Source organism: Terribacillus sp. DMT04 (assembly GCF_019056395.1).
Taxonomy (GTDB): Bacteria; Bacillota; Bacilli; order Bacillales; family Amphibacillaceae; genus Terribacillus; species Terribacillus aidingensis_A.
Genome location: NZ_CP077639.1, coordinates 3,265,980 through 3,323,650, shown reverse-complemented (window position 1 = coordinate 3,323,650; position 57,671 = coordinate 3,265,980). Strand labels below are relative to the sequence as shown.

At 42.5% G+C, this 57,671-nt stretch carries 59 protein-coding genes, 3 pseudogenes and 1 other annotated feature (2 of these 63 cut by a window edge); of the genes and pseudogenes, 41 read left to right on the top strand and 21 right to left on the bottom strand.

What is annotated here, in order from left to right; translation table 11 throughout:
* The 3 genes in view from KS242_RS17015 to KS242_RS17005 are tightly spaced (at most 15 nt apart) and all read right to left on the bottom strand, a layout consistent with a single transcriptional unit that may run on beyond the window.
* Positions 1–81, bottom strand: the beginning of a protein-coding gene (locus tag KS242_RS17015) for an ABC transporter permease (protein WP_217322423.1). 573 nt of this gene lie to the left of the window's left edge; 81 of the gene's 654 nt are visible here — the first part of the coding sequence; the start codon lies at positions 79–81; its stop codon lies beyond the left edge, outside the window.
* Between the two features lie 15 nt (positions 82–96).
* Positions 97–1,230 carry a betaine/proline/choline family ABC transporter ATP-binding protein gene (locus KS242_RS17010; RefSeq protein ID WP_217322422.1) on the bottom strand — a complete coding sequence of 378 codons (1,134 nt, stop codon included), beginning with the start codon at positions 1,228–1,230 and terminating at the stop codon, positions 97–99.
* 15 nt (positions 1,231–1,245) lie between these two features.
* Positions 1,246–1,929 carry a TetR/AcrR family transcriptional regulator gene (locus KS242_RS17005; protein WP_217322421.1) on the bottom strand — a complete coding sequence of 228 codons (684 nt, stop codon included), beginning with the start codon at positions 1,927–1,929 and terminating at the stop codon, positions 1,246–1,248.
* 163 nt (positions 1,930–2,092) lie between these two features.
* Here KS242_RS17005 and KS242_RS17000 point away from each other — a divergent pair, with 163 nt between their 5' ends.
* Both KS242_RS17000 and KS242_RS16995 read left to right on the top strand, forming a co-directional pair.
* Entirely contained in the window at positions 2,093–4,141 is a 2,049-nt protein-coding gene (locus KS242_RS17000) for a CocE/NonD family hydrolase (protein WP_217322420.1), read from the top strand.
* Positions 4,142–4,321: 180 nt separating this feature from the next.
* Positions 4,322–6,103: an IS1182 family transposase gene (locus KS242_RS16995; protein WP_254391754.1), complete on the top strand. Its 1,782-nt coding sequence runs from the start codon at positions 4,322–4,324 to the stop codon at positions 6,101–6,103.
* On the opposite strand, the pseudogene KS242_RS18360 reads toward KS242_RS16995, so the two are convergent.
* Positions 6,069–6,626 (bottom strand): annotated as a pseudogene (locus tag KS242_RS18360) (DUF975 family protein); the annotation flags it as partial. The gene KS242_RS16995 and the pseudogene KS242_RS18360 sit on opposite strands and share 35 nt — an antisense overlap.
* Positions 6,627–6,820: 194 nt before the next feature.
* Between KS242_RS18360 and KS242_RS16985 the strand changes: the two are divergent.
* From KS242_RS16985 to pbp4b, 5 genes are all read left to right on the top strand, one after another.
* Entirely contained in the window at positions 6,821–7,150 is a 330-nt protein-coding gene (locus KS242_RS16985; RefSeq protein ID WP_217322418.1) for a PadR family transcriptional regulator, read from the top strand.
* The gene (locus KS242_RS16980; RefSeq protein ID WP_217322417.1) at positions 7,147–7,803 is read left to right on the top strand and encodes an HAAS domain-containing protein; all 657 of its coding nucleotides are present in this window, start codon (positions 7,147–7,149) and stop codon (positions 7,801–7,803) included. Before KS242_RS16985 ends, KS242_RS16980 begins: the two co-directional genes overlap by 4 nt.
* Positions 7,804–7,994: 191 nt before the next feature.
* A complete protein-coding gene (locus KS242_RS16975; protein ID WP_217322416.1) occupies positions 7,995–8,189 on the top strand; it encodes a helix-turn-helix transcriptional regulator in 195 nt (64 codons plus the stop codon).
* Positions 8,190–8,657 carry a hypothetical protein gene (locus KS242_RS16970; RefSeq protein WP_217322415.1) on the top strand — a complete coding sequence of 156 codons (468 nt, stop codon included), beginning with the start codon at positions 8,190–8,192 and terminating at the stop codon, positions 8,655–8,657.
* A 117-nt stretch (positions 8,658–8,774) separates the two neighbouring features.
* Positions 8,775–10,106, top strand: a complete 1,332-nt coding sequence (gene pbp4b / locus KS242_RS16965; protein ID WP_217322414.1) for a penicillin binding protein PBP4B — start codon at positions 8,775–8,777, stop codon at positions 10,104–10,106.
* 29 nt (positions 10,107–10,135) lie between these two features.
* Here pbp4b and KS242_RS16960 read toward each other — a convergent pair whose 3' ends face one another.
* From KS242_RS16960 to KS242_RS16950, 3 genes are all read right to left on the bottom strand, one after another.
* Complete coding sequence (locus tag KS242_RS16960) at positions 10,136–10,729, bottom strand: C39 family peptidase (RefSeq protein WP_217322413.1); 594 nt, start codon at positions 10,727–10,729, stop codon at positions 10,136–10,138.
* Positions 10,730–10,751: 22 nt separating this feature from the next.
* Complete coding sequence (locus KS242_RS16955) at positions 10,752–11,417, bottom strand: DUF975 family protein (protein WP_217322412.1); 666 nt, start codon at positions 11,415–11,417, stop codon at positions 10,752–10,754.
* A gap of 231 nt (positions 11,418–11,648) precedes the next feature.
* Positions 11,649–12,167, bottom strand: coding sequence for a hypothetical protein (locus tag KS242_RS16950; RefSeq protein ID WP_371747570.1), 519 nt, complete (start codon positions 12,165–12,167; stop codon positions 11,649–11,651).
* Positions 12,168–12,298: 131 nt separating this feature from the next.
* On the opposite strand from KS242_RS16950, the gene KS242_RS16945 reads away from it, so the two are divergent.
* The 9 genes from KS242_RS16945 to KS242_RS16905 all read left to right on the top strand — a co-directional run bounded on the left by KS242_RS16945 (position 12,299) and on the right by KS242_RS16905 (position 21,880).
* The gene (locus KS242_RS16945) at positions 12,299–12,988 is read left to right on the top strand and encodes a response regulator transcription factor (RefSeq protein WP_217322411.1); all 690 of its coding nucleotides are present in this window, start codon (positions 12,299–12,301) and stop codon (positions 12,986–12,988) included.
* Positions 12,985–13,986 carry a sensor histidine kinase gene (locus KS242_RS16940; protein WP_217322410.1) on the top strand — a complete coding sequence of 334 codons (1,002 nt, stop codon included), beginning with the start codon at positions 12,985–12,987 and terminating at the stop codon, positions 13,984–13,986. The genes KS242_RS16945 and KS242_RS16940 overlap by 4 nt, the downstream gene beginning before the upstream one ends.
* A 104-nt stretch (positions 13,987–14,090) precedes the next feature.
* A complete protein-coding gene (locus KS242_RS16935) occupies positions 14,091–14,852 on the top strand; it encodes an ABC transporter ATP-binding protein (RefSeq protein ID WP_217322409.1) in 762 nt (253 codons plus the stop codon).
* Positions 14,842–16,785: an FtsX-like permease family protein gene (locus KS242_RS16930; RefSeq protein WP_217322408.1), complete on the top strand. Its 1,944-nt coding sequence runs from the start codon at positions 14,842–14,844 to the stop codon at positions 16,783–16,785. The genes KS242_RS16935 and KS242_RS16930 overlap by 11 nt, the downstream gene beginning before the upstream one ends.
* A 239-nt stretch (positions 16,786–17,024) precedes the next feature.
* Entirely contained in the window at positions 17,025–18,554 is a 1,530-nt protein-coding gene (nikA, locus tag KS242_RS16925; RefSeq protein WP_217322407.1) for a nickel ABC transporter substrate-binding protein, read from the top strand.
* Positions 18,554–19,492, top strand: a complete 939-nt coding sequence (gene nikB / locus KS242_RS16920) for a nickel ABC transporter permease (RefSeq protein WP_217322406.1) — start codon at positions 18,554–18,556, stop codon at positions 19,490–19,492. The genes nikA and nikB overlap by 1 nt, the downstream gene beginning before the upstream one ends.
* A gap of 5 nt (positions 19,493–19,497) precedes the next feature.
* Positions 19,498–20,340: a nickel transporter permease gene (gene nikC / locus KS242_RS16915; protein WP_217322405.1), complete on the top strand. Its 843-nt coding sequence runs from the start codon at positions 19,498–19,500 to the stop codon at positions 20,338–20,340.
* On the top strand, positions 20,337–21,122 hold the full coding sequence (locus tag KS242_RS16910; RefSeq protein ID WP_217322404.1) for an ABC transporter ATP-binding protein: 786 nt from the start codon (positions 20,337–20,339) through the stop codon (positions 21,120–21,122). Before nikC ends, KS242_RS16910 begins: the two co-directional genes overlap by 4 nt.
* On the top strand, positions 21,119–21,880 hold the full coding sequence (locus KS242_RS16905) for an ABC transporter ATP-binding protein (RefSeq protein WP_217322403.1): 762 nt from the start codon (positions 21,119–21,121) through the stop codon (positions 21,878–21,880). The genes KS242_RS16910 and KS242_RS16905 overlap by 4 nt, the downstream gene beginning before the upstream one ends.
* Before the next feature lie 32 nt (positions 21,881–21,912).
* Here the strand turns inward: KS242_RS16905 and thrS are convergent, their stop codons facing one another.
* Entirely contained in the window at positions 21,913–23,106 is a 1,194-nt protein-coding gene (gene thrS, locus KS242_RS16900) for a threonine--tRNA ligase (RefSeq protein WP_217322402.1), read from the bottom strand.
* 300 nt (positions 23,107–23,406) lie between these two features.
* Positions 23,407–23,622 (bottom strand) — a binding site (T-box leader).
* A 62-nt stretch (positions 23,623–23,684) separates the two neighbouring features.
* On the opposite strand from thrS, the gene KS242_RS16895 reads away from it, so the two are divergent.
* From KS242_RS16895 to KS242_RS16885, 3 genes are all read left to right on the top strand, one after another.
* The gene (locus KS242_RS16895; RefSeq protein ID WP_217322401.1) at positions 23,685–24,383 is read left to right on the top strand and encodes a nucleotidyltransferase domain-containing protein; all 699 of its coding nucleotides are present in this window, start codon (positions 23,685–23,687) and stop codon (positions 24,381–24,383) included.
* 100 nt (positions 24,384–24,483) lie between these two features.
* Positions 24,484–24,993, top strand: a complete 510-nt coding sequence (locus tag KS242_RS16890; protein WP_217322400.1) for a GNAT family N-acetyltransferase — start codon at positions 24,484–24,486, stop codon at positions 24,991–24,993.
* Positions 24,990–25,763, top strand: a complete 774-nt coding sequence (locus KS242_RS16885; RefSeq protein ID WP_217322399.1) for an HAD-IIB family hydrolase — start codon at positions 24,990–24,992, stop codon at positions 25,761–25,763. The genes KS242_RS16890 and KS242_RS16885 overlap by 4 nt, the downstream gene beginning before the upstream one ends.
* A gap of 281 nt (positions 25,764–26,044) precedes the next feature.
* Here the strand turns inward: KS242_RS16885 and KS242_RS18355 are convergent, their stop codons facing one another.
* The 3 genes from KS242_RS18355 to KS242_RS16875 all read right to left on the bottom strand — a co-directional run bounded on the left by KS242_RS18355 (position 26,045) and on the right by KS242_RS16875 (position 28,278).
* The gene (locus KS242_RS18355; RefSeq protein ID WP_371747644.1) at positions 26,045–26,104 is read right to left on the bottom strand and encodes a putative holin-like toxin; all 60 of its coding nucleotides are present in this window, start codon (positions 26,102–26,104) and stop codon (positions 26,045–26,047) included.
* Positions 26,105–26,272: 168 nt separating this feature from the next.
* Positions 26,273–27,280: a FecCD family ABC transporter permease gene (locus KS242_RS16880; protein WP_217322398.1), complete on the bottom strand. Its 1,008-nt coding sequence runs from the start codon at positions 27,278–27,280 to the stop codon at positions 26,273–26,275.
* Positions 27,277–28,278 (bottom strand): FecCD family ABC transporter permease, encoded by a 1,002-nt coding sequence (locus tag KS242_RS16875; protein ID WP_217322397.1) that lies wholly within the window; start codon positions 28,276–28,278, stop codon positions 27,277–27,279. Before KS242_RS16875 ends, KS242_RS16880 begins: the two co-directional genes overlap by 4 nt.
* Before the next feature lie 135 nt (positions 28,279–28,413).
* Between KS242_RS16875 and KS242_RS16870 the strand changes: the two genes are divergently transcribed.
* Positions 28,414–29,367, top strand: coding sequence for an ABC transporter substrate-binding protein (locus KS242_RS16870; RefSeq protein WP_217322396.1), 954 nt, complete (start codon positions 28,414–28,416; stop codon positions 29,365–29,367).
* 193 nt (positions 29,368–29,560) lie between these two features.
* Here KS242_RS16870 and KS242_RS16865 read toward each other — a convergent pair whose 3' ends face one another.
* Positions 29,561–29,893, bottom strand: coding sequence for a hypothetical protein (locus KS242_RS16865; protein WP_217322395.1), 333 nt, complete (start codon positions 29,891–29,893; stop codon positions 29,561–29,563).
* Positions 29,894–29,970: 77 nt separating this feature from the next.
* Here KS242_RS16865 and KS242_RS16860 point away from each other — a divergent pair, with 77 nt between their 5' ends.
* Positions 29,971–30,714, top strand: a complete 744-nt coding sequence (locus KS242_RS16860) for an SDR family oxidoreductase (RefSeq protein WP_217322394.1) — start codon at positions 29,971–29,973, stop codon at positions 30,712–30,714.
* A 294-nt stretch (positions 30,715–31,008) separates the two neighbouring features.
* On the opposite strand, the gene KS242_RS16855 is transcribed toward KS242_RS16860, so the two are convergent.
* A complete protein-coding gene (locus KS242_RS16855; protein WP_217322393.1) occupies positions 31,009–31,605 on the bottom strand; it encodes a DUF1232 domain-containing protein in 597 nt (198 codons plus the stop codon).
* Between the two features lie 104 nt (positions 31,606–31,709).
* Here KS242_RS16855 and KS242_RS16850 point away from each other — a divergent pair, with 104 nt between their 5' ends.
* Positions 31,710–32,360, top strand: coding sequence for a YoaK family protein (locus tag KS242_RS16850; RefSeq protein ID WP_217322392.1), 651 nt, complete (start codon positions 31,710–31,712; stop codon positions 32,358–32,360).
* Between the two features lie 30 nt (positions 32,361–32,390).
* Here the strand turns inward: KS242_RS16850 and KS242_RS16845 are convergent, their stop codons facing one another.
* Entirely contained in the window at positions 32,391–33,323 is a 933-nt protein-coding gene (locus tag KS242_RS16845; RefSeq protein WP_217322391.1) for an LCP family glycopolymer transferase, read from the bottom strand.
* Positions 33,324–33,784: 461 nt separating this feature from the next.
* Between KS242_RS16845 and KS242_RS16840 the strand changes: the two genes are divergently transcribed.
* The 5 genes from KS242_RS16840 (at position 33,785) to KS242_RS16820 (ending at position 38,939) form a co-directional block, all read left to right on the top strand.
* The gene (locus tag KS242_RS16840) at positions 33,785–34,180 is read left to right on the top strand and encodes a thiol-disulfide oxidoreductase DCC family protein (protein WP_217322390.1); all 396 of its coding nucleotides are present in this window, start codon (positions 33,785–33,787) and stop codon (positions 34,178–34,180) included.
* A 112-nt stretch (positions 34,181–34,292) separates the two neighbouring features.
* The gene (locus tag KS242_RS16835; RefSeq protein WP_217324216.1) at positions 34,293–35,708 is read left to right on the top strand and encodes a right-handed parallel beta-helix repeat-containing protein; all 1,416 of its coding nucleotides are present in this window, start codon (positions 34,293–34,295) and stop codon (positions 35,706–35,708) included.
* A 193-nt stretch (positions 35,709–35,901) separates the two neighbouring features.
* Positions 35,902–38,196, top strand: a complete 2,295-nt coding sequence (locus KS242_RS16830) for a DUF5689 domain-containing protein (protein WP_217322389.1) — start codon at positions 35,902–35,904, stop codon at positions 38,194–38,196.
* A 259-nt stretch (positions 38,197–38,455) separates the two neighbouring features.
* Positions 38,456–38,656 carry a KGG domain-containing protein gene (locus KS242_RS16825; protein WP_217322388.1) on the top strand — a complete coding sequence of 67 codons (201 nt, stop codon included), beginning with the start codon at positions 38,456–38,458 and terminating at the stop codon, positions 38,654–38,656.
* A gap of 175 nt (positions 38,657–38,831) precedes the next feature.
* On the top strand, positions 38,832–38,939 hold the full coding sequence (locus KS242_RS16820; protein WP_077306200.1) for a YjcZ family sporulation protein: 108 nt from the start codon (positions 38,832–38,834) through the stop codon (positions 38,937–38,939).
* Between the two features lie 21 nt (positions 38,940–38,960).
* Here the strand turns inward: KS242_RS16820 and KS242_RS16815 are convergent, their stop codons facing one another.
* Together KS242_RS16815 and KS242_RS16810 are read right to left on the bottom strand one after the other, a co-directional pair.
* Complete coding sequence (locus tag KS242_RS16815) at positions 38,961–39,407, bottom strand: YrvL family regulatory protein (protein ID WP_217322387.1); 447 nt, start codon at positions 39,405–39,407, stop codon at positions 38,961–38,963.
* 58 nt (positions 39,408–39,465) lie between these two features.
* A complete protein-coding gene (locus tag KS242_RS16810) occupies positions 39,466–39,987 on the bottom strand; it encodes a GNAT family N-acetyltransferase (protein ID WP_217322386.1) in 522 nt (173 codons plus the stop codon).
* Between the two features lie 77 nt (positions 39,988–40,064).
* On the opposite strand from KS242_RS16810, the gene KS242_RS16805 reads away from it, so the two are divergent.
* The 3 genes and pseudogenes from KS242_RS16805 to KS242_RS16795 all read left to right on the top strand — a co-directional run.
* Positions 40,065–40,688, top strand: coding sequence for a LysE family translocator (locus KS242_RS16805; RefSeq protein WP_217324215.1), 624 nt, complete (start codon positions 40,065–40,067; stop codon positions 40,686–40,688).
* A 71-nt stretch (positions 40,689–40,759) separates the two neighbouring features.
* Positions 40,760–41,851 (top strand): DNA alkylation repair protein, encoded by a 1,092-nt coding sequence (locus KS242_RS16800; protein ID WP_217322385.1) that lies wholly within the window; start codon positions 40,760–40,762, stop codon positions 41,849–41,851.
* A gap of 4 nt (positions 41,852–41,855) precedes the next feature.
* Positions 41,856–42,332, top strand: a pseudogene (locus tag KS242_RS16795) (TIGR00730 family Rossman fold protein); the annotation flags it as partial.
* On the opposite strand, the gene KS242_RS16790 reads toward KS242_RS16795, so the two are convergent.
* Complete coding sequence (locus tag KS242_RS16790) at positions 42,288–44,105, bottom strand: IS1182 family transposase (protein WP_371747569.1); 1,818 nt, start codon at positions 44,103–44,105, stop codon at positions 42,288–42,290. The pseudogene KS242_RS16795 and the gene KS242_RS16790 overlap by 45 nt on opposite strands.
* Positions 44,106–44,277: 172 nt before the next feature.
* A pseudogene (locus KS242_RS16785) lies at positions 44,278–44,691 on the bottom strand (cytidine deaminase).
* Positions 44,692–44,801: 110 nt separating this feature from the next.
* Between KS242_RS16785 and KS242_RS16780 the strand changes: the two are divergent.
* The 7 genes from KS242_RS16780 to KS242_RS16750 all read left to right on the top strand — a co-directional run bounded on the left by KS242_RS16780 (position 44,802) and on the right by KS242_RS16750 (position 49,905).
* The gene (locus tag KS242_RS16780; RefSeq protein ID WP_217322383.1) at positions 44,802–45,689 is read left to right on the top strand and encodes a helix-turn-helix transcriptional regulator; all 888 of its coding nucleotides are present in this window, start codon (positions 44,802–44,804) and stop codon (positions 45,687–45,689) included.
* 139 nt (positions 45,690–45,828) lie between these two features.
* Positions 45,829–46,179, top strand: a complete 351-nt coding sequence (locus tag KS242_RS16775) for a VOC family protein (RefSeq protein WP_217322382.1) — start codon at positions 45,829–45,831, stop codon at positions 46,177–46,179.
* Positions 46,176–46,712, top strand: a complete 537-nt coding sequence (locus tag KS242_RS16770; protein ID WP_217322381.1) for an AAA family ATPase — start codon at positions 46,176–46,178, stop codon at positions 46,710–46,712. Before KS242_RS16775 ends, KS242_RS16770 begins: the two co-directional genes overlap by 4 nt.
* Positions 46,713–46,870: 158 nt before the next feature.
* Positions 46,871–47,398: a signal peptidase I gene (gene lepB, locus KS242_RS16765; RefSeq protein WP_217322380.1), complete on the top strand. Its 528-nt coding sequence runs from the start codon at positions 46,871–46,873 to the stop codon at positions 47,396–47,398.
* Position 47,399: 1 nt separating this feature from the next.
* On the top strand, positions 47,400–47,732 hold the full coding sequence (locus tag KS242_RS16760) for a CHY zinc finger protein (RefSeq protein ID WP_217322379.1): 333 nt from the start codon (positions 47,400–47,402) through the stop codon (positions 47,730–47,732).
* 370 nt (positions 47,733–48,102) lie between these two features.
* Positions 48,103–49,299: an AGE family epimerase/isomerase gene (locus KS242_RS16755; RefSeq protein WP_217322378.1), complete on the top strand. Its 1,197-nt coding sequence runs from the start codon at positions 48,103–48,105 to the stop codon at positions 49,297–49,299.
* Between the two features lie 54 nt (positions 49,300–49,353).
* Positions 49,354–49,905 (top strand): GNAT family N-acetyltransferase, encoded by a 552-nt coding sequence (locus tag KS242_RS16750; RefSeq protein WP_254391753.1) that lies wholly within the window; start codon positions 49,354–49,356, stop codon positions 49,903–49,905.
* 32 nt (positions 49,906–49,937) lie between these two features.
* On the opposite strand, the gene KS242_RS16745 is transcribed toward KS242_RS16750, so the two are convergent.
* The 3 genes from KS242_RS16745 to KS242_RS16735 form a co-directional block, all read right to left on the bottom strand.
* Positions 49,938–51,164 (bottom strand): L-lactate MFS transporter, encoded by a 1,227-nt coding sequence (locus KS242_RS16745; protein WP_217322377.1) that lies wholly within the window; start codon positions 51,162–51,164, stop codon positions 49,938–49,940.
* 109 nt (positions 51,165–51,273) lie between these two features.
* On the bottom strand, positions 51,274–52,005 hold the full coding sequence (locus KS242_RS16740; RefSeq protein ID WP_217322376.1) for a LytR/AlgR family response regulator transcription factor: 732 nt from the start codon (positions 52,003–52,005) through the stop codon (positions 51,274–51,276).
* 2 nt (positions 52,006–52,007) lie between these two features.
* Positions 52,008–53,672 (bottom strand): LytS/YhcK type 5TM receptor domain-containing protein, encoded by a 1,665-nt coding sequence (locus KS242_RS16735; RefSeq protein ID WP_217322375.1) that lies wholly within the window; start codon positions 53,670–53,672, stop codon positions 52,008–52,010.
* Between the two features lie 326 nt (positions 53,673–53,998).
* On the opposite strand from KS242_RS16735, the gene kduI reads away from it, so the two are divergent.
* The 4 genes from kduI to KS242_RS16715 form a co-directional block, all read left to right on the top strand.
* Positions 53,999–54,829 (top strand): 5-dehydro-4-deoxy-D-glucuronate isomerase, encoded by an 831-nt coding sequence (gene kduI, locus KS242_RS16730; RefSeq protein WP_217322374.1) that lies wholly within the window; start codon positions 53,999–54,001, stop codon positions 54,827–54,829.
* A gap of 12 nt (positions 54,830–54,841) precedes the next feature.
* Positions 54,842–55,618 carry a 2-dehydro-3-deoxy-D-gluconate 5-dehydrogenase KduD gene (gene kduD / locus KS242_RS16725; protein ID WP_217322373.1) on the top strand — a complete coding sequence of 259 codons (777 nt, stop codon included), beginning with the start codon at positions 54,842–54,844 and terminating at the stop codon, positions 55,616–55,618.
* Positions 55,619–55,831: 213 nt separating this feature from the next.
* A complete protein-coding gene (gene kdgT, locus KS242_RS16720) occupies positions 55,832–56,842 on the top strand; it encodes a 2-keto-3-deoxygluconate transporter (protein WP_217322372.1) in 1,011 nt (336 codons plus the stop codon).
* Between the two features lie 57 nt (positions 56,843–56,899).
* A protein-coding gene (locus tag KS242_RS16715; RefSeq protein ID WP_217322371.1) for a sugar kinase crosses the window boundary here: on the top strand, positions 56,900–57,671 show its 5' portion. The gene runs 179 nt beyond the window's last position; only the first 772 of its 951 coding nucleotides appear in the window; it begins with the start codon at positions 56,900–56,902; its stop codon lies off the right edge, out of view.

Sequence of the window (57,671 nt, the reverse complement as noted above, 5' to 3'; positions counted from 1 at the left end):
TAAGGATATATATAAATGCTCCCAAGTCTTCAAAACAAGCGTGCTTCCCTGGTCTTGAAGGAATTGTATTAATGTATCCATGTGTTCTGCACCTCCCTATTCATTGTCATTCTCATCACCCCAAATAGAGTCATAGACTAGATCAGCTAGTGTTGCGCGCGTGACGATTCCTTGAAGTCGATTCTGTTCATCAACAACAGGTACATACTTGGTATGTCTGCGGAGCATCTTTTGAATAGTATCTCGGATAAGACTATCTTCTTTCACGCGATAAAGCTCTGTTTCAACTATTTCACCAACAAGTGTGGATTTCTTCCGATTTTCCTCAATATCCTCCACATCAATATATCCTTCAAGCGTAAGGTCGTCTCCAATTACAAGCAAGGAATCAACGCGTTTTTCTTTCATTCGCTGAATAGCAGCAGACAGTGTCTCTTCTTTGTGAACTGTTGCTGGAATCTTATTCATAATTTGGCCCACTGTTTTCACATCGGGTTGGGTCTGAATTAGTCGTTCTTTTCCGATGAAGGATTCTACGAATTCATTCGCAGGATTACGGAGAATTTCATCAGGAGTATCAACTTGTACAATTTCTCCATCCTTCATAATAACAATCCGATCCGCAAGTTTGATTGCTTCATCCATGTCGTGTGTTACAAAGACGATTGTCTTGTCTAATTGTTTTTGAAGATGCTTGAATTCTTCTTGCAGTCCGTCTCTGGTAATGGGATCTAGGGCACCAAAAGGTTCATCCATTAAAATGAGCGGGGGATTGGAAGCCAAAGCGCGCAACACCCCAATTCGCTGCTGTTGACCGCCACTTAATTCTTGTGGATAGCGATCAAGATATTCCTTTGGTAAATTAACTAATTTGATCAATTCGGCTGCACGTTCACGCCGTTTTTCTTTGGACCATTGCAATAATTTTGGTACCAATGTGATATTTTCACTAATCGTCATATGTGGAAAAAGTCCAATTTGCTGGATAACATATCCAATCTCCCGCCGCATTTGGACGCGGTTTTGTTTCATAATATCCTTGCCGTCAATTAGAATGCGTCCTTCTGTAGGTTCAATCAGTCTGTTGACCATTTTCATGCTAGTTGTCTTACCACAGCCACTTGGGCCGATAAAACAGATGAATTCACCTTTTTGTATTTCCAGGTTCAGATTGTTTACTGCCTTTTTACTGCCGCTGTAAATTTTTGATACATTTTCAAATGTCAGCACATGATAACCTCCTGTTTACGGTGCATATTTATTATCCGAGAAGTCGAATAACGCTTCATTCCGGACGATTTCGGTGATATATTGCATCGTTTTCTGCATCGCCCGTTCTGGATCATAAGACCGTCGATGATTTAGCACATTATTAAACATTCCTTGCCAGATAAGAATAGTTAACTCATTGATCGCATCCACATTTTTCTCACTTACTTCTCCGGCTTCTAGCGCTATATCGAGAGCAGAGCGTCCGCGATCGGACATATTCCGTTCTAATAATGTCGGCTGTAATTCCTTTGGTATATCAATAAGATCCTTAGGGAATTTTTCGTAATACCGTTCCAGCATATTTTCTGGGCTATCGCCAAGATCCTTGATAAAAACAGCATCAAATAACTTTGGGTAACGAAAAGAGTAGATACAAAAACATTCCCAAGCTAGTAAATACTTCTCCAAAGGCTTATCAGATCGACTCATATAAACGACAACTTCGTCTGTATATTCCTTCAATAAAGTCATAGACGCAAAGAACTTGAGGTGCGACAGGTCATTAAAGTAGTTATATAGTGTTGCGCTGTTATAGCCAGCACGATCTGCTACTTTTCGGATTGTCACTTTTTCTAATCCTTCTTCACGGATAATATCTGCTGTTGCTTCCACGAAGTATTTCCACATTCGGCTTTTCTGTATTTCTTTTTTATTCATTGTGCCTGTTGTTCTCCTTTGATACGCGTTCGTGCTCGCCTCCCCATGGTTGTTAAGTCGTAATCGCGTATGGTAGTATAATCGAAGTTATAAGATAATCATGATTATAAAGTATAGCATAGTCATTAGATAAAGCAAATTTGCCTAGGAAGGAAGTTGTGAAGTGGTATTTAATGTAAGAGATAACCAGTTACAAATAAAAACGACCTATCCGCATCAAATAAAACAAATACGGCATGTGTGGATTCCCATGCGAGATGGAGTGAAATTATCGGCAAGAATATGGCTTCCTGAAGATGCAGAAAATGAGCCGGTACCAGCAATATTGGAATATATCCCATACCGGAAAGATGATTTTACTGCATTGCGTGATTCCATCCGCCACCCTTACTTCGCAGGACACGGTTATGCCAGTGTCCGTGTGGATACGAGAGGAAGCGGTGATTCAGAAGGTATTCTATATGATGAATATCTTCCGCAAGAACAAGATGATGCAGAAGATGTGTTGAAATGGATTGCAAATCAGTCATGGTCAACAGGTAAGACAGGAATGATCGGAAAATCTTGGGGAGGATTCAATGGACTGCAGGTTGCTGCCCGAAAACCGCCAGAATTGAAAGCTGTCATTACTATTTGCTCGACAGATGATCGGTATGCAGATGATGTTCATTATAAAGGTGGCGCACTGCTCGCTTCCGATATGCTGTGGTGGGCATCGACCATGTTCGCTTACAATGCAAGACCTGCTGATCCGGAGATTGTGGGAGAGAAATGGCGAGAGAATTGGATGCAGCGAATGGAGGAAACACCACCATTTGCTGAGGAATGGGTACGGCATCAGCGGCGGGATGCTTACTGGAAGCACGGCTCCGTGAATGAAGATTACCAGGATATTGAGGTGCCTGTTTTTGCCGTCGGAGGTTGGGCAGATGGCTATACAAATGCCATTCCGCGCATGATGGAAGGGTTGGATGTACCAAGAAAAGGTCTGATTGGACCATGGGCGCATGAATATCCAGAAGTAGCTATTCCAGGACCATCTATTGGATTTTTGCAGGAGTGTTTGCGTTGGTGGGATTACTGGCTGAAAGATAAAGAGACAGGCATTATGGACGAGCCCATGCTGCGCGCTTGGATGCAGGAGAGTCTCCCTCCCGAAGTAGAGTACGAGGAACGGCCTGGACGGTGGGTCGCAGAAGCACAGTGGCCGTCAGCAAATATCATACAAAAAGGCTTGTATGTGGCGGGGCAAGAATTGGTGGAAGCAGCGGAAGACGGTTCACCGATAACAGTTTCTAGCATGCAGCAGCATGGGCTTTATGCTGGCGTATTTTGCCCATTTGGACAGCCGGGGGATATGCCATCCGATCAGCGTCTGGAAAACGGATTTTCTACTATTTTTACCAGTGCACCCTTGGAAGAAAAAGTAGAAATACTTGGTGCTCCGAAACTGCAGCTAGAGCTTGCTAGTGATCAAAAACAAGCATTGCTAGCAGTTCGGCTGAATGATGTGGCTCCGGATGGTAGTGTCAGCCGCATCACTTGGGGGATGCTCAACTTAACCCATCGAAATAGCCATGAATTCCCTGAAGCTCTAACACCAGAGGAAAAGATTGTTGTGACGGTTCAAATGAATGATATTGGTTACGCACTGCCAGCAGGTCACCGCTGGCAAGTCGCAATAGCGCCAACTTACTGGCCGCATGCCTGGCCTTCTCCGAAAGAAGCGACACTCACTGTCTATCCCGGTCATCATTCCAAGCTGCTGCTACCAACGAGAGAAGCACAAGCGATAGATAAAACGCTTTCTGTATTCGGGGCGCCAGAGACCGCTCCTGTATTGGAAAAAGAGGTTCTGCGTCCGGAGAGTCGTAAACGCCAAATTAACTATGACTTGGTAAGCAAGACATGGATATTGGATGATTATTCAGATGAAGGTGCGCGAAAACTGGCTGATAACGGTTTGGAATATGGCAGCACAAACCGAAATGTGTATACAGTCAAAGAAGGCGATCCGTTATCCGCGAATGTACAATGTGACTGGACAATGGATATTGGACGTGGAGAGTGGCAGACACATTTGAATCTGACCTGCAAGATGTGGTGTGATGAGGCGTATTTCTATCTGCAGCATGAATTGCATGCATTCGAAGGGGATAAAGAAGTATTTACTAAGAAATGGGGTGAGAAGATACTGCGAGATTTTATATAAATGATAAGAGAGCGGGACAAAACCCCAAAAAATGAGAAATTAAAATGAGGCAGGCGTCTCCGAGAATTCGGAGATGCCTGCCTCATCTTTTTATCGTTAATTTACTGTTTATAGAAGCAAAAAAAGGACCCCTCTGATAGAATTAAGTTACGACACAAAACACAAAAGAGGAGGGTCCTTATGTTTAAACATTATACCATGTGTGAAGTCGTTTTACCTCTAGATTTGGAAAGAAAATTACCTGAAAATGATATTGCTTTTACCGTTAACCATTTAGTAGAAAGTATTCCAGACGAAGCTTTTGACGGTTTCCGTCGGGAAACCGGACACCCTGCTTATCACCCTCGCATGATGATGAAGATTATTTTATGTGCCTATACGCAATCCGTTTTCTCGGGCCGTAAAATTGAGTCATTACTTCAAGACAGCGTACGCATGATGTGGCTTGCCCAAGATTATCAGCCCAGCTATCGCACCATCAACCGATTCCGTGTGAACCCTCACGTAAAAGAACTCTTACGCCAGTGCTTTGTCCAATTTCGCAGCCAGCTGGTTCAAGAAAAAGTCATTGAAGAAGAAGCCATTTTTATTGATGGCACCAAAATCGAAGCAAATGCCAACAAGTTTACTTTTGTATGGCGGAAGTCCACTGAGAAATACAGTACGCAATTGGTGGAAAGATCGGCTCAGATGTATGAAGAACTGTTGGAGCAGGAAATTATCCCCGCAATCGAGCTGGAGAACCCCGAAGCCCTATCGGGCGAAGAGTTAACAAAAGTAGCAGAAAAACTGGACGAAAAGGTGCAGGAATACGATCGCCGCATAGAAGCAAGTGATGATACTGCCGAACGCAAGCAGCTTCGTTCCGAACGTAAAGCACCAAAACAGTACCGAAAGCAAGTCAATGATTTCATTAAACGGAAATCAAAATATCAGGTCGACATGGAAATCTTCGGAGACAGAAATAGCTACTCCAAAACTGACCATGGTGCCACTTTTATGCGCATGAAAGATGATTATATGAAAAATGGCCAACTTAAACCTGGGTACAATGTGCAGCTGGCTACTGAAGGTCAATATGCCCTGGCCTATGATGTGTTCCCGAATCCTACGGATACGCGAACTTTCATCCCTTTCCTTGATAAGATTGAACGGGACTTTTTTGAGCTGCCCGACTATATTGTCGCGGATGCCGGATATGGCAGTGAGCAAAATTATGATGATGTGGTAAATAATCGGAAGCGCATCCCTCTCATCACCTATAATCACTACCGAAAAGAAAAGCAAAAGAAATATAAACAAGATCCTTACCAAGTAGCTCACTGGGATTATGATGCCGAAGGCGACTTTTTCACTTGCCCGAATAACCGGAAATTAGCGTTTCGGTACCTATCCGAAAGATGCGACAAATTTGGATTCAAGCGTCATTATCGCGTGTATGAATGTGACGATTGTACTGCTTGTCCCTTACGTGCAGAATGTACGAAAGCGAAAGAAGGAAACAACCGGAAAATCTATTACAACGAAAGATGGGAAAAACAAAAAGCATATACCCAGCAATTACTCAGCGAAAAAGAAACAGGGAAAATTTACGGAAAACGTAAAATAGATGTCGAGCCAGTCTTCGGATTTCTGAAGGCTCATTTGTGTTTCACTCGTTTTTCGGTACGAAGTAAAGAGAAAGTGGAAAACGAATTAGGATTCGCCTTCATGGCGGTGAACATCAGGAAGTTCACCGCCAGATCAGCAAGTATAGTAAGGAATTCAAAAAATATCAGATCAAAAAAGATCTCGGTCACCATTTTCCTGGTGACCGAGATCTTTTTTGTGTCAGAGAGGAGTTATGTCCCGCTCTCTTTATTTTTAGTTCATAAAAACTGGCCATCGTTGTGCGGAAGTAGGGCTCGAGCCAGAGCAGTCCAATACCTAGCGTTAAAATACCTAAGAGTGCCCAGCCAATGAAGCTAAGCTGTAAAAAAAACAACTCACTTCTATTCCCATGCATATTCGCTTTACTTTCCCGAATAGCCTGTAAGGGTGTGTAATCAGGATTCTCACGCAAAATAAACAATGTCTGAGAATAGCTATAGTATTTAATAATGCCAGGAACAATCAGGAGCAGCGTCCAGAAAGTGAGTAAGACAGTAAGGATTAATCCAGTCATCATATACCGCCAAAAACGTGTGAATGGCTTGAAGATAGAGCCAAATGATGGCCGGTCATCCTGAACAAAGCTTTGAAACAGCCAGGTTGTACCTATAAATAATGGCATTAATATTATGTAATTTATGATTGTGTCTCGGATATTACTAATAATGTCATCGCGTAAAGTGGTTTCCTCAAAGAATCCTGGTATGTGAAGCGGAGGATCTGTTAGCAGACTTAGTACAAAAGAGATAACAGTGAACAGAAAAACAGCTAGTACACTTTTCCCCCAATTGCCGCTCAGACTGTCCAATGCATCCTGTTTGAGTGTCTGATTCATATTCAAAAATTCCCCCGGTCTTTCTATGATGTATATGTTTATTACACTATCGATGATACCATAAATATTTGGAAAGTACTGGTTGAAACTTGGGGTTACATATGGTAATTTAATTACTATCTTGTAAAACAAAGTAGTGGCTTTCTTGTCTCTAATTACCTTGTATAGCAAGATAGTTGAGGAGGAAATTGATCTTGTCATCTAGTCAATTACTAAAAGGGATTTTAGAAGGATGTTTACTCGCTATCATAGCCGAACGTGAAACGTATGGGTATGAAATGGTGGAAAAACTTGCTGCTTATGGATTTACGATGGTCAGCGAAGGCAGTATTTATCCATTACTGCTGCGAATGAAAAAGGAAGGGCTCGTAACGACAACAAGCAAAGCTTTGCCATCTGGCGGACCGAAACGAAAATATTATCAGCTGACACCAGCGGGAGAGAAAGAATTGAAGGACTTTGAAGTAAGGTGGTCAGCAATTTCGTCCAGTGTTGATAACATTTTAAGGAGGAATCAATCATGACACTATCCAAAGAAAGTCAAACATTTCTCGATAACTTGCGTGTTTACCTTTTTGCCAGCAATAAAAAAGAAGAAGAAGTGAATGAACTGCTTGAGGAACTTGAGGATCATCTGTATGAGGCGGAACAGAATGGGAAAAGTATCGAGCACATCATCGGGAAATCCCCCAAGTCTTATATGAAGGAAGTAGAGGCAGAAGTAGTTAAGGATGGCAGATTTTGGATTTTGTATATGCCAATGATTATCCTGGGAGCTTTTGCTTATCTTGTGATGGATAAAGCGTTAGATAATGATAGGAGCTATTCCTTACTAATTTTAATTGGAAATCCAGTGCTGTTCATTTTTAGCATTCTCGCACTTTTTTGTTTATATCGTTATGTTGCTGCTAATAAAGTTTCAAAAAAAGCAGAAATCCTGAGTTATCTTGTATTTAGTATCATTCAGATTTCCCTATTTGTTGGCCTGCTATTTGCTAATGATTGGATACAAACACCAGTATTGACCGTTAGTCCAGTAGGGAACACAGCATTGATTTTTATGTCACTCCTTGTCTTTGCGGGTCTAGCTGTCTTTTCTAAAACATGGTTTGTCATTGTCTTGCCGGTTCTGTTTTTCTCACCACAAATAATTTCTGCACTATATCCATATAGATGAGAATACAGAGTTAATCTTGCTAACCTGTATACAATCTTTGTTTATGCTTGGGCTTGCAATATGGATGTTTTGGAAGCTAAAGAAAGAAAACTAACGCATGCTATTGCATGCTTTTCCTATTTACAAATAATTAAACTGGGTGTAATGTATACTTTATAAATGCAATATATGATTTGCATAGGGGCTAACATATGAAGAATAAAGTGAAAATCACCAGAATAGAACAAAAAATGACGCAAGAGCAGCTTGCACGCCGTGTACGTGTTACGCGACAAACAATTGGATTAATCGAAAAAGGAGCGTACAATCCAACCTTACAGCTTTGTGTAGCAATTGCAAAAGCATTGGGAAAAACATTGGATGATCTATTTTGGGAGGTAGACTGAATGGAGAAAACATGGATACGTTTTTTGCTGCCGGATGATGAGTATAAAAGAAGGAATATAATGAGTTACTTCGCCGAAGCTGCTATTTTGCAGCTGGGAGTGCTGGTTATTATGCTGATTCTCGCTCGTACAGGTCTTATTTCTATGGAAGGTGAGCTTGTGTTGTTATTGCTGCTGTTCGGTTCAGCAGCTTATATAGGGATTCGTTATATTCTGTCAGGCATGGAATATACCGACATAATGACGGAGAAAGCCTTTCAAAAAGAACGAAAGCGAATAGTAGTGAAATCAATAACGTTCTTTCTCTTTTTTGTTGGCGCGTACTTCCTTATCAATCTTTCCGAGACAATATCGACATCTCCAATCGATATTCTCGGTCTTGGTATAACAACAGCTGTTATACTTTTCATCACAGATTATGCATCTCTCCGGAGGTCCTACCAAAAGAATAAAGAATTAATCGACTAATAAACGAAATGACTTTATAGCGCTGCTCCGCACAGTGCTTTTTTCGTGTTTTTACTGCTTTGGGAGGATTTATTTCTTTTTAGCGGAAACAGTAGAGAAGACGAAGGAGGAATGTGAATGTTGCGGACAAGTCTGCAGACTTCCGTTTTGGCTCTTGTGTTATTGCTATTGTTCGTCCCAACTGAGGTGGTGGCTGTGTCAAATGAACCCACGATACTTGAGATGGTAAAAACTCCAGAAGAAGCAGGTTTTACAAAAGCTGGCTTAGCTAAAGTAGATAAGCTAATAGAAAATGATATTGAGAACGGGTTTCCGGGAGCGTCTTTAATCATCATAAAAGACGGGAAAATCGTCAAAGAGTCTCGTTACGGTTACCGGCAAGTGTATGACGGTCTGGAGAAGCTGAAGCAACCAAAGAAGTTGAAGAAGGAAACACTTTATGACTTGGCTTCAAATACGAAAATGTACGCAACTAACTTTTCATTGCAGCATTTAGTAAGTACAGGTCAGATCGCTTTAATAGATAAAGTCAGCAAGTATATTCCGGAATTCAACGATAAAGCGGACGCAAACATAAAAGGGAAGAATACAATCACGATTCAAGATTTGCTGCAACATCAAGCAGGTTTCCCTGCAAGTATAGAGTTTCATGATCCAAATGCAGCCGGCGCGTTTTACTCTCAAAATCGGGGTCAAACTATTGGCTTTCTACCGCAAGTGCCGCTGGAATACGAACCTCGGACGGATCATCTATACAGTGATATAGATTATATGCTTTTAGGTGTTATCGTAGAGCGAGTAACAGGGAAACAGCTAGATACATTTGTAGAAGAAACGTTCTATCAGCCGCTACATTTGAAAAATACGATGTTCAAGCCGTTGGATAAAGGTGTTAAAGAGAAAGATATTGCTGCGACAGAGCGGCTGGGCAACACTCGTGATGGATATATCTCTTTCCCGCGTATTCGCCAAGAAACAATTATCGGAGAAGTACATGATGAAAAAAGTTATTACGCAATGAATGGTGTCGCTGGTCACGCTGGTCTTTTCTCCACGACAATGGATATGGCAGTGCTCCTGCAAGTGATGCTCAATGGCGGTGACTATGGCACGCATCACTTTTTCGACGAAGAGGTGGTAGACCAATTTACGACCGCTTCTTCCACGAATGAAACCTATGGATTAGGCTGGAGACGAAATGGAAGCGGAGGAACAATGGAATGGATGTTTGGATCACTGGCTAGCGAAGCTGCTTACGGGCATACAGGCTGGACAGGTACCGTCACCATTATTGACCCTGCGTATGATCTAGGCATTGTGCTGCTGACAAATAAGAAGCATACACCGGTTGTGAATCCGGAACAAAACAGCAATCTTTTTGCAGGAGATGCGTATGCTACCGGCGATTATGGACCTGTTGTTCAAGCAATATATGAGGCGATGAAATGAAGAAAACACGGTTATCACACCGTGTTTTTCTATGTGACGACAAGAGCGCGTCTGCCCATGGCGTCATATATACGAATAAAATGCTCTCTTGCTGCTTTTACATGTGCACCGCTTTTTTCAGTTGATTCACAATCATGGAAATAGATATTGTTTTCATCTGTTCCAGTTAAAACGATACAGTGAAGCGGTCGCGGTGCTGGTACAGTTTTTCCGGCAGGCGTTTTCCAGAAACGTTCTATAGGCATCTCGTGGTGAATCGTAAACCAGACTAACACAGGATGACCATCTGCCAGATGCCTTTCAACGCTGGAAAATGCTTCACCATACAAAGCCAAGCTGCCAGGGCGATATCTATCTGCCAACTGTTTCAGCGGTTCTGGATTGATGGTAATGCCATTATCAAATGGATCTCCAACAAAGCCGTCTTCGGGATCGCCCCATACTTGTATTGTTCCGTGGGCATCGCGTGCTGCAGGGGTATGGTCCATAGGCATTTCAAGGGCTAATGCCAGTTTGTCGACGGTTTCCCCATAAAAGGAGAGTGCCATTGTCAGTGCCGTGACTTCACAGCCGGAAGGAAGTTCAGGTCGCTGCTTGATGTACGGAACAGGTAGCAAGTTCATTTATTACCCTCCAATTAGTAAGTTAACTGCTTATTACATCTGTTTCAGAAAGATCACGTTTTATATATACTTCATAAAAGCTTGCGCGAGTCGACTTGTAGTAAGGATATGTCCAAAGGTGACTGATGGTTGTTACGGCACCTAGCAGGAACCATCCTATAAAGCTTATTTGCATACAAAAAAGCTTCCATCGATGCCCCTCCATTCGGCGCTTACTTTCACTGATGGCTTCCATGGCACGAAGATTAGGTTCATCTTTTAAGATATAGATTGATTGCGAATAACTATAATATTTTAATATGCCAGGAATAATCAGCAGCAGAGACCATAAAAAAACTAAAACGATCTTCATAACACCAACAGTAAATAGTTTGGGGAAGTATTTAAAAGTACTAAACATCAACGAAACAGAAGCAGTTTCATTGCGAATAAGAAGCAGGTAAAACCAACTTGTGCCGACGGACAAAGGCATGAGCAATGTGTAAAACAGTAAGAATGCAATACATAATACGACTAAGTTAAGATTGTTTGTGTCTGTAATATAGAGAAAGGGAATCGAAAGTATAGATAAGAAGACTACTAAAAAGCCAAAAAAAAGGTACAATAAAAAACCAGCCAAAACTCCTTTTCCCCACCGGAATGATAATCCGGTTAATGCCATCCCTTTCAAATCTGGTTTGCTAAGCATGTTCAACCTCCACCTTGGTATGTTTAAGATAAATATTGGAAAAACATGTATTATCATACCATTCATGAAGCGTTATAGTAGATGTAAAGGGAAAAAATCACAAATTTGATTCCAACTACCTAACAGATAAGTGAGAGATTATACTTACGCAGTTTAGTAGAGATAAATCTGGAGACCCATTCTAGTTTTGGGCCAGAAACAGCCTGTATTTCTTTATCTGCAGTTTGTTTCTTATTCTGTCATCAAAGCTTCAAGCGAATCTAATATGTGGTCAATCAAACTCGGAATATCCTCCATCTGATTCTCATTAATCTTACGGTCAAAATGGACTTCTGCTGTATTTAAGTAGTGGGCTTGCTGGTTATCAAATTCGTACTGTAAGGTTTGTTTTGGGCGGCTTGGAGGTGTCCAGATTTGATTTAGAATGGATTCTATAACAGGACATTCTGCTTGCGGATCTTCCACAGTCATAGCAAAGAATACACGTAATGTGCAGCCTGGATTTGTGTCTGGCGCTTCCAATATTTCATCTGCCAAATCTTTTAGAGATGCCTCTAAACAAATCTCCGCAGTGATGTCGGTGTTGTCTTGCATCGTAAAGCCCAAGCGAAATTCGCGAGACATAGTTGCCATTTCCACGCGGTCATACCGAGATACGATATTAATTTCATTATCCAAATTGTCCAGATCATAAAGCTGATTTTCAAAAGCTACTTTCAAGTTATCAAATACAGTTGGATCGAACATCATGCAGAACCTCGCTTTATTTATATGAGAAAACTCTAGCACATGCTTCCTATAGAAACAATCTTTACGATAGATGGTAGTAAAAATATGGGATATTCGTTACAATTTTAGGCAAGATGAATGGGGTGACGAACGTGTTTAAGATTTTGTTGATTGAAGATGATAAAAGCTTATTCGAAGAGATTAAGACACGATTGACGCAATGGTCATATGAAGTACAAGGAATCGATGATTTTGGGCAAGTAATGGAGAAGTTTTCGGAAATCAAGCCGGAGCTAGTGTTGATTGATATTCAGCTGCCAAGCTATGACGGGTTTCATTGGTGCCGTATGATTCGGGCGCATTCTAATGTACCGATCATCTTCTTGTCCTCTAGAGATCATCCGATGGATATGGTCATGGCAATGCAGCTGGGCGGAGATGATTTCGTGCAAAAGCCATTTCACTTCGAGGTGTTGATTGCTAAGATCCAAGCAATTCTTCGACGCGTTTATAATTACAGCATGGATGCTGTTACATTAAAGACATGGAATGGTGCAACGGTAGACTATGAGAAAAATGAAGTGGAAAATGATATAGGAAAAGCAGAGCTGACAAAAAATGAAATGTTTATTTTGAAACTGTTAGTTGAGCAGAAAAATAAGATTGTTTCACGTGAAAAACTCATTACAAGTTTATGGGATGATGAACGCTTCATTAGTGATAACACACTAACAGTGAATGTGAACAGATTGCGAAAGAAATTAGAAGCTATCGGTCTTGGTCAGCATATTGAAACAAAAGTAGGGCAAGGATACGCTGCATTAGAGGCGGAGAAGTTATGATTCGTAATTATTTTCGTGATAAAGCGAGCTGGATCGGTATGTTTGTCCTGCTTTCCTGTTTGCTTTTGCTAGTAGCTTATGTGGATACAACGATTCCCTTTGCATCAATCTTTTATCTTTTATTATTATTCTGGCTGCTGCTGCTTATTTTTCTATTCCTTCGCTATCCTAGAGAAACTCGCTATTACCGCAGTATAAAAGATTGGGAAAAGAGTTTGGACGCTTCCACTTTGCCGGAGCCCGATCGTCCTTATGAATATATTGTGCACGAAAGTCTTCAAGAACAAGTGCGTTTCTTAAACCGAACTTCTGCTGATCGCCGGGAAGCTTTGGAACAAGAGAGAGATGAGCTTCTCTCTTGGATCCACGACGTAAAAACACCCCTAACTGCCATGCAGCTGATCATCGAGCGGATGGAGGATACCACTCTAAAGCAACAGCTCACGTATGAATGGCTTCGTGTGCATATGCTGTTGGATACCCAAATCCATCAAAAAAGAATTACGTTCATCGAAAACGACTTATTTATAGAAGAAATCCACCTACCAGAAGTAATAAGCCAGGAAATCAGATCGCTAAGGTCTTGGTGTATGCAAAAGGGAATTGGATTTGAAATAGACCTAAAGGAAACAATGGTGCTCAGTGATACAAAATGGTTCACATTTATCTTACGGCAGCTGTTATCCAATGCTGTTAAGTATAGTGAAAACAGTGATATTCACATCAAGAGTGAAAAGCAGGATGGACATATACGAATACATATTCAAGATAACGGTATTGGAATAGATGCAAAAGATATGCCGCGAATATTTGAACGAGGTTTTACATCAACAGTTCAGCATGATAAAGCGGCAACAGGCATGGGACTTTATCTGACGAAAAGGGCAGCGAAGCCACTCCGAATCAACATGGACGTGACATCTGAACCAGGAAAAGGCACATGCTTTACGCTCACTTTCCCAAAGCGAAATGAAATGGTTGGCATGACGGGCGTGTGACAAGATTGTCACACGCTTTGTTCGTTTGTTAGCTGAAAAGCAGGAGCATATTTCGCTGCATCCGTATACTTGAGGTAACAAATTACACAAAGAGGTGCGAATAGATGGGAATTCTTGAAGCGACAAGCGTGCAAAAAAAATATGGCAATAAATTTAATAAACAGGAAGTGCTGCGAGGTGTCGACCTTACCATTGAAGCGGGAGAGTTTGTCGGCATTATGGGATCGTCTGGATCTGGTAAAACAACACTGCTGAATGTCCTTTCCTCGATTGATCAGGCAAGCGGCGGTACAATCCTCATTCAAAACAATGAAATCACGAATATGAAGGAAAAGCAGCTGGCAGAATTCCGTAAAAATCACTTGGGCTTCGTTTTCCAAGAGTACAATCTGCTGGATACATTAACGGTGAAAGAGAATATCCTTCTGCCGTTGTCTATCAAGAAAGTGCCGAAAAAAGAAGCCAATCAAAAGTTTGAAGAAGTAGCCCATCAGCTTGGAATTCTTGATATTCAACATAAATATCCCAGCGAAATTTCCGGCGGTCAGAAGCAGCGTACATCAGCAGCTCGTGCGTTTATCCATGAGCCAAGCATCATATTTGCCGATGAACCGACAGGAGCGCTTGATTCGAAATCAGCATCCGATCTGCTCAACAAGCTTAGTTCACTTAATCAGAACCGGAAAGCAACCATTGTGATGGTCACACATGATCCAGCCGCTGCTAGTTACTGCAGCCGTGTTATTTTCATTAAGGATGGCCAAATCTATACACAGCTGAACAAAGGGCAGCAAGAGCGACAAGCCTTCTTTAAAGACATCATGTCCACGCAAGGTGTGCTCAGCGGGGTGCAAAATGAACATTAATAGCTTGATACTCCGTAATTTGAAGAAAAATCTGCGTAACTATTATTTGTATGTATTTGCGTTAATTTTTAGCTCAGGATTGTATTTTGCTTTTGTCACATTGCAATATGATAAGTCAATGGATCCGGTGGAAGGTTCGGTAAAGGGATCTGCTGGTATTGGGGTTGCTTCTATTCTTCTTATCGCAATTGTAGCTGTCTTTCTGCTTTATGCAAATATGATCTTCATCAAGCGGCGCAGTAAGGAAATCGGTCTTTTTCAGCTGATTGGAATGACGAAAAATCGAGTTTTTGGTCTGCTTAGTGCCGAGAATGCGATTCTTTATTTTGGTAGTTTAGTGATTGGGGTTGCTTTAGGTTTTCTCGGTTCCAAGCTCTTAATTATGGTTCTTTTCAAGATTACAGGCGTGGAAGGAATTGCTTCTTTATCATTCTCACCTAGAGCTTTACTTCAGACGTTCCTTGTATTTCTGTGTGTTTATGTGCTGATTTTATTGATGAATTTGATTTTTATTAAACGGCAGACGATTTTATCGCTTTTTCGTGTAAAGTCACAAACAGAGATGACAGCACGCAAGCTGTCAGTCTTTCAAGTTATAATTGGCATCTTCGGCATTGCCTTTATTGCCGCTGGTTATATTTTGTCAGGAAAACTATTTGATGGAGACTTCTCCACCATGGTGGAATTATTCGGAGCTATGATTTTCATCTTGTTTGCTGTCATTCTTGGGACTTACTTGTTCTACAAAGGGTCGGTTGTCTTTGTAATCAGCCTCATACGAAAACAAAAGGGCGGCTATTTAAATATTAAGCAAGTGCTGTCTCTTTCGTCTATCATGTTTCGGATGAAATCGAATGCTGCACTGTTAACGATTATCACCACTGTTTCTGCTTTGGCTATTGGGCTATTGTCTTTAAGTTATATCACGTACTACTCAGCTGAGTCTGCAGCTTATAACCATACAGGCGGAAAGGACTTCTCCTTGCTAACAGAAAAGGATGCGGAAGCTTTCCGTCAGGTATTAGATGAGGCAAATATCACTTACACAGAAAACAAAGCAGAAGTATATACAACGATGCTGGATATTGAGGATATCTTGCAAACAGCGTTAGAAGTGAATTTTGATGCTTCAATGATGGAAACGGCCCTTATTAGTGAAGATGCAGCCGGCATAGAAGTAGCGCCAGATGAGTTGAAATTGACGGGCTATAATGAGATGCTGCAGCGCTTTATGTCTTTAAAGGGTGAAGGGGACGTTACAGTTCACGGAAAAGATTCAGAGGTAGCACTGCATTACACAGGACTGCAAGATGCATATCCTATATCGAACTATTACACCATGGGCGGCCTGCCAACCATGGTAGTGGATGAAATGGTATTTGAGCAGCTGAAACAAGATCTTGATCCAGAAATTGCGCGGGAATATACCATGTACTTTGGATACGAGATTGAAGCAAAAGATCAATTGGATAAAGCGAATAAACTTTTCAATAGCTTAAACTTGGAAGCGGCGGATTTTAGTGATTCAAGAATAGATGTTGCTGAAGATCAGAAGTCTTCCATTGGTTTAGTGCTATTTATTGTAGGATTTCTTGGTTTGACATTCTTGGTCACTTCAGGTTGTATTCTTTACTTCAAGCAGATGGATGAAGCAGAAAGCGAGAAACCAAATTATACAATTCTGCGTAAGCTGGGCTTTACAACGACAGATCTTCGCCGCGGTATTCAGCGCAAGCAGCTGTTCAATTTTGGTATTCCACTAGTCATTGGTCTGTTTCACAGTTACTTCGCAGTTCGATCTGGTTGGTTCTTATTCGGTACTAGCATGTTGACGCCAATGATTATCGTCATGGTGATCTATACAATTCTTTATTCTCTCTTTGGGATTCTTTCGGTGGTACATTACAATAAGGTTATTAAGAACTCCCTTTAATAGAGAACTGCTTACATTCTTTTAGAAAGTTCCTAATAGCGTAGAGACAGAAGATTGTGTTCTCTTTCTTATCAATACGTAATAAAATAATCGCATTAACGGATCAGCTAGCTGATCCGTTTTTTGTGTTGCTGCATCTTTATGGAAATTTATCTTTACAAAACGTAATGGTTACGATATGATACAAAGCGTAATAATTACGGAATTAATTTATACATATATATTGGGGGAGAAAAAGCATGAGGAAACTTTGGAAACAAGTAATCGGTTTAATTGGACTAGTCCTGCTGCTGGCAGCATGTACAGATAACGCTGGTTCAGAGAAAGATGGCAAGCATTTAACTTTTGTTTATAACTTTGCAACAAACTCCTTGGATCCAAACGTGGACTCCAGCTATGTACCTCTGCGAGCGGGTTTGACAGAAACCCTAGTACAGCTGAATGAAGAAACACTTACGATTGAGCCTTGGCTGGCTGAAAGCTGGGAAGGAAGAAATGAAGGCAGAGAGTGGACGATTACACTTCGAGAAGGTGTTAACTTCCAAAATGGCGAGCCGATGAATGCGGAAGCTGTTAAAGCATCATTGGAACGTTCGTTGAAAGACAATGTAGCGATTCAGAATGCATTAAAAATTGACTCCATTGAAGCAACAGATGATATGACATTACAAGTAACGAATACACAGGCATTTCCAGAATTTATTTCTGAGTTGGTAAACCCGAATGTTTCTATTATTGATGTAGAGGCAGGAGACTTTGTAAATAATCCAATTGGGACGGGCCCTTTCAAACTGGAATCATTCACGCCGGGAAGTAAGCTTGAACTAGTTCGGAATGAAGATTATTGGGATGAAAAAGCAAAACTTGATTCGGTAACGTTCTCCTTTAATGAAGATGCAAACGCACGGTCATTAGCATTAGAATCTGGTGATGCGGATGTAGTATTTCGTCCGGAAGTAGAAAGTATTGAAAGCCTGGAAGCAAAGGATGGCATTAAAGTAGAATCAACAGAAACATTCCGTGTGCACCAGATGACGATGAATATGCAGCGTGAGGCTTTGCAGGATGTGAATGTTCGTAAAGCAGTAGATGCATTAATCGATCGTGATAAGATTGCTGATTCAGTCTTACTAGGATATGCACAGCCGGCAAAAGGGCCGTTTCCGGAATCATTGCCGTTTGCACCTAGCTACAGTGAGCATGAAACAGGATCTGATCTAGCGAAAGAGTATCTAGAGAAGGCGGGCTATTCCTTAGAGGACGGTAAGATGCAGAAAGATGGCGAACCACTTACGTTGACCATGCTGACTTACTCTGCGAGAGCGGATCTTCCGTTGATTGCACAGATCTTCCAATCAGATGCGAAGAAAATTGGTATTGATGTAGAGCTTCGTCAAATTGAGATTCCTGAAGAGTACATGGCAGCAAATCGCGATTGGGATTTGGCCACATATAGCAACTTAACAGCTCCGCGCGGTGACGCTGGTTATTACTTGAATGCAACGTATCATCCAGATGGCGCTTTGAACTTCAGCGGAGCAGATGAACCGGAATTAACGAAGATTATTGATGAATTGAATGTAACAGTTGATGCGGACAAGCGTGCCGAACTAGCAGAAGCTGCAGCAAATTATGTGGATGAACATCAGATTAATTCCTTTGTTATTTATCCAGATACGCTGGTAGCTTACGATGAAACAAAAGTGAAAAACTGGGTTACGACGCGAAGTGAGTATTATATGATCACAAATAAATTGGATGTGAAGTAATGTTTCGTATTATTGGGAAACGATTGGTAGAGGTTGTACTGTTCGTTTTGTTCGTCACCTTCTGCAGTTTCCTTTTCCTGCGTCTTGCGCCTGGCGATCCGGCGCTCACCATTCTGAATGTGGATGAACTAAATGTCAGCCAGGAACAAGTGGAGGTACTGCGTGAGGATATGGGTTTTAATGACCCGTTAATCGTACAGTACGGAAAATGGCTGCTGGATTTCATCCGTCTTGATTTTGGTAATTCGTATATTACGAATCAGCCAGTATCGGAAATGCTGATGACAGGTCTTCCAGCTACATTGGAGCTGACAATCGGTTCGTTGATTGTCATGCTTATCGTTGCTATACCATTGGGTTCTTTATCGGCGCTTTATAAAGGAAGCTGGATTGATCATGTCAGCCGCTATTTCTCTATTATTGGCGCAGCTGTTCCAAGTTTCTGGCTCGGACTTATATTCATTGATATGTTTGCTGTGAGGCTCAACTGGTTCCCAACGATGGGACGTGACAGTTTGCTGTCACTTGTCTTGCCCGCAGTGACATTAGGGCTCGCGATTGCAGGTGTGTATGTGCGGCTGCTTCGTTCCAGTCTTTTAGATTCACTTGGACAAGAGTTTGTGCGGGCGGCAAGAGCACGCGGAATTGCCGAAAAGCGTATTTTCTTTTCGCATGCTTTTCGCTACAGCCTGCCGCCGGTCATTACCGTGTTTGGCGTCAGTCTCGGCAGCTTGATAGGCGGTGTCGTTGTCGTAGAGGTGCTATTTGCTTATCCGGGTGTAGGGAAACTCGTTGTCGACTCTATCCGTCAACGTGATTATCCGCTTATCCAAGGTTATATTGTCTTGATGGCAGCGATTGTATTTGTTGTGAATACATTAGTAGATCTATCGTATCGATACGTAAATCCAGAACTTCGATTAAAGAAAGGAAGCTAAGCTAGATGAGTGTATTGGCTCTTTCCCAAAATAGAATAAAAAAAGCCAAAGTGTGGCTGATTAGTATCATCCTGCTCATCGTACTAGCAGCTGTTGCGTATACATTTCTTTATTTGAAGCATGATGCCAACATGACAGACGTAGGGAATCGGTTAGCATCGCCAACATGGGCACATCCGCTCGGAACAGACCATCTAGGTCGGGATGTGCTGACGAGGCTGCTGCTCGGTTTCCGTTTAACAGTTGGCTATAGTTTGATTGCATTAGCGGCGGCAGTCGTTATCGGTGTTCCATTTGGTTTAATGGCAGGACTGCGCGGCGGCTGGGTTGATCGGTTATTTATGCGAATTGCCGATGGATTCCTCGCTTTCCCAGATACAGTCATTGCCATTGTCTTAAGCGGACTGCTAGGACCGGGTATTGGCAATCTATTATTTGCTATTGTACTTGTTAAATGGGTGAACTATGCCCGAATGGTGCGCAGTACGGTGCTGACAGAGGTGCAGAAAGATTATGTCACGATTGCCAGAATCAATGGCTTGTCTACATTCACGATTATGCGCAAGCATCTGTTGCCGCATATAATTGGGAATGTATTAGTGCTTGCGAGCTTGGATTTCGGAAAGATCATCTTGCTTATTTCTTCACTTTCTTACATCGGCCTTGGCGCTCAGCCGCCAACACCGGAATGGGGAGCGATGCTGAATGAATCCAGACCATATTTCCAAGCGAATCCAGAAATGATGGTCTATCCTGGTCTGGCAATTGTTGCGGTCGTTTTAGTGGCGAACGTACTGGGCGACTATCTGCGAGATAAATTTGATGTGAAAAAGGAGGTGCAGCCATGATTCTAGCGATAGAAGATGTAACGGTATCACATGGAGAAAAGAAAATTGTTGATAACGTCAGTCTGACAATCGATAAAGGAGAATGGTTTGCCCTCGTAGGGCAGAGCGGCAGCGGAAAAACGATGCTTTCACAAGCAATCGGTCAGCTGCTTGGTCCCAATTTGAAAGCCTCCGGACGAGTGATGTATCAAGGGGATAATGTTTTGGAACATCCAAAAGAAAAAATGAATCAGTTGCGCGGAAAGGCGATCAGTTATATTTTCCAAGAATATCATGGCTCGTTCACACCATTCCTGACAATCCAGCAGCATATGGAAGAATACTTGCAAACGCATGGCGTACACAAGACGCATCGTAAAGATATGATTAGGGAGGCACTTGAATCCGTCGGTTTGGATGCTAGTTTTGCGAAGCGTTATTCATTCCAGCTGAGCGGCGGACAATTACAGCGGGCATCCATTGCGCTAGCGCTTCTTTTGGAACCCGATATTTTGATCGCGGATGAAGCAACCACGGCTCTCGATAGCGTGTCAGCTCACAGAATACTATCCTTACTGCAAAAGCTACAGCAAAAGACAGGCTGTGCAATCTTGTTCATTACACACGATTGGCGTCATGTTGTTCGCTACTCCGATAAAATTGCCGTAATGAAAGATGGGAAGATTATTGAGACGGGAACAAAACAAAAGCTCGTCCATCAGCCAGAGCATGCGTACACACAACAACTGATACAGGCTGCACCAACACTTCCTATGCGCGTCAGGGAGGTTAGCAAGTCATGACAGTGATTGAGATTAATAATCTGAAGAAAAGCTATAATCCTGGGAAACTTGCGGTGAACGATGTTTCTTTATCTATTCAAAAGGGTGAGAGTCTCGGTTTAGTAGGCGAGAGCGGTTGTGGGAAAAGTACATTGGCACGCTGTTTATTGGGCGTAGAAAAGATGGATGGCGGGTCGATTGTATATAATGATTCACCACTCGCGCATGCCAATCGAAAGCAGCTGCGGGATTACCGGCGAAATGTGCAGACAGTCTTTCAAAACCCGACTGCTTCCTTAAATCCGAAGCTGAAAATTAGAGATTCACTGCTTGATCCTTATTTGCAATTCAAAGATGAGCTGCAGTTGAAGCACTTTCCCTTCACATCGAAACAAGACTTTGTCCAGCAGCTGCTTGAGACAGTAGAGCTGCCAAAAGGATTAGCAGACCGCTATCCACACGAACTAAGCGGCGGACAAAAACAGCGTGTAACCATTGCACGTGCCATCAGCATTGAACCAAAGCTTATTGTTCTGGATGAACCAACAGCAAGCCTGGACGTTCTTTCACAAGGAGCTATCCTAGAGCTTCTTGGTTCCCTGCAGCAAACATTAGGGATGTCGTATCTATTCATTTCGCATGACTTGGCCGCTGTCTATCAGCTGTGCCAGCGCATTGCGGTAATGAAGGATGGAGAGTTACTCGATGTGTTTAGAAAAGAAGAGATATATGATACGAGCAGACATGATTATACGAAAGAATTGATTGATATTTTTTAAGCGGATACTCTTTTGGAGCATCCGCTTTTTTCTTATTGTTCAAACTGCTTCCTAACATCCGCCAAAGACATCTCCCCAAGATTTCCTTCCGCGCGCTTACGAACAGCTACTGTCTGGTTTTGCATTTCACTATCCCCAACGATAAGTAAGTAAGGGACTTTCTGCTGTGAGCCTTCTCGAATTTTCAAGCCAATTTTCTCAGCGCGATTATCAACGGATACGCGATAGCCAGCTTGCTGGAGCTCTTCACAAACAGATGTTGCATAATCTTTATGTGCGTCACTAATTGGCAGAATACTTGCTTGTACTGGAGCTAACCAGAATGGGAAGTCACCTGCATAATGCTCGATCAGGATAGCCATGAAGCGTTCAATCGAACCATAAATAGCGCGATGAATCATAATCGGCTGTTTTCGGCTGTTCGTTTGATCCACATAGCTGCAGTCAAATTTCTCTGGCATTTGGAAATCCAGCTGGACAGTGCCGCACTGCCAGCTGCGGCCGAGGCTGTCGAGTATATGAAAATCGATTTTAGGTCCGTAAAAAGCACCATCGCCTTCATTAACTTTATATGCAACACCTTGTCGTTTTAACACGTTCTCCAGCGATGCTTCTGCTTGATCCCAAATAGCAGGTTCGCCCATATAGTCTTCAGGCCGAGTAGAAAGCTCTACTTCATAAGCAAAGCCGAATAAGCTGTAAAAATCATCAATCAGCTGCAGTACTTTTTCGATTTCTTGTTCAATTTGGTCTTCGCGAACAAATAGGTGTGCGTCATCTTGTGTAAATGACCGAACACGTAGCAGTCCATTAAGTGAGCCAGACAATTCATGTCGATGGACAAGTCCTAATTCTGCATAACGCAGCGGCAGATCCCGATAGCTGCGGAGCTTGCTGTTGTAAATGAGTACGGCACCTGGACAGCTCATCGGTTTAATGGCATAGCGCTGATCATCTACTTCTGAGAAATACATATTTTCATGATAATGATCCCAATGACCAGACTGTTCCCATAACTGCTGCTTCATCATGATGGGAGTCTTAATTTCATCGTAACCCGCTTTTGCATGCTTTTCTTTCCACAGCTCCTCCAATTTATTGCGCAGCACCATTCCTTTTGGCAGGAAGAAAGGCATACCTGGTGCTTCCTCCATGCTCATGAAAAGTTCGAGCTGCTGTCCAAGTTTACGGTGATTCCGTTTTTCTGCTTCTGCTTGTTTGTTCATGTGTATATCCTCCTTTGAAATAAAAAAAGGCCACAATCCTCCCTCAATAGGGACGATTGTGGCCGTGGTTCCACCCTGAATTCCGCCAATACTGGCGCTCATAGAAGAGATAACGGTTCTACCGATGACGGATACTATCATTTCCCCATCATAGCTTGAAGGTGGTAATCCTGATCGCTTTCCTGCAGGGCTCTCAGCCGGTGACCCTGCTTTCTGTCAGGAAGGGGATGACCTAGGATCATGTCCTTCGCATTGCTTTTATCTATAAAAATGTATACAAAAAGACCGCACGCGTTCCCATAAAGGGACGATTGCGGTCGTGGTTCCACCCTAATTCCATCAGTAAACACTGATGCTCCAAAATTCGATAACGGTCTTCCCGATTACGGATACTTGTATTTCCCCGTAATAGCTCCAAGGTGGTAATGCATGTGCTTATCTGCGAAGGTCCCAGCAATTCCTTCACTCTCTTTAAGATAGGGGCGCTTTGCATTTTGTCCTTATCAACGCTTTTGTTTTGTTGTATGCTCAGTATACAGATACTGGATATTAACGTCAATTGGAAATGAGGAATTCTTTTGAGAAACCCATTAGATACTGCTAAAAGATTCGTCAAAGTTAATCACCCGGATTGTGATGGTGCTATGCTGGCTGGAAGCTGTGCCAGAGGAGAAGCCACAGTAACTTCCGATCTGGATATTATTATCCTTTACACAGGGAAAGACAGTGCCTATCGAGAATCCATAATTTATGAGGACTGGCCGGTCGAGGTATTTGTGTATACAGGTGATGCATATCATGAATTCTTTCACAATGATGCGGCACGTGCGATACCTTCCTTGCCAAGAATGGCCAGCGAAGGAATTGTGCTGAAAGACTCTGAAGCTTTGTTAAAGATGAAGGATGAAGCAAAAAGGATCCTTGCGCAAGGGCCGCTAGCCTGGGATGAACGGCTGATTAATCATAACCGATACATGATTTCTAATCTGATCGATGACCTTCTGGATAAAAAAGCAGGCGGAGAAGCTTATTTTTTAGCTAATAGTATCATTCATGATTTAGCCGTTTTTACATTGCGTACAAACAAACATTGGCTTGGTTCTGGGAAGTGGATGTTCCGAGAGCTAAGAAACATGGATGCTGTGCTAGCAGATCAGTTTGAACAAAGTTTAGAAGCATTTTATCAGAGGCATGACAAACAAGCTATTGTGGAGTTGGCTGAGGGTTGTCTGCGACCGTATGGCGGGCGATTGTTTGATGGGTATTATATAGGCTAAGCGGATATAGATACACTTTAGTGAAATCTTTACCTGCAGCATCTATAAATTTCTTATGACTAGCTGTTTCATTTTTGCCAACATAAACTGGAGGAAAACGATGAACATTAGAAAATTAACAGCCGCAGATGCAGAAGCATATTGGGAACTAAGATTACAAGCTTTGCAATATCATCCGGATGCTTTTAGTACAACGTATGAGGAAGCGGCAAACCGGCCAATTGAGCAAGTAAAAGCGAATTTAGAGAGCGCGACAGCAGAAACATATGGAATATTTGAAGATGGAGTGCTGGCAGGAAATGCAACATTGCGCTATGAGATACTGACGAAGCTGCAGCACCGAGCTGATTTAGTAGCCGTATACCTGGCTCCGGAAGTCAAAGGGAATGGTTATGGAAAAATGCTGATAAAGCATATGATCCAAGTAGCACGTAAGCGAGAAGGAATAGAGAAAGTAAATCTAGTGGTTGCTGCGAACAATCATGTGGCGAAGCATGTATATGAACAAGCTGGTTTTAAGCAATTTGCAGTTGAGAAGAATGCAATGAAATTAGACGATACATATATTACAGAGATTCATATGGCACTAATACTGGAGGAACAAGCATGAATTTTATCTTTGATTTAGATGGTACAATCTGTTTTAAAGGCAAACCAGTCACGACAAAAATAATGAATATGCTCAAAGAACTGGAGCGAAATGGCCATCAAATATTATTTGCATCAGCTCGGCCGATACGTGATTTGCTACCGGTTATTGATCAGCACTTTCATTCAGCTACCTTGATAGGTGGGAATGGATCACTTATTTCCCGTAATGGAAAGGTCGTTTTCTTACAGGCATTTTCATCTCAACAAGTTGCTGCTATGAAAGAAATAATGAAGATGCATAACGCGGCTTATTTGATTGATGGAGATTGGAATTATGCGTATACAGGAGATCCGATGCATCCGATAAAGGCAAATTTGGATCCGGATAATCTCGCAGAACAAGTTCAGCTGGACGAGTTAAGTCAGGTAGTAAAAATACTCATTCTTCAATCGGCTGATCAAGAAAAAGTAGCCGCAGAAGCAAAGGCACTAGGATTACGGGTGCATCGTCATCATGGAGAGGAGATTATAGACATCAGCCCTCCGGGTATTGATAAATGGACAGCCATCCAACAAGCAGGAATCAAGGAAAGGGAATATATCGCCTTCGGAAATGACGCCAATGACATTGAGATGTTCCGGCATGCTAAGTATGCGGTCATGATAGGTAAACATGAAGAGTTAGCAAGTTATGCACATGTGGATATCCCGTTAGGTGACACTTGTGAGCAAACCATTGTGGATAGCTTGCGGGATATTGTATCGGAAAGAACTTTAGTACGTTCTTAAAAAATTTAAATTTGACTTAGGAAATCGTTGGCTGATTGAACAACATATGAAAATATAGACGGCTCAAAACTTGATACTTAAATACTTTGATTATGCTCTAACTGCCATTCTTGAAGAAATGCCGTGAGAAGTGGTATATTGAACATAGATAATGAATACCATAAAAAAAGACCAGGGTGTTGGCGCACCCTGGTGGTGTACAAGCGACCATCATGGCGCTGACTCAGAATATTTTCATGAGAAAATAGACCACCTTAGACTTGTTCAGGGCTCAAGGGGGTCTATTTTTTATTGTCTAAATAAGTCAGCAATGCGAGCAGAAACATGCCAAATGCAAACATTAATTTGCCAATCGACAGCAGGAGCTCGAGTATCGCTATATGCCTCACCCCCTTATGGGGAATGAGTCAGACCGCCCTTGAGTGAGTCGTTAACTTGTACAAAACATATTATACCAAACATCCCATTCTGGCGGAGGAAAAAGAATGAACCCCTGCATTTGCAGAGGTTCATTCTTTAATTAATAAGTAAATAAAATAGGGTGCGCCGATTGCGGAGACTACCAAACCAATCGGAATCTCTGATGGTGCCAGCAGCGTGCGTGATAGTGTATCCGCAACTAGCATAATGAGTGCCCCAATTAATGCGCAGATCGGGAGCTGATGCTTGTGGTTCGGACCGACTATACGTCTTGCCAAGTGCGGCGCCACAAGTCCAAGAAACGTAATGGCTCCTCCGACAGAGACACAAGCTCCTGCCAATCCGACGGCTGTCAGCAGCAGCAAGGTGCGTTCTTTTTGGACGGGAGCTCCAACGCCTGTTGCGAGCTGGTCACCAAGTGTTAATACGTTCAGCGCTTTAGCTTTATACATAGCAAATGGCACAAGCAAAACAATCCACGGCAAAAGGGCGAGCACATAGTTCCAGCTTGTTTGCCAAATGCTTCCGTTAAGCCAAACGGTGGCCTGTGTGAAATCTTTTGGTTCCATCATCAGTTGGAACACTATTATCAGTCCGCCAAATGCAGCATTAATACCAATACCGACTAGAATGAGACGTACAGGTGTTATGCCTTTCTTCCATGCCAGCGTATAGACGAGGCCTGCTGCTAGAAAAGCACCGGCAAAAGCGAAAATCGGCATAATGAACACTTGCAGATTACCGCTTCCTGCTAGTTGATCCTGCAAGAAGAAAATATAAAGAACGACAGCAAAGCCGGCACCTGCATTTATACCGAGTATGCCTGGATCAGCTAGTCCGTTTTGAGATACACCTTGGAGGATGGCACCTGCAATGCCCATGCCGATTCCAATCAAAAGTGCAATCACCATCCGGGGGAGGCGAAAATCAAAAAGAATCACATCATAAGATCCGTCTCCTGTACCGAGTAAGGTTTTGATGACATCTGCAGGACCGATTGGAATGGTCCCTGTATTCAAACTGATGAAGAAGATAATAAGAATAGCGGCGATGATACTAATCGCTGCGATGCTTGTCTTTTTCGTGGAATGTATCATATATTCTTACCCTCCCGGCGAGCTAGATAAATGAAAAATGGAACGCCGATCAATGCTGTAAGGGCGCCGACGGGTGTCTCGAATGGCGGATTGACCATACGGGAAAGAATGTCTGCAAAGTTCAGCAAAATACCGCCTAGGATAGCAGAACAAGGAATAATCCAGCGATAATCCGGTCCGACGATAAAGCGCGTGATATGCGGAATAACCAAGCCGACAAAACCGATTGTTCCGCCGACTGAGATAGCCGCTCCTGTCAAGATAAGAACAACAAGCACACCCGCAACTTTCACGGCGCCTGTTTTAAGACCAAGACCAGTAGCGACATCTTCTCCTAAGCTGAGTGTAGTAACCGAGCCGCTAATGAATAGTGCTAGGATCATTCCAATGACTGCTGCAGGGAATAACAGCTTCACGGTGTCCCATTGTACATTCGCTACGCCGCCCGCATACCAAAAGCTCAAATCCCGTGCCACATCGAAATGGATAGCCATTGTATTGGAAAACGAACCGAGCAAGGCAGTGATGGCTGTTCCTGCCAAGGCTAGTTTCACAGGTGTTAATCCGGTTCGCGCCAGCAGACCGACCCCAAAAACAAGTCCAAGACCAAGTCCTGCCCCCGCAAACGCAAAGAAGAGTAAATGTACATTGGACAAACCAGGCAGAAACACGAGCGCAATCGCAATCATGAATGTGGCTCCTGATGTAACTCCCATAATCTGCGGAGAGGCGAGCGGATTGCGTGTCATGCCTTGCATAATTGCTCCCGAAGCCGCCAGCATAGCACCAATCAAGACTGCTGCTACTGCACGAGGCAGCCGGAGACGCTGAATAATTTGATGAGATGTATTTGTAGCATCATAATGGAAAATACTATTCCAGACAGTGCTGAGAGAAATGTCCGAAACACCGTAAATGATGGAAAGTCCGATTGAGAAAATCAGCAGTAGCGTACCTGCGATAAGGATAATTGTGCCCAAAAGTCTGCGTGCTTGCATCGTTAACCCGCTTTCTTTACTCTATGTATGTCAAATATAAGAGATATACTTGTAATTGATAATGATAATTGTTATCATTTATTGGAGATTATATCATAAAAATAAGAGGTGAGTACCTTGTTCAAGAGAAAGAGTATGTCTTTACTTCTGGCTATCTTCGCCAGTGTTGTGTTTATTATAACAGGTTGCGGCAGCAACGATTCAAGTGATAAAGCTGAAAATAATGCTTCTGATAATGCAGAGAGTAATGGAGCACGTACGTTGACCGATGCACTGGGTAACGAAGTAGAAATTCCAGCTAACCCGGAAAACGTAATTGCTTCATATTTGGAGGACAATCTTGTCGCACTTGATATAACTCCAGCAGCACAATGGTCTGTAAATAACGGTTCCCCGCAAGGATACTTGCAGGACAGTTTAAAAGACGTACCAACAATTGATTCGACGCTTCCTTTTGAAGCAGTAGCTAGTTACAAGCCAGATTTAATTATCATGGATTCCGCATCCATGGTAGAAGGTGATAAATATGAGCAGTATAACAAGATTGCCCCAACGTATGTAATGGGCACGGAAGAAAACGGAGACTGGCGCAAAGAATTGCAAACAGTCGGTGAAATCTTCGGCAAAGAAGATAAAGCGCAGCAAGTACTCGATGACTATGATGCAAAAGCTGCTGACGCAAAAGAGCAGATTCAGCAAGCTATCGGAGACGAATCAGCAGCAGCTGTCTGGCTTGTTGGCGGAAAGCTTTATATCGTAAATGAAAACCTATCCAGCGGTGCAGTGCTTTATGGTGATTTAGGTATCGCGGTTCCAGAAGGCGTGAAAGAAATCTCCGAAGGCGCAGCAGCAAACTGGAATCCAGTTTCCCTAGAACAACTAGCAACAATGGATGTGGATCACCTCTTCTTAATCAATAGTGATGAAGGCGATGGGTCTGAAATACTAGAAGATCCACTGCTTGCGAATGTACCAGCTATCAAAGAAGGCAATGTTTACAAATACGATAAAGACACAAGCTGGCTGTATACAGGCCCAATTGCAAACGAACAAATTGTAGACGATGCAGTTGAAAGCTTAGTGAAGTAAAGAAAAGCTTCTCCCCTATGAAAAATGGGGGAGAAGTTTTTTGTATTGTGAGAAGTGTTTCACGAGGAACAGGTAAAGGTTGAAGAAGAAAAGCTGTTGTTGCATGTCGAATAATAAGGCAGTATGCAAAGTTTTAGGCTTCAACATGTCGTTTGGCGAATGAAAGATAAAGCAGAGTAAAAAAACAGGAGGGCTACTTCTGCTTTTTTGCTGTCGTAATAAGGATTTGAATTGGAAGTAAAAGCGTCCCGACAAGAAGGGTGATAAGGAGGTAAATGCTAGGCTGCTCAGTCTGGAAACTCTCTAATGCCGTACATATGGCTGTTACAAGAAGAAAAGCACCATAAAGTGAAAAAGCTGCTTGTTCTTTCGAGCGCCATGTAATAATAAAGCATGGAATAACAAGGAGCATCGTGGTGTCACTTCCAGAGAAGGACATGTCAGTGAATGCTTTGTAAAGCAACCATCCAAAGACAGCAAGTATGACGAAGATACTAACAGAAGGAAAGATAAGGTGTTTTTTCAAGAGTGGTCACCTTTCAAAGGATTTACTTCCATTGTACACGAATAATATGAATAGTAGATGAAAAGGGAGGTTCTTCCATGAGAAAGTTAGCAATTGTAACGGGTGTTTCCTATCCACGCTCCATTGGAACTGCTGTGTGCCGCCGATTGGCTGAACAAGGAATGGATATCTTTTTTACATATTGGCAAGCAGGTGAAACGTGGCCAGATCATTTTGTCAGTGAGATGCATGCTTGTGGTGTCAGATGTGAAGGCCTCGAAGTAGATTTAGAGGAATCTGGGGCAGCTACCTATATTCTGGAGGAAGTACAGCGACTTGGCATCCCGTCGGTATTGGTTAATTGCGCGGCATTTTCGGAAAACGGTACGTATCAAGAATTGGATGAGAGGCAGCTGGATAGGCATTACGCAGTAAATATGCGCAGTGTTTTCCTCCTTTGTACAGGTTTTGCACGATTGTTTGAGCAGGAGAAACCCGCCAGCTGGGGAAGTATCGTGAATCTTACTTCAGGACAAAGTAAAGGACCAATGCCGGGAGAACTGGCCTACATCGCTACAAAAGGGGCCATCACTGCATTTAGCCAATCTTTAGCAGCTAACTTGGCTTCTATAGGTATCAACGTGAATGCAGTGAATCCAGGGCCGACAGACAGTACATGGATGACAGATGACATACGGCAAGCATTGCTGCCAAGCTTTCCAATGGGAAGAATTGGGGAACCTGATGATGCGGCAAGGTTAATATGCTTTCTCGTAGGAGACAATGGCTACTGGGTAACAGGACAGGAGCTTCATTCAGAAGGTGGGTTTGACCGGAGATAACGAATCTCAGGTCAAATTAGTGCTTTTATAAGTTTGAGAGCTTGTCTATATCAAATAACGTCCAAACCCAATAAAAAAATAGCAGAGCTTATAAATGCTCCTAATGTAGAAGTTAGTATGACAAGGATTAGATTTAGATTCGTGGTAGCTGCAAGAAAGCCTCCAAATAGAAGGGTTACCTCAGAAGGCAGCGGCGGAATTATAATTTCTATCATTATTAAGAGTGTAATGGCTGGGTAGCCAAGGCAGTTATTAATTCATTCATCCAGGATTCTAATTAAGTATCTCCTCTTGTTATTTAGTGCTATTAACCATTGCGGTTTGGACGACAATTGTATCGTCAAGGTAGCCAAATGGGAATATATAATCTGGGAGCACATCGATTGGGTTGATGAAATAAAGTAACGCTGCACCAAGAATGACGATTTCCCGTTTTGTTCCAATACCAGCCTGATATTTATAAAACATTTGCTTGAGATCATTTACTAGTTTACCAGCGCTCCCCACGGACTGGAGTTTATCATCAAACTTATTTTCAATAATTTGTTTTCCGCCTTCGGTTAATGCAATATCCTCATAAGCAGCCAATTGATGTGTCACTCTTTCTCTGGTAAAGGAAGGATCTGCTTGTTTGCACAATGCTTCTAAATGCTGCTCTGTCTGCAACGGTTCTGATTGATCAAGAAAACCCGCTATGCGCATCAGTTCTTCGTGAGAGCTGTTCAAAACGTCACTGAATTTTTTAAGATGATTAACCGTTACGTTTCTTTTCCCATGCAATATCTTGGAAATGATCGCTGCATCAATGTCAGTTCGTCTGCTTACTTCACGGATAGATAGATTTTTTTCCCGTATCAATTCACGCAGAACGTTTCCTATCTTATTGTCCATGTTGACGACAACTCCTCTTTTGAATTTTATTTCTTAACCGTACAAGGTTGTTGACAACTTGTCAATAGATGCGGTAGAAAGGGATAAGAAAGGAGGGAAAGGATATGCAGAATAGATGGAACCTTACCGTCATCTTGCTTTTATGTGCTGTGTCTGGGGTGGTTGATGTAGTAGGTTATATAGGATTATCTCATGTATTTACAGCCAACATGACAGGAAACATTGTCTTGTTAGGAATTGGAATCGGTGATGGAAGGCAGGCTGTTTTGAGTAATGCAGCCTTTTCATTAGCAGGCTTTGTCATCGGAATTGCAGCTGCTGTATTCGTACAAAGAAAGACAGGAAAACTAGTCAGTATCTTGTACGGAGAATTCGTGCTTTTCTTACTTGTTGCTATAACAGTAGTGCTGCTTCCAGTCAATGGAGGGTTGTCATCTGCAATTCTAGTGGTACTTAGTTCGGCGATGGGGTTACAAACAGTAGCGGGCAGGAATCTTAATATTGCGGGTCTATCTTCAACCGTGTTGACAAGCACGCTGGCAGCTTTTGTAGAAGGTGTGATGAAAACGAAGGAAAACAACATTCGAGGGCTGTCGGTTGATACATATCTTAGAGGATCTGCTATTCTCCTTTACTTAGGTGGTGCAGCAATAGGCAGCATAAGCGAAAGATTTGTTGGTCTATTGACCGTTTGGATAGCTGTAGGTTTACTCGTACTTGTACTTCTGTTCCAAAAGAAAGCTATCCATGCATGATAAAGAAGAAGATTCCATCGGATCTTCTTCTCAATCACTTATACTGTTGTGTATTTTAGTTATCTCATCCTCTGGCACCACTAAGTAGTAAATACCGTCGATTTTAGTACCCTGTCCACTCATCTCGTGCTCTTGGACAGAGTTAAGAACATTGCGGTAATCCGTAAGAAGATGGCGCATAGAAGCGAGATTTATATTTGTCTGTACGTTTTTCCCCAATACGTTCAGTATGTCGTCTAGTTTATTGATAGATTTAATGTTAGCCCCTTTATTTATAACAGCTTCTATTACTTGACGCTGTCTGGCGTTCCTTCCAAAATCACCGTTTGGATCTAAGTGACGCATCCTTGTGTATCCCAAGGCTTGCTGTCCATCCAGACTTATTTTCCCCTCTTTAAAATGGTAGCCTTTCTTGTAGAAACCTTCATCGTACCAATCAAGGTTGTTCTCTACTGTCACGCCACCGACAGCATCCACTAAGTCAGCGAGTCCTTGCATATTAATTTCTGCAAAATAATCAACATCTATATCCAGTAGATTTTCTACGGTTTGCAACGACATGTCAACACCGCCAAAAGCATAGGCATGATTGATTTTATCAACTGTGCCGTGGCCAATAATTTCTGTCCTTGTATCACGTGGAATACTAATTAAATCCATAGATTCATCAGCGGGATTCAAAGACATCAGCAGTAAAGCATCAGAACGCCCTGAATCAAATTCCCGTTCGTCAATACCAAGCAAAAGAATATTAATCCTTTCTTTTTTCTTAACCTTCTCGGAAGTAATCCCTTCATCAATAGCTGCTGATTTCTTTTGGATATCGTGAACTGTTTGTTTTACATCTTTCGCGGTAAGAAAAAGAAAGGAACCCGCACCAATTAGACAGACAAGGAGTAAGAGAAAGATGTACCTGCCTATTCGTCGTTTTTTATTGCGTCTTGTATGACGTTGTTTTTCCATTAGATTATCCCCCTAACCATTAAAAGGTACGCTGTTGTTGACGATTTGTCAACAACGTGAATAAGGAATGACGTATGAGGGATACTAACTTTATCCTACTCTTAACTCATGCTGCTTCCATGCAACAGACCTGCCGATGCAATTTCGAAGGGAGGATTGTCTGCCATGAAAGAACACCCCCACAACCCGAAACAGCCAAATGATAATATGGCTCTTCTTCTAGCTCTCATCACGATCATACCTGCTGCATGCAACCAGATACTCGATGCTGCTCATAAAACGGTGAAACTGTTTCAACTATTCTTCTAGGTATAAACTGCGGGGCTAGCTGCCCTGCAGTTAATTTGCATTTAATTTACAATTTTCAAAGACGATAAATAAGGGTATATAGAAAGGAAGAGGGATTAAGCTTGTTAGCTGAATTATCACAAGCAAGCTGCTAAATAAGCAGGAGGTATAACATGAACAGCAAAGCAATCATTCTCTTTGATGGGGTGTGCAACCTTTGTAATACTAGTGTTCAATTTATCATTAAACACGATCAAAGAGCTTACTTTAAATTTGCATCTCTGCAAAGCGATTTTGGCGTGGCGCTGGCTGGTGAACATCACCTGCCGGATGACGTGGATAGTATCTTACTTGTTGAGGAGGGAAAGGTGTATACCGAATCGAGCGCTGTAGTTCGGATAGCCAGAAACTTAGATGGAGTGTGGAAGCTAGCAGCCGCAGCATGGATTATTCCACGTCCTGTTAGAAATACATTGTATCGTTATGTAGCCAAAAATCGTTATCGCTGGTTCGGTCGGCAAAATGAATGCATGCTGCCATCTCCTGCGCTAAAAGAGCGATTTTTATGACAATGAAGATATTGTGAAGAATACGGATTTCTTCTATACAAACAGCTGTATCAACTGTATCATACTAGCAGTGGCCTGATTGGCAAATTTACGTATAGAAGAGAGTCAGCAAATGAGATTATCCATCCTGATTGCGATAGTACTCTGCTTAATCGGTGCAGTTATCTATGCAATTACAGTAAACAACGAGAAAGAAGTGGCAGCAGTGACCATTTCAAAACAGCTATTCGTCGCAACAGACGGTGACGATGAGAACGATGGGACAAAAGAGGATCCACTGCGTACAATTCAAGCGGCAGTTGACCAAGCCCAAGCTGGAACCACCATCTATATACGAGGTGGTACTTATTTTGGCAGTGTTGAGGTTAACCATAGTGGTAAGAAAGCTAATCCGTTGATCATTCGTAACTACGATAATGAAAAAGTCATTATAAGCGGTCGTGATTTGGAGCCAGAAGAAGATACAGCATTACTACATATAGACAGTCAGAGTTATATAACAATTCAAGGATTAACCATTCAAGATTTGAAGACAAATGCTTCTGATTTGGCTGTGATGGGTATTTATGTGACAGGAAGCAGCAGTCAGATCACGATTATCCAGAACTATATCCAGCATATAGAAACTACTTCAGATGAAGGAAACGCACATGGTATTGCGGTGTATGGAACTGGAGAAATGAAACAAATTCAGATTATGGACAATGTTGTAGAAGAATTGACGCTTGGTGCCAGCGAGGCAGTCGTCTTAAACGGCAATATTGATGGCTTCACTGTATCAGGAAACAGAGTCCGAAATAACAATAATATAGGCATTGATTTAATTGGTTATGAAGGTGTAGCAGAGGATCCGGGAGCCGATTACGTACGAAATGGAACAGTCGAGAACAACACAGTCCATAATAATTCTTCGTACGGAAACCCAGCATATGGCGAAGATTATTCTGCAGGTGGCATTTATATTGACGGCGCTCAGAATGTCACGGTCCAACGTAATAGAGTGTTTCATAATGATATAGGCATTGAAGCGACGTCCGAGCATAAAGGCCGCTATGCAGATAATATAAAGATAATGAAGAACGTGGTTTATGAAAACCATTATACCGGCATTTCCATTGGCGGGTACGATGAGGAACGTGGCGGTACAAAGAATGCTTCTATTATGTACAATGTTCTTTATCAAAACGATACGAAAGATTTATATGGCGGTCAGCTTCTTCTGCAGCATGATATTCAAGATAACACAATTTCTCATAATGTCTTTACCGCAAGTAAGACAGGGTTGTTTATTGCGAATGACTTCCAGACAAATACAAACACACAATTAAAGCGAAACGTTTACGAAGAAGAACAGAACTTGGATGTGAGTTGGACTTGGAAACAGGCGGAATATCATAATTTCGCAAACTATAAAGAAGCAACCGGCCAGGAAGCCGATTCTGTTTATATGGACATCCAATATAACGATATTTCCAGCAAAGATTTTTCGTTGAAGGAAGGCACACCGGCACAATCCGTTATAGATTAACTGCAGCTGCATGCACAAGCATGCAGTTTTTTTGTGCCTCAAGGTTGTAGAAAGTCTAATGTTGTTCCTTTTATACAGTAAGATGACAGCAACGTAAATATTTCTCTGCTTGTGTAGCTTTTTTGTAAATGCACCCAAAGTTGGTGGAGGATTTGCTATGCTCATCTTATATAACAGAGGGAGGAATCTATTCGTGAAGAAAGCGATGGATTGGAAAGGTCTCATTTTGGCGGTTTTACTTATCCCTGTAACATTGTTCGGCTATGCGCAGCAAAGTGATGCGGAAACAGCAGCTGATCCGGCGCCGGAGCTGCAGCCGACAGGCGAAGCTAACGGCAAAAAGGTATTATTTGATAATACGCACGGACAAACAGCAGGTGCATCCGATTGGGTAATCGATGGTGCATTTTCTGATTTTGGAGATGCTTTAGCGAAAGATGGCTATTATGTAAAAGAGCTGCGTAAAACGTCGCCAATTACTTACAGCGATCTAAGCGCTTATGACGTTTTTGTGATTCCGGAACCGAATATTCCATTTAAAGCATCGGAACAGGATGCGATGCTGCGCTATACACAGGAGGGCGGCAGTATTTTCTTCATTGGCGATCATTATAATGCGGATCGCAACTACAATCGCTGGGACTCTGGTGAGATTTTCAATGGATACCGTCGCGGTGCCTTTGATAATCCTGCAAAAGGAATGACAGCGGACGAAGCAAGTTCTGACCGAATGCAAGGTGTAGAAAGTTCTGATTGGCTTGGTGACAATTTTGGGATTCGATTCCGCTTCAATGCAGTTGGCGATATTGAAGCGGGACAAACTGTCGTTAGTCAGGAAGATTCTTTCGGAATTACAGAAGGAATTGAAGTTGTAGAGTCCCATGCAGGTGCTACTCTGACAATTCTCGACCCTGCAAAAGCGAAAGGACTTATCTATTTCCCAGAAAATATCCCGGCTTGGCCGAATGCTGTTGATCAGGGAGTATACGCGAACGGCGGGATTGATGAGGGGGCTTTTGCTGCCATCTCAAAAGTTGAACAAGGGAAAGCGGCCTTTATTGGAGATTCTTCACCAGTAGAAGATGCTACACCGAAGTACCTTCGAGAAGATAGCGGCAGCACGAAGCGTACGTATGATGGCTTTACTGGAGAAGGAAATAACGGCCAATACTTGCTGAATGTTATGAACTGGTTGAGTGAGAAAGAAACCTACGCAAGTTTCGAGGAAACTTCTATCACACTTAGTGAAGAAACACCACTTCTTGAGACAGCAGAAATAAATGAAAATCCAGAACTGACAACTGAAACAGAAGCAGAGCCATGGAGAAATCCGCCAACAGGCTATCGCTGGTATGATCCAAGTACGTTTGCTGCTGGTGCATACGGATCTGATGAAGTGGCATCAAATCCGACATACAGCGTTGTAACACCAACTACATTGCCAACACAACAGGAATTTGAAGTACGCCTAGTAGTAGAAAACCTGCAGCCAGGTGAAACGCTAACTGATCTGCAGTTAGGCACATATTTGCCAGGCGGTCAGCAAATCGGAAAGTTCAATACAACAGGAACATGGCCAAGCAGTTACGGATATAGCAGCCGTTTCTCTGTTACAGCTGATGCAACAGGGAGAGCGACAGTGGAAGTCCCTGGACAGCTAAATCCTGCAACGGCGGATGGTACAGCCAACTTGCGAGTACGGCAGGATGGCGGCAATGTACTGACAAAATCAGTTCAAGTAGGCAATGTAGCAGCTGAACCCCTGCCTGGAGATGAAGTGAAGCTGCCAGACACAGCACCTATTCAGGAGGCACGCACAGTAGCGGACGGAGAAGTAGTAACAGTGGAAGGTATCGTAACTTCTGAAACAGGCAGCTTCGGAGGCAAAGGTTTTTATATGCAAGACGACTCTGCCGGTATTTATGTTTTCCAGGATAGTGAAAGCTTCCAGCCAGGAGATCGTATTCAAATTACTGGTGTAAAGACAACCTATAATGATGAAGTTGAATTGACGGACATTATCCAGTCTGAAGTGATTGGCCAAGAAGAGGTTCCTGCGCCGAAAGTCGTTTCAGCGATTGATGAAACAAATCAGGGGCAGCTAGTAAAACTGACAGAAGTAACAGTAACAAACATAGAAGAAGTTAACACTTACGGTACATTTGAGTTTGATGCAACAGCAGCAGACGGTCATGTTACACGCGTGCGGGTCGATAACAGAATTGGATTAGATTATTCCGCCTTCGTTTCACAGTTCCATGAAGGAGATGCAGTAAACATTACAGGTGTATCCGCCATTTTCAATGGAACGTATCAGTTGAAACCTGTATCACCAGCTAACATTACGGAAGTTGTACAAGCAGAAGAACCTGCAGAAGAACAACCCGTTCCTGCTCCATGTAAAACAGATAATGGTAAGCATAAAGGAGCAGATAAAGGAAAAGGCAAGGGAAAAGGGCACGATAAAAGCTGGAAATGTGCAGCCTAACTTAGGAGGAAGCAGGCAGAATGACGCCTGCTTCTTTTACGTTGCTCGCGTAGTTAAGTGTACTTATGGAATAGGTTAAGGCGTAATGCCGAATAAAAAAACTGACATTATGTATCATCCAACTTTTCTCCTAAATTTAGACCTCCTTGTTTAGATAGGTGTGATCCGGGAATACATCTACTAAGCGTGGCCACGCATCGTTACACTACTAGTTAAGCTACTACAAAAGAGACATATTATTCTTGAGGAGGAGATTAACATGGCAGACAGTAACAACGGTAAAATGAGTTATGAAGAAGCAGGCAAAAAAGGCGGACAAGCAACATCTAAAAATCATGATAAAGAATTTTATCAAGAGATAGGCTCCAAAGGCGGAGAGTCTAACGCAGAGCAACACGATCAGGAGCATTTCCAAGAGATTGGCTCTAAAGGCGGCCGTTCCAACAATAACAACAACTAATATAAATATGAGAGCAGTGTGAACCATTGAAAAAGCAAAAATGATCGCTTCCGAATGCAGTAGAAAGACTATATTCGGAAGCGATTTTTGCTGTTTGTAATTTTCTATGCTGCTAGTCGGTACGCATTGGTTTCCTTCTACATAGAATGGCTTGAAAAGAAAAGGAGGGGATATCATGTCTGAAGGTTACGGTGGCGGTTACGGCAGCGGTTTCGCACTTTTAGTAGTGCTTTTCATTTTGTTGATTATCATCGGTGCTTCTTACGTTGGCGGCGGTTACTAATCAATTGGAAAGAGACCGCAGTTAGTTGCTGCGGTCATCTTTCTCCTTTTTACTGCCATTATCCAGAAGAACTTCTGCCAGTGAAATGAATGCTCCGAGAACAATTTCTGTGTACCACTCTACATGAACAGGTTGATAAAGACCATCAATCATGGAAATGATCAGCCAATTCATGATAAAGTTCATGCAGAATAATAGCATGTATTCAGAGAACGTATCGGCCCTGCGCTTTCTCTTTCTAACATAGTAAATACCTTTGACAAAAAATTCTCCGATGATACTTAAAATAAGATAGATGCCGACAAAGACAGCTAAGTGCTTTGGTGTTTCATAGAAGACATCTAAAATGCTGAAAGCACCTAGAAAGCTGAAATAATACAATACAGCTACAAAAGCAAAGGTACCTACTACTATTAGTAGTAAAAGAGAGGCAATGAGAATCTTAGATTTTTTATTTCGTTTGCTCATTTATCATCACCTCATACATACACACTGCTTTATTCTACGAATAGTTTATCTGGAAGTTTCATATAGCTGTATAGTCAGTCTGCAGCAGACTGTAGAAAATCATATCCAGAAAAACGCCATTCCGTTTCTCGTATTGTCGTAATGTGCCCTCCTGCCGAAAGCCAAATTTCTCAAGCAGCATACGTGATGCACTGTTTTTAGGTTCCACTTTGGCTTCTATTCTATTTAAATCTAATTGGAAATATCCTTCTTGAAGCAAAGCTTGCAATGCTTGACTCATATATCCCTTTCTCCAATATTTCTTTCCTAATTCATAGCCAATTTCACCTCGCTGATTCGCAGAGTCAATATAGTTGAAGCCGCAGGTTCCGATAATTGTATGTTCATTCAATACAATTGTGTATCGATTCGCATTATTAAGCTGGGTAATGTATGCAATCATTTCTTCTGCCTGCTCCACACGTTGCATGGGCGAAATATTCATGAAAGCTGTCACTTCGGGATCAGACCAGAATGCAAAGAGATACGCTGCATCGGATACCGCTATAGGACGAAGGTGGACAAGTTGCTTACTGTACATCATATATGCTCCTCTTATTGTATTTTTATTAACATAATTGTATTATTAAACCATATCTGAAGGCGGTGATTGTAATGATTTCACTATTTTTAACAAACGTGCTCTTAGGTTTCTCTATTGCCTTGCCAGTTGGTACGGTGACGATTGAAATGACCAAGCAAGGGTTAAAGAATGGTTTCTGGCATGGATGGATGGTAGGTGTCGGCGGGATGACAGTTGACTTCCTATTGATGCTGGCATTATTTCTTGGGCTGGCTCCCATTTTAGCTGCTCCAACCATTCAAACAGGCATGTGGCTGTTAGGTGCAATCTTTTTAATGTATATTGCGTACGATAGTATTAAAAATGCGGACAAGCAGATCACACTAGGCGGCGAAAAAACGACAAAAAGGCTAGCTTCATCCTACAAGAATGGACTTCTTGTAGCAGTTTCCCCTAGTAATCTTGTATTTTGGATTAGCGTGTTTGGGACGTTTCTATCCAGCAGTTTTGCAGAAGGGAGCGAGCTTTCTTTCATCGTAGCCGGACTTGGTGTATTGGCAGGTATTCAGGTTCATGATGTTGGGCTAATGAGCATCGTGGCTGGGACAAGGAAAGTTGTCAATGAGACAGTCGTGAAATGGGTCTCGATTGGTGCAGGTCTGGTACTTAGCTACTTTGCGATTGTATTCTTTGTGCGATTTTTAAGCAGAATTTTTTAACAGGGGCTTATTTGTAGTTTACCGCTTCTTTCCTGTAAAATATAGATACAGATAATATGGAGGCGGTACAAGTGGCAGAGCCAATGAAGGCGATGTATACGAAAGAATTTCTTGAACATTTCGCTTCTGTAGTGAAAGAGGAATATGGCGAATTTGAAGAGAATAAGTTCTTGGCTGATGTGATGGATGACGGCTGGGAAGAGCTGGAGCTAAAAGCAAGAATACGTCGCATAGCACTAGTGCTGGGTTCACTGCTGCCAGATGATTATCCAGAGGCGGTAACCATCTTGTTAGCAATCGAAGCACAATACGAAGGGTTTCCTTATTTGTTTATCCCTGATTTTGTAGAAGTATTTGGGCAAAATCCTGCACATGAAGAAATCTCGCTGCATGCTCTGGAGGTATTTACGAAAAGATCGACGGCTGAATTTGCGATTAGACCGTTTCTGATTAGAGCGCCAGAGCGTATTATGCTCAAGATGAAGGAGTGGGCGCAATCAGAAAATCATCACGTTCGCCGACTGGCAAGTGAAGGGTGTCGACCAAGACTGCCATGGGGACAAGCAATCAGTCAATTCAAAGCGGAACCGCAGCCTGTTCTGGAAGTGCTGGAATTACTCAAAGCCGATCCTTCTTTGTATGTACGGAAAAGTGTTGCCAACAATCTAAATGATATTAGCAAAGATCATCCTGAGCTTGTTATTCAAACCGCAAAACGCTGGAATGACTATTCTAAGGAAACAGATTGGATTATTCGGCACGGCTGCCGGACATTGCTGCGAAGCGGAGAACCAGAAGTGCTGGCCTTGTTCGGATATGAAGATGTCAAAGGCGCACTAGCAGATGTTGCCATTGCAGCAGATAGACAGCGAGTGAATATTGGTGAAACAGTTACCCTCGCTTATGCTTTCCATGTGAAGCAACAGGCAAAATTACGTATTGAATATAGCATTGATTTTATTAAAAAACGGAAAATCACAACAAAGAAATTCCTTCTTTCTGATCGCGTGTTTGCAGCAGGTGAAGATATTGCCAAGGAACGCGTACATAAATGGAGTGATTTGACGACCAGGGTGCACTATCCAGGTGTGCATCGGATTGCGCTGTTAGCAAATGGTATAGAAGTAGCGAGTACTGAGTTGGAACTAATCAAAAAGGAGTGAAGGTATGAAACGTATTGCTGTATTTTGCGGTTCTAGTGAAGGTGCATCTCCGGCTTACATGGAGGCGGCTAAAGAACTAGGAAAAACGCTGGCCGAACAGAAGCTTACGCTTGTCTATGGCGGTGCAAGTGTAGGGTTGATGGGAGCAGTTGCAGATGGTGCTATGAAAGCCGGCGGCCATGTAATCGGCGTTATACCTGACTTTCTGGAAAAACGAGAGGTTGCACATTCGCATGTATCTGAATTGATGGTTGTCTCTTCTATGCACGAGCGAAAAGCCAAGATGGCAGAGCTGGCGGATGGATTCGTTGCACTGCCAGGCGGACCAGGAACGCTTGAAGAATTCTTCGAGATCTTCACTTGGGCACAGCTTGGTCTGCATAAGAAACCGCTCGGTATTTTAAATGTGGAAGGCTATTATGATTTGCTGATCAATTTATTCAACCATATGGCAGATGAAAAGTTCATGCATGAGAAGTATCGTGATATGACGATATCCGATACGAACTCTGCTAATCTCCTGGAGAAATTCCGACAGTATGAAGCTCCAGCAGTAAAAACATATATTAGAAGACCCGGAGAGCGGGACATAACTCCTCTCTGACACAAAAAAGATCTCGGTCACCAGGAAAATGGTGACCGAGATCTTTTTTGATCTGATATTTTTTGAATTCCTTACTATACTTGCTGATCGGGCGGTGAACTTCCTGATGTTCACCGCCATGAAGGCGAATCCTAATTCGTTTTCCACTTTCTCTTTACTTCGTACCGAGAAACGAGTGAAACACAAATGAGCCTTCAGAAATCCGAAGACTGGCTCGACATCTATTTTACGTTTCCCGTAAATTTTCCCTGTTTCTTTTTCGCTGAGTAATTGCTGGGTATATGCTTTTTGTTTTTCCCATCTTTCGTTGTAATAGATTTTCCGGTTGTTTCCTTCTTTCGCTTTCGTACATTCTGCACGTAAGGGACAAGCAGTACAATCGTCACATTCATACACGCGATAATGACGCTTGAATCCAAATTTGTCGCATCTTTCGGATAGGTACCGAAACGCTAATTTCCGGTTATTCGGGCAAGTGAAAAAGTCGCCTTCGGCATCGTAATCCCAGTGAGCTACTTGGTAAGGATCTTGTTTATATTTCTTTTGCTTTTCTTTTCGGTAGTGATTATAGGTGATGAGAGGGATGCGCTTCCGATTATTTACCACATCATCATAATTTTGCTCACTGCCATATCCGGCATCCGCGACAATATAGTCGGGCAGCTCAAAAAAGTCCCGTTCAATCTTATCAAGGAAAGGGATGAAAGTTCGCGTATCCGTAGGATTCGGGAACACATCATAGGCCAGGGCATATTGACCTTCAGTAGCCAGCTGCACATTGTACCCAGGTTTAAGCTGGCCATTTTTCATATAATCATCTTTCATGCGCATAAAAGTGGCACCATGGTCAGTTTTGGAGTAGCTATTTCTGTCTCCGAAGATTTCCATGTCGACCTGATATTTTGATTTCCGTTTAATGAAATCATTGACTTGCTTTCGGTACTGTTTTGGTGCTTTACGTTCGGAACGAAGCTGCTTGCGTTCGGCAGTATCATCACTTGCTTCTATGCGACGATCGTATTCCTGCACTTTTTCGTCCAGTTTTTCTGCTACTTTTGTTAACTCTTCGCCCGATAGGGCTTCGGGGTTCTCCAGCTCGATTGCGGGGATAATTTCCTGCTCCAACAGTTCTTCATACATCTGAGCCGATCTTTCCACCAATTGCGTACTGTATTTCTCAGTGGACTTCCGCCATACAAAAGTAAACTTGTTGGCATTTGCTTCGATTTTGGTGCCATCAATAAAAATGGCTTCTTCTTCAATGACTTTTTCTTGAACCAGCTGGCTGCGAAATTGGACAAAGCACTGGCGTAAGAGTTCTTTTACGTGAGGGTTCACACGGAATCGGTTGATGGTGCGATAGCTGGGCTGATAATCTTGGGCAAGCCACATCATGCGTACGCTGTCTTGAAGTAATGACTCAATCTTACGGCCCGAGAAAACGGATTGCGTATAGGCACATAAAATAATCTTCATCATCATGCGAGGGTGATAAGCAGGGTGTCCGGTTTCCCGACGGAAACCGTCAAAAGCTTCATCTGGAATACTTTCTACTAAATGGTTAACGGTAAAAGCAATATCATTTTCAGGTAATTTTCTTTCCAAATCTAGAGGTAAAACGACTTCACACATGGTATAATGTTTAAACATAAGGACCCTCCTCTTTTGTGTTTTGTGTCGTAACTTAATTCTATCAGAGGGGTCCTTTTTTTGCTTCTATAAACGATACATTAACGATAAAAAGATGAGGCAGACATCTCCGAATTCTCGGAGACGCCTGCCTCATCTTAATTACTCATTTTTTGGGTTTTGTCCCAGTCTCTTATTTTTTAAATATCTCTTTCTCGTGATAAGCATATGTCCAGTGATAAGGCTGTAACTCCTGTAAGGATACATACTGAATAGATTCCCCCTCATGCGTCACTGCTACTTGCACATCACGACCTCAATATAGGAGTCTTTCCTGACAGATGCCGCATGGTGTGAGTATCTTATAAGGACTGTGTTCATCCTCTCTTGTTACGCAAATAGAATGGGTGACAGCTGCTTCTAGTTTATGGGCTTCCAGAATTGATTCTACTTCCATGCATAACTCGGTAGCGGCATTTATTACTGCTGGTGCAACACTTGTGAGGATGCTGCCATCGCTCGCAAGCATTGCCGCAGCTCCTCCCCACCCGGTTGGATAACGCCTTTCAATTAACTGAACTGCTGCTTCATATAAAGCATCCAACATAAATCACTCCTTTAAATTTAGTTTAGAAGAGAAAGTTTTACAATTTAGCAAAAAAAATCAAAAAAGTAGTCAGTAGCTTGATGTAAGCTGTAATTAAAGGAGGCAGATGTATGCAGGTTCATGAGGAAGCTATCCATCATGCACTCACCTATATAGAAAAAAATTCACATGAATCTCTTTCAGCTGAAGAGGTGGCCCGCCAAGCAGGATTTTCCCAATATTATTTTCATCGACTGTTTCAAACTACTGTCGGGTTAACACTCGCAGACTATATCCGCAGAAGACGATTGGCAGGAGCATCGGCCATGCTGCTGCATACTGAGATGGGCATATTGGATATTGCGTTTATGTTTCATTTTGAATCCCAAGAAGCATTTACGAGGGCTTTTAAAAAGTATTACAAGCTGCCGCCAGGAAAATTTCGACGCATGATGCATGCTGTGCTGCATCAGAAGGAGGAGAATATGGAAGAAAAAACAGTAACAGGCTGGATATTGAGCGGGACAGATCCGCATAACTACGAGATGGGAATTGATTATAAGCACGTGCATCAAGGCAAGGCATCAGGTTATTTAAAATCAAAGACTGTTATGGGAGCAGAGGAATTCGCGACAATGATGCAGCAATTTAAGGCTGAAAAGTATGTAGGTAAGCGCATGCAGCTTTCCTGCTTTCTCAAGACAGAAAACGTGGATAGCATTGCTAGTATGTGGATGCGGGTCGATAATGCTTCAGAGGATATTATTCAATTTGATAACATGAGCAACCGGCCAATTAAAGGTACAACAAATTGGACTAGATACCGTATTGTCTTGGATGTGCCGGAAAACAGTGCGATTATCTCATTCGGCGTGATTCTTTCTGGCAAGGGACAGGTCTGGGCAGATGGGTTTCGTTTTGAAGAAGTGGATGAATCTGTTCCGACAACTAATTTGGATATGTCTTATGAGATACAGGAAGACCCCGTTAATCTTTCTTTTGAGGATGAGCTGGTGTGATGTTCGGTATACTGATAGATACAGAACAGTACATGAAAGGACAGCATATGTAATTTGCCTGTCCTTTTTTCTTGTTCAATTCTCTATATTATCATTTGGCTCTTTGTGGTAAAATATCCAAAAAACAGTAGGGTGAGAGATGGCTGAATTCCATATTAGCAGTGTCTTTGATCATGTGAAAGATGCAAATGAAGTGGCGAATTGGTATGCAAAGTTATTAGGGAAATCAGAACCTCACCCAACAACAGGGCCGGTTCAGTTTATGGAATTGGGAGACGAAAGAGGTCTCATAATTGATGATAACCGAAATAATGTAGCGGGAATACGTCCGGCCGTTATGCTTGAAACAGAAGAAACTCAATTAGCATACAAGAAAACAGCACAAGCCGGTAAGATAGTACGGGAGTTGGAAGAAGATGAGGCGGTTGGATTCTTTAATTTCCAAGATCCTGACGGCAATATTGTCATGGTCTGCCAACAGAAGAAATGATTATTTGGCTTAACGGTGCTTTCGGTGCAGGAAAAACACAGACCGCAATCACCCTCCAGCATCGGCTTCCGCTCGCTTTCCTTTACGATCCAGAACAAGCGGGGTTTTATATAAGAAAGAATATACCAGATTCCATGCAAAAAGCAGATTTTCAGAATCATCCCTTATGGCGGTCCATTGTGCGTGACCATTTAGCTTACCTTACAACGAACACAGAGGAGACTATTCTTGTACCAATGACAATTACAGATTCTTCTAACTATCAAGAGATTATTGGACAACTACGCAAAGATGGTCACGAGGTTCTCCACTTTGTGCTAGCTGCTTCAGCTGAAACACTCGGTAGGCGCTTAGTCAATCGGGGGGACAAAGAGAACTCGTGGCCTGCCCAGCAGATTCCGCGCTGTGTGAACGGCTTAGCAGATCCAATATTTGAGAATAAGCTGGTGACAGATGAATTAACAATAGACGAAGTGGCGGCTGTTATAGCTGAACGAGCAGGTCTTAAGCTGCATAAAGATTGCCGGGCGTAGAGTAAGGTTTGGCTGGAAGCGGATCACTGTAAGGAAATCATATGTGACGAAAAGAGCAGCTTTTCAGTGAAAGATCCTGCTTTGCATCTATCTTTGACACTGCTAAAATAAGAAATGTACCCTATACTTCACAAAAAGATAGGTTAGGAGAATGGATTATGTCAGAAAACAAAACAACGAGAGAGATTCTCTCCTGGATAAAAGCAATTGGCATTGCTGTCATTATTGCCTTCGCTTGCCGCTATTTTTTGTTCACACCATCAACTGTCCACGGCGAATCGATGATGCCGACATATAAGAACAGTGATCATGTCATTGTCAGCAAGATATCTAAGATTGAACAAGACGATATTGTCGTATTTAACGCACCAGATGCAGATGCCCACTATATCAAGCGGGTAATTGGATTACCGGGTGATACGATTGAAGTGAGAGATAATGTGTTATATGTAAACGGAGCAGTGCAGGACCAATCATATCTTCCGAAAGATATGATTACCGGTGATTTCAGATTAAAAGAACTAACTGGCGAACAAACTGTACCTGAAGGAAAGCTATTCGTCATGGGCGATAATCGTACAAACAGCAAGGACAGCCGAATTTTCGGCTTTGTACCAAAAGAAGAAGTAATCGGAGAAGTGAAGATGACGTTCTATCCATTCTCTGACTTCCATATTGGTAATTAAGATGTGCCAAGTACATGGGAAAACAGTTGATGGAGAGACAAGATGTGAACATTATCACTCTCCGCTTGATGTGATCGCAATCAAGTTTGCTTGCTGTAACAAATTCTATCCTTGTTATCAATGTCATGAAGAGACGGCTGGGCACGAAGCTGCTGTTTGGCCAAGAGAACAGTTCCATGAACAAGCCATACTATGTGGCGTGTGTAAAAAAACGCTTAGCATCCATGCATACATGGATACAGAACACTGTCCGCATTGTGATGCAGCATTCAACCCAGGGTGCCAGCTGCATCATCATTTATATTTTGAATCAACAGAAAGAGGCTGTCAGTAAGCGACAGCCTCTTTTGTGTATGGTCTAGCTAAGCACTTGGTATTACGATACGGCGCATAAAATAATGACACTTAATCCCGGATTGCCAACCCAGGATACTGCGTTTGATGTAACAGCAGAAAGCTCTATATTCCGGCATTAGAGTCAGCGGCAATGCCATATATTTGTGCAAGCATACTACGAGGAATCCCTAAGGGTCTGCTGAGAATAAACATTGAGTGGTTTCGTGTGGCAGCGTCCTCCAAAAATTTATATTTATTTTATTACTATATAGCAGTTTTAAAGTGTCCACACATCTTTAGCAGTCGTTTGTCTATGGCAAAAAAGGGAAAATAAAAGGCACATACCAAAACGAAAGAGGTGCCTAGACGTGAAAAATACGATTGATTTTCATACCAGACAAGGGCTGCTGCAGCATATAGAAGAAACACTTGCATTCTATTATCCGCAAGCATTAGACAGGAAATATGGCGGTTATCACGAAGGCTATTATATGGACGGATCGTTAACAGACAGTAAAACAAAACACATCGTTGGGCAAGCGCGACATCTGTATGATTTTAGTGTCGGCTACACACTCACAGAAAATGAGGAATATAAGGAAGCGGCAGAACATGGCGTACACTTCTTCCAGAATAAAATGCGAGATAAGGTTTACGGTGGTTATTACACAGAATGGAAAAAGGGCCGGGCAACTGATGATAAGAAGTTAACCTACGGGCATGCATTTATCTTCCGAGCAGCCGTCGCTGCAGTGGAGGCCGAGATAGAAGGAGCGGACGAGCTGCTTGCAGATATTTATCAAGTACTGACGGAGAAATTGTATGAGCCGGCTGCCAGGCTTTATAAAGATGAAGCGACCCGTGATTGGTCAACCTTCCTTGAATATCGCGGACAAAACTGTAATATGCACATGTGTGAGTCGTTAATTACAGCTTATGAAGCAACTGATCAGCGCCATTATTTGGATCAAGCATTGAGCATCGCAGACAAAGTAACTAATGAGCTCGCAGCTCAAAGTAACGGACTCATTTGGGAGAACTACGACGAAGCATGGATGAAGGATGAACGTTTCAACTATGGCGAAACGAGAGATGAATTCCGGGCATACGGTTTTGTCGGGGGGCATCAGTTGGAATGGAGCAAACTATTAGCTTGGTTAAATCTTCATCAGCCGACGAGCTGGTTATTGGAACGAGCGGAAGAATTGTATCAAACGGGCTGGAGCTATTACCATGATACAAGCAATGGCGGGATATATTTCGCGATGAGTCCGGACAAAGAGATTATTGATAAAGGAAAGTCCTATTGGGTTATGGCAGAAGCCTTAGCTGCATCAGCACTGCTGCATAGCCAAACAGGCAATGATATTTATAGCAAACATTATGAAGACCTATTTCGTTATGTGCAGGATGTTTTTATCGATCCGGAGCACGGTGCGTGGTATCAGTGGCTGACAGCAGAAAATAAAATTGAAGGGAAAGTGAAAAGCCCTTCACCGAAAACAGATTATCATCCAATCAGTGCCAGCTATCTGATTATGTCTTACCGTGGGGAGGATCTGTAGCGGCAATGCACAGTTCCCTCTTAGTTTGTATAATAAGATAAAGGGGGCGATCAGTTGTATCAGAGTGATAGATTGCTAATAAGACCATTGATGGAAACAGATACTAAAAAGCTCTTAGATTTGAACTTGCGTAACCGTGAGCTGTTTGAATCGATTTCGCCGGTGAAACGAAACGATTCCGATTATACACATAGCAAGTATCAGAAGAATATTAAAGCTGCCTTAGGAGATTGGAAGGAAGATAAGGGATACGAATTTGGTATCTTCCTGAAGAGTGAAGACAGATTGATTGGTACTGTATCTTTATTTTTTATTGAACGTAAAACAGCAGAGCGGTGCATGATTGGCTATTCGCTTGATGAAGCACACAACGGAAGAGGCTATATGACAGAAGCAGTCCAGCTTGTGCTTGATTTTGCATTCGGAGAAGCACATTTCCATCGTGTAGAAGCAGGTGTCATGCCGCGAAACCTAGGCTCCATCGCTGTGTTAGAGAAATGTGGTTTCCAGCGGGAAGGGCTGGAGCGTGATGTCCTGCGAATAGATGGGAAGTTTGAAGATCATTATATGTATTCTATTTTGGCTACAGATAACCGGACAAAATAAAACCAGGAGCAGATCTGCTCCTGGTTTTCTGATTAGTGCTGCTGAGACGGTACGGCTCTTGTGTTTTGGCGTTCGCGCTGCTTCTTAACAGCTGCTGGCTGCTGCGGACTGCGAACTGTCACAGCTAAAAAGAAGCTGATGACACAAAGGATGCTGATGGCTACAAATGTGGGCTGGAAACCGCCAAGTAAGGTAGCAATAAAGGATCCGCCTAGTGCTCCAATACCGAATCCTTGATAAATGACACCATAGTTTTTACCTTGGTTTTGCAGACCGAAGTAATCTGCTACAATCGTAGGGAACACGGTGATGTTTCCGCCAAAGAAGAAGGCAACGGCTGCTACACAAACAAAGAATAAGGATGTGGAGAGCTCCACCAAGCTAAGTACCGCAACAGCACCAGCTGTAACAAACAATCCTGCAGCCACTAGATATAACCGCTCTACTTTGTCAGAAAGAGCCCCTAGCACGACACGTCCTGTTGTGTTACAGATTGCTACGATAGCGACAGCATTTGCTGCTGTGGCAGCAGAAAGATTAGCTAGCTCCATACCCGCATCTTTCACAATACCGATTAAATACAATCCGCTCATACATGCAGTCAAGAAGATGACGAATAGTATATATGCTTGCTTCGTTTTCAGCATTTCCTTAACAGTAAAGTTCTTTTGAGTGGCGCTTGCGGTTGTTTCCTGCGGTGATGCATCCTTCAGCAAGAAGGCGCCACCGCTAATTAAGATAAGTGCAGCGATTCCCCAAATCAAGAATGTACCTTGTACACCTGCAGAAGCAAGTAAGGATTGGTTAATATATTTAAAAACAAGGCTTCCTGTACCAAAAGCACCTACAGAAATACCAGATATAAGACCTTTCTTTTCTGGGAACCACTTGATCACATTAGATAGTGTTGTAATGTAAGCAATACCGTTTGCAAAGCCTACGACTACACCTGCGAGCAGATAGATAAGCCATAGTGATGAAGCGAGGGAACTTAGCATCAAGCCAGCTCCAAGCAAGATACCTGCACAAATAACAAGCTTTTTAATACCTAACTTATCTTGCAGCTTTCCTCCGAATAAAGTAGCAATTGCTAAAGCAAAGCTTGTAATCGAAAAGGTGACTGCCACAGCGGAGGTGCTCCAGCCATATGCATCAGCCAATGGCTGGTTAAACAAACTCCAAGTATAAATGGTACCAAGACCAATTTGAGTAATAATCGTTCCGAGGACGATCAGCCAACGGTTTGTTTCTGTTTTCATGAGAATTCCCTCATTTCATCTGCGTTGTTTTATAGTTTTATAATATCCTTTGCAGATGTATCTGAAAGCGTTTTCTCGTGAATTGCCTGTGCAGGGGAACGAATGGTCCTTAAAGGCGCATGATTTGTCGAAATTGTTTTGCCTTACTCCTGCTGACTGGTATTTGTTCGTCCATACCTTTCATTTTAACGAGGTACGTATTGTGAAACCAAGGCAGAATTTCATGAATTCGCTCTGTGTTCACAATATAAGAGCGGTGACAACGGAAAAACATGCCGGATGACAGCAGCTCTTCAAATGTGCTGATGGAACCAGGGTAGGTGTAGATACCTTCTTTTGTGTGAACAATTGTTTGTTTCTCGTCAGCTTCGGCGTATGCGATATCTTGTACGTTGATTACGTAGATTTTCTCTTCTTTCCACACATTCAATCGTTCGGTTGCTTGGCTGGGTTCTGGAATGGTGGGCTCTGGTGCTTGTCCTTTTGATTCCAATTTCTTAAGCATCGAGGCAACACGCTCTTCGCTATATGGCTTTAAAATATAATCAAAAGCCTCCAGCTCGAATGCTTTTGCGGCATGTTCTTTATAAGCAGTTGTAAACACGATAATTGGTTTTTGCTTGAAGTTGGCTAAACTTCCAGCAAGCATCATCCCATCCAGCGAAGGCAGGTTAATATCGAGGAAAAGCACATCCGTTGTGTTTTCCTGAAAATATTTCAGTACATCCAAGCCATCATCAAAGCATTTTGTTACTTCAATTGAACTATATGTTTCAATTAAATATTGCAGCTCTTCTTGAGCGGGGAATTCATCTTCTGCAATGATTGCGCGTAACGTCATAGTTATTTTCCTTCCTTTACCGGTATATCAAAGTAAATCTCCGTGCCAGGATCCAGCTGATTAATCGTTAAACCTTTTCCGTAATTAAGACGGACTCGCTGATGTACATTTGCCAATCCAATATTTTTAACGCTTGCTTCATCTTTATAAAGCTTTTCAACGATTTCTTTCTCAATGCCAGCACCTGTGTCTGATACGCTTATTCGAATAAAGTCTTGCTGCGCTTTTACAGAAAGGTAAACTGCGCCTTGCCATCTGCTTTTTCGCACACCATGATGGATAGCATTCTCGACTAAAGGCTGCAGCAAGAGACTTGGTACCTTTATCTGCACAGGGTCAATATCATAGATAATGCGAAGCTTATCCCCAAAGCGCGACTTCTCAATTTCTACATAATCACGAACTTGCTTGAGTTCTTCTTCAATAGCAATCATTTCATCATGCAGCTCCAAGTTGTAACGCAAGTAGCCGGACAAGTTATGAATCAGTTCACGTGCGCGGTTTGGATCACGTCTCGTTGTCGAGGCAATAGCGTTAAGCGAATTAAACAGAAAATGCGGATTGATCTTCGATTGCAATGCCTTTAACTCTGCTTTATTAGCAGCTTCTTTAATCTGCTCTATCCGTGATATTTCCATAAGGTTTGAGATAATTTGCGCTAGTCCAATGCCGAGTGTTTGCAGAGAATCTGTGATTCTGTTTTTCTTCTCATAATAAATCTTCAAGGCGCCTGTGACTTCATGACCTTCTTGAAAAGGAACAATGAGCAAACAGTGCATTTGCGGCAAATGCAAGTCATCCACTTCATTTCGTATGACAATCTCCCCGCTCGATAGTGCTTCTTTGGTCATATCGGTTACAATGCGAGATGTGTTTTGATAGCGTTCTGCACCTAGTCCATGATAGGCAATAACAGTTTCGGTATCTGTTATGGCAACAGCATCCGCACCAATTTCTTCTTTAATAATCTGACAGATACGCTGCAAGGAAGCAGGCGTAATTGAACGGAAATAAGGCAGTGTTTTATTCGCTATATCCAATGCAAGTTTTGCTTGCGCAGCCGCTATTTGTTTTTTCTCGCCTTCGATGTTGTGGACGAGCAGGACTAGTAATCCAATACTTACTTCGCCTACCATCATTGGTATAACAATCTGCTCTACAATGGAAATTCCTAGCGATCTAGGTTCGCTAAGTATAATGATTAGTGTCATCGTTAGTCCCTGACACAGCACACCAGTGAGAATCCCAACATACCACCAGCGATGCTTTTTGATCCTTTTATTGATAAAACCTGAGGCAAAGCCGGCTGTTATGCTAGTAATCAAGCAAGGAAGCGAAGTAATCCCATCCATATCGATGAGATAGCGATGTAAACCGGAAACAATTCCTGTAATAATACCAACCCACGGTCCGAATAATATCCCTCCAGCAATAATAGCCACTGTGCGGATATTAACAAGAGATCCTTCCACTTCAATCCCAGAGTAAGTGCCAAAAATAGCAAAGCTGCAGAAGACGATTGTTAATACACTAAGTTCTCTAACAGAGTGATGCTCTTTCTGCAGAATTTCTTTAAACCCTTTGATTTTGGTTAGGAAGAAAAGAATAATCAGCAGTAAAGCAGCACGTTCAAATATGGAGAAGATCATTTCTAAGGTCGGGTTCATAGCTGTAATCCCTTTCATCATTATTAGTGCTATTTTATCAGATTTTTAGACTGGAAGTGAATTGGCAAGAGGATAATTACGATGATAGTTAGCAGATTTATTTGATGGATAAAACCAGCTTATAAAAAAAGGAAATAATATAACATATTTAAGGATTAGGCTGGATTTACAGCGTTGAAAGCGCTATAATAATCATAATGAAACACCGTACCACATGGTGGAACGTTAAGAGGTATCGAACTTTCGATGCTTTTTATTTCAAACCAAATGTAAGGGGTTTCATAGTTGTGAGGAAGCAACGAAAATGATGGAAGGAGATGATTGGAATGGAACTGCGTTATGCGACGCATCCAGAGCATGCAAAAACATTCACGACAGAGGAATTGCGAAAACATTATTTAGTTGAGGACCTATTTGTATCTGGAGAAACCAAACTTGTCTACAGTATGGAGGACCGTACAATCATCGGTGGTATCCAACCAGCTGGCAGTGCGATTGCTTTGGAAAGTTATAATGAAATTAAAGCAGATTATTTCCTGGAAAGACGGGAAGTCGGGATCTTCAATATTGGCGGTACTGGAACGATTACAGTAGATGGTGAATCGTACGAAATGGCGAACAAGGATTGTATCTACATCGGCAAAGGCAATGAGAAATTACTTTTTGCAAGTAGTGAGGAAGCGACTCCTGCAAAATTCTATCTGTTCTCAGCACCGGCGCATACTTCTTATCCTACTAAACAAGTGTCTTTCCAAGATGTTCCCGGTGATGCTATGGGAGCGAAGGAAAGTGCTAACGAACGCGTTATCCGCCGTATTATTCACCTCGAAGGTATCCAGAGCTGTCAAATTGCCATGGGTATCACCATTATTGAGAGTGGCAGCGTTTGGAATTCAATGCCGACTCACACCCACAATCGCCGCATGGAAGCCTATTTGTACATTGATCTGGATGAGGAAGCCCGCATGTTTCATTTAATGGGAGAACCAACGGAAACCCGCCATCTTGTTATGAAAAATGAACAAGCCGTTATTTCTCCGCCGTGGTCCATTCATTGCGGAAGTGCGACAAGCAATTACGCATTCATCTGGGGGATGGCTGGTGAAAACAAGACATACACCGACATGGATAAAGTGGCGATGGATGAGCTGCGCTAAAGGAGGAAAACAATGAGCTTAACAGATTTTTCAATGGATTATTTTAATCTGGCAGGCAAGGTTGCAATCGTAACAGGCGGCAGTAAAGGGCTTGGCCAAGGATATGCGGTCGCTTTGGCAAAAGCAGGGGCAGCAGTTTTCGTAGTAACACATAGAGATGACTGGGAGGAAACAAAGCAACTGATCGAACAGACTGGCGGCAAGGCACAGTTCCATCAAGCTGACTTGACAGATAGAGAGGCAGTAAAGCAAGTAGTTGCTAGCTGCGTAGATGTATTTGGCAGAGTTGATATATTAGTAAACAATGCTGGGACTATTATTCGGACGCCGCTGCTAGAGTACAAGGAAGAAGATTGGGATAAAGTCATGGATGTGAATCTGCATGCTGTTTACTTGTTAGGGCAGGAAGCTGCGAAAGTGATGAAAGAACAAGGCGGCGGAAAAATTATTAATGTGGCGTCTATGCTGTCATTCCAAGGCGGAAAGTTCGTGCCGTCCTATACAGCAAGCAAACACGCAGTAGCTGGACTGACGAAAGCGTTTGCGAATGAGCTGGGAGCCTATAATATCCAGACAAACGCCATAGCACCTGGGTATGTTGCAACAGCGAATACAGAGCCAATTCGCGCGGATGAAAAGCGAAATGCCGAAATCTTATCACGAATTCCAAGCGGTCGCTGGGCAGATCCGTCTGATTTAATGGGTGTGGCAGTATTTTTGGCAAGCCGAGCATCCGACTATATGAATGGTCATGTACTAGCTGTTGATGGTGGCTGGCTCGCAAGATAGGGAAGATGGATAGTTTGCGTCAAAGCTGATTGACGGGAAAGAGAGATTGAGAGGACTGGGAAGGTGACCAAAGATCTGGAACATCTTTGTGTATGCCACCCTCTCATCCAATGATCTGGGCGATCATTATTAAAATAGCATATCACCTCGTGTGATTCAAATATCTCAATTTCTTTTGCTCGATTACCTATAACGAAAGGTAAGGGATGCAAAATGAAAATAATGAAGACGATGGAGAGAATTCCTGGCGGGCTTATGCTCGTACCGTTATTTTTAGGGGCAATCATTAATACCTTTGCACCAAGTTCAGCAGATTATTTTGGGTCATTTACAGGTGGACTCATGACTGGTACCGTTCCTATTCTGGCTGTCTGGTTCTTCTGTATGGGAGCTGGCATTCAGTTGAAATCGACTGGTACCATTCTTCGGAAATCTGGCACACTTGTCATCACGAAAATTGCGGTTGCGTGGGTTGTGGCCATTGTTGCAGCGCAGTTCCTGCCTGAAGGCGGCATTCAGACGGGCTTGTTTGCTGGATTTTCGGTCTTAACACTTGTTGCAGCGATGGATATGACCAATGGCGGATTATATGCATCCATTATGCAGCAGTATGGATCAAAGGAAGAAGCCGGAGCATTTGTACTTATGTCTTTGGAATCTGGTCCGCTCATGACAATGGTAATTCTCGGTTCCACTGGACTTGCTGCTTTTGAACCGCAAGTATTTGTAGGAGCAGTACTTCCATTCTTAGTCGGTTTCCTGTTAGGAAACCTCGATAGCGATCTTCGGACTTTCTTTTCCAAAGCAACACAGACAATGATTCCATTTTTCGGCTTTGCATTAGGTAACTCCATTGATCTGGGCGTCATTCTTGATACTGGTATTGCGGGAATTATTCTTGGTGTTCTAGTTATCGTTGTTACCGGTATACCGCTTATGCTTGCTGATAAGTTCATTGGAGGAGGAAACGGAACCGCTGGAATTGCAGCGTCAAGTACAGCCGGAGCAGCTGTTGCCAACCCGATGATTATTGCGACGATGATACCGGAGTTCATGCCTATTGCAGAAGCGGCTACTGCACTAGTGGCAGCATCTGTTGTTGTTACTTCTGTTCTTGTCCCAATTCTTACGGCCTATTGGGCGCAGTATATGAAGAAGAAGGAAAAGCGAAATTCGGATGATTCTACGATCGATTCGGACAATATTAACTCAAATACTGTATAAAACAAACAGAGAGGCATATACAGTATGTCTCTCTTTACGTAAAGGAGACGTTGAAAGATGAGCAGGATTCTTACAATCGGGGAACCGATGGCGTTGTTTGTTGCGGAACAGGAAGGATTATTGGATGATGCGGAACACTTTTCTCGCTTTATCGCCGGAGCAGAGGTTAACTTCTCCATTGGAATGGCGCGGCTGGGGCATGACGTAACCTATATAACACAGCTTGGGTTAGATCCGTTTGGCAGAAACATTCATAAATTCTTAAAGAAAAACAATATAGATACATCTTCTATCCATTATGATGCCGCTTATCTAACAGGCATGCAATGGAAGCAGAAAGTGAAGAGTGGAGATCCAGAGGTATTTTCAGCTAGGAAAGGTTCAGCGGCATCTCATATGGACAGAAAGCTGATTAAGAAAATCAAGTGGGCGGAATATGATCATCTCCACCTTACTGGTATTCCGCCAGCTTTATCAGCTAGCTGCCGTGAGCTTATATTCCAAATGATGAAAGAAGCGAGAGAACAAGGTCTGCAAATATCGTTTGATCCAAATATCCGTCCAGGTCTGTGGCCGAATAAAGAGGAAATGGTGCAGGTAATCAATGCCCTAGCTAGTCAGGCCGATATTATATTCCCAGGGATTGCTGAAGGAAAACAATTAACCGGCAAGCGTGATGTACAGGATATTGCCGCGCATTACCATGCGGCAGGTGTACCGCATGTCGTGTTAAAACTAGGCGCAGAAGGAGCGTTTACAAGCTGTGCAGATGGAACGCAATTTTATACAGAAGGCTCTCCGGTAAAGGAAGTCGTCGACACAGTTGGAG

Excerpts from the sequence above, each read along its gene's own strand:
- KS242_RS16740 (WP_217322376.1), bottom strand. The coding sequence starts at position 52,005 with ATGACGTTACGCGCAATCATTGCAGAAGATGAATTCCCCGCTCAAGAA.
- KS242_RS16875 (WP_217322397.1), bottom strand. The coding sequence starts at position 28,278 with ATGCAAGCACGCAGACTTTTGGGCACAATTATCCTTATCGCAGGTACG.
- KS242_RS16840 (WP_217322390.1), top strand. The coding sequence starts at position 33,785 with ATGAACAGCAAAGCAATCATTCTCTTTGATGGGGTGTGCAACCTTTGT.
- KS242_RS16980 (WP_217322417.1), top strand. The coding sequence starts at position 7,147 with ATGACACTATCCAAAGAAAGTCAAACATTTCTCGATAACTTGCGTGTT.
- nikC (WP_217322405.1), top strand. The coding sequence starts at position 19,498 with ATGAGTGTATTGGCTCTTTCCCAAAATAGAATAAAAAAAGCCAAAGTG.
- KS242_RS16880 (WP_217322398.1), bottom strand. The coding sequence starts at position 27,280 with ATGATACATTCCACGAAAAAGACAAGCATCGCAGCGATTAGTATCATC.
- KS242_RS16935 (WP_217322409.1), top strand. The coding sequence starts at position 14,091 with ATGGGAATTCTTGAAGCGACAAGCGTGCAAAAAAAATATGGCAATAAA.
- kduI (WP_217322374.1), top strand. The coding sequence starts at position 53,999 with ATGGAACTGCGTTATGCGACGCATCCAGAGCATGCAAAAACATTCACG.
- KS242_RS16975 (WP_217322416.1), top strand. The coding sequence starts at position 7,995 with ATGAAGAATAAAGTGAAAATCACCAGAATAGAACAAAAAATGACGCAA.
- nikA (WP_217322407.1), top strand. The coding sequence starts at position 17,025 with ATGAGGAAACTTTGGAAACAAGTAATCGGTTTAATTGGACTAGTCCTG.
- KS242_RS16810 (WP_217322386.1), bottom strand. The coding sequence starts at position 39,987 with ATGTACAGTAAGCAACTTGTCCACCTTCGTCCTATAGCGGTATCCGAT.
- kdgT (WP_217322372.1), top strand. The coding sequence starts at position 55,832 with ATGAAAATAATGAAGACGATGGAGAGAATTCCTGGCGGGCTTATGCTC.
- KS242_RS16940 (WP_217322410.1), top strand. The coding sequence starts at position 12,985 with ATGATTCGTAATTATTTTCGTGATAAAGCGAGCTGGATCGGTATGTTT.
- KS242_RS16760 (WP_217322379.1), top strand. The coding sequence starts at position 47,400 with ATGTGCCAAGTACATGGGAAAACAGTTGATGGAGAGACAAGATGTGAA.
- KS242_RS16890 (WP_217322400.1), top strand. The coding sequence starts at position 24,484 with ATGAACATTAGAAAATTAACAGCCGCAGATGCAGAAGCATATTGGGAA.
- KS242_RS16960 (WP_217322413.1), bottom strand. The coding sequence starts at position 10,729 with ATGAACTTGCTACCTGTTCCGTACATCAAGCAGCGACCTGAACTTCCT.
- KS242_RS16870 (WP_217322396.1), top strand. The coding sequence starts at position 28,414 with ATGTCTTTACTTCTGGCTATCTTCGCCAGTGTTGTGTTTATTATAACA.
- KS242_RS16790 (WP_371747569.1), bottom strand. The coding sequence starts at position 44,105 with ATGTTTAAACATTATACCATGTGTGAAGTCGTTTTACCTCTAGATTTG.
- KS242_RS16780 (WP_217322383.1), top strand. The coding sequence starts at position 44,802 with ATGCAGGTTCATGAGGAAGCTATCCATCATGCACTCACCTATATAGAA.
- KS242_RS16850 (WP_217322392.1), top strand. The coding sequence starts at position 31,710 with ATGCAGAATAGATGGAACCTTACCGTCATCTTGCTTTTATGTGCTGTG.
- lepB (WP_217322380.1), top strand. The coding sequence starts at position 46,871 with ATGTCAGAAAACAAAACAACGAGAGAGATTCTCTCCTGGATAAAAGCA.
- KS242_RS16970 (WP_217322415.1), top strand. The coding sequence starts at position 8,190 with ATGGAGAAAACATGGATACGTTTTTTGCTGCCGGATGATGAGTATAAA.
- KS242_RS16775 (WP_217322382.1), top strand. The coding sequence starts at position 45,829 with ATGGCTGAATTCCATATTAGCAGTGTCTTTGATCATGTGAAAGATGCA.
- kduD (WP_217322373.1), top strand. The coding sequence starts at position 54,842 with ATGAGCTTAACAGATTTTTCAATGGATTATTTTAATCTGGCAGGCAAG.
- KS242_RS17005 (WP_217322421.1), bottom strand. The coding sequence starts at position 1,929 with ATGAATAAAAAAGAAATACAGAAAAGCCGAATGTGGAAATACTTCGTG.
- KS242_RS16930 (WP_217322408.1), top strand. The coding sequence starts at position 14,842 with ATGAACATTAATAGCTTGATACTCCGTAATTTGAAGAAAAATCTGCGT.
- KS242_RS16835 (WP_217324216.1), top strand. The coding sequence starts at position 34,293 with ATGAGATTATCCATCCTGATTGCGATAGTACTCTGCTTAATCGGTGCA.
- KS242_RS16860 (WP_217322394.1), top strand. The coding sequence starts at position 29,971 with ATGAGAAAGTTAGCAATTGTAACGGGTGTTTCCTATCCACGCTCCATT.
- KS242_RS16820 (WP_077306200.1), top strand. The coding sequence starts at position 38,832 with ATGTCTGAAGGTTACGGTGGCGGTTACGGCAGCGGTTTCGCACTTTTA.
- KS242_RS16845 (WP_217322391.1), bottom strand. The coding sequence starts at position 33,323 with ATGGAAAAACAACGTCATACAAGACGCAATAAAAAACGACGAATAGGC.
- KS242_RS16905 (WP_217322403.1), top strand. The coding sequence starts at position 21,119 with ATGACAGTGATTGAGATTAATAATCTGAAGAAAAGCTATAATCCTGGG.
- nikB (WP_217322406.1), top strand. The coding sequence starts at position 18,554 with ATGTTTCGTATTATTGGGAAACGATTGGTAGAGGTTGTACTGTTCGTT.
- KS242_RS16825 (WP_217322388.1), top strand. The coding sequence starts at position 38,456 with ATGGCAGACAGTAACAACGGTAAAATGAGTTATGAAGAAGCAGGCAAA.
- KS242_RS16995 (WP_254391754.1), top strand. The coding sequence starts at position 4,322 with ATGTTTAAACATTATACCATGTGTGAAGTCGTTTTACCTCTAGATTTG.
- KS242_RS16885 (WP_217322399.1), top strand. The coding sequence starts at position 24,990 with ATGAATTTTATCTTTGATTTAGATGGTACAATCTGTTTTAAAGGCAAA.
- KS242_RS16745 (WP_217322377.1), bottom strand. The coding sequence starts at position 51,164 with ATGAAAACAGAAACAAACCGTTGGCTGATCGTCCTCGGAACGATTATT.
- KS242_RS16770 (WP_217322381.1), top strand. The coding sequence starts at position 46,176 with ATGATTATTTGGCTTAACGGTGCTTTCGGTGCAGGAAAAACACAGACC.
- thrS (WP_217322402.1), bottom strand. The coding sequence starts at position 23,106 with ATGAACAAACAAGCAGAAGCAGAAAAACGGAATCACCGTAAACTTGGA.
- pbp4b (WP_217322414.1), top strand. The coding sequence starts at position 8,775 with ATGTTGCGGACAAGTCTGCAGACTTCCGTTTTGGCTCTTGTGTTATTG.
- KS242_RS16735 (WP_217322375.1), bottom strand. The coding sequence starts at position 53,672 with ATGAACCCGACCTTAGAAATGATCTTCTCCATATTTGAACGTGCTGCT.
- KS242_RS16815 (WP_217322387.1), bottom strand. The coding sequence starts at position 39,407 with ATGAGCAAACGAAATAAAAAATCTAAGATTCTCATTGCCTCTCTTTTA.
- KS242_RS16910 (WP_217322404.1), top strand. The coding sequence starts at position 20,337 with ATGATTCTAGCGATAGAAGATGTAACGGTATCACATGGAGAAAAGAAA.
- KS242_RS16855 (WP_217322393.1), bottom strand. The coding sequence starts at position 31,605 with ATGGACAATAAGATAGGAAACGTTCTGCGTGAATTGATACGGGAAAAA.
- KS242_RS16950 (WP_371747570.1), bottom strand. The coding sequence starts at position 12,167 with ATGATGTTCGATCCAACTGTATTTGATAACTTGAAAGTAGCTTTTGAA.
- KS242_RS16955 (WP_217322412.1), bottom strand. The coding sequence starts at position 11,417 with ATGCTTAGCAAACCAGATTTGAAAGGGATGGCATTAACCGGATTATCA.